The 57,671-nt window shown below is 42.4% G+C and carries 50 protein-coding genes and 1 pseudogene (2 of these 51 only partly in view); 15 read left to right on the top strand and 36 right to left on the bottom strand.

Annotated elements, in window-relative coordinates; translation table 11 throughout:
• The 4 genes in view from NC796_RS03845 to NC796_RS03830 are tightly spaced (at most 14 nt apart) and all read right to left on the bottom strand, a layout consistent with a single transcriptional unit that may run on beyond the window.
• Window positions 1–546: the beginning of a CapA family protein gene (locus NC796_RS03845; protein ID WP_310682290.1), read on the bottom strand. The gene continues 615 nt to the left of window position 1, outside the view; 546 of the gene's 1,161 nt are visible here — the first part of the coding sequence; the start codon lies at window positions 544–546; its stop codon lies beyond the left edge, outside the window.
• A complete protein-coding gene (locus NC796_RS03840) occupies window positions 539–1,669 on the bottom strand; it encodes a hypothetical protein (RefSeq protein WP_310682289.1) in 1,131 nt (376 codons plus the stop codon). The genes NC796_RS03845 and NC796_RS03840 overlap by 8 nt, the downstream gene beginning before the upstream one ends.
• A 14-nt stretch (window positions 1,670–1,683) precedes the next feature.
• Entirely contained in the window at window positions 1,684–2,940 is a 1,257-nt protein-coding gene (locus NC796_RS03835) for an EpsG family protein (protein ID WP_310682287.1), read from the bottom strand.
• Window positions 2,927–4,063, bottom strand: coding sequence for a hypothetical protein (locus NC796_RS03830; protein WP_310682286.1), 1,137 nt, complete (start codon window positions 4,061–4,063; stop codon window positions 2,927–2,929). Before NC796_RS03830 ends, NC796_RS03835 begins: the two co-directional genes overlap by 14 nt.
• Window positions 4,064–4,595: 532 nt before the next feature.
• Here NC796_RS03830 and NC796_RS03825 point away from each other — a divergent pair.
• From NC796_RS03825 to NC796_RS03795, 7 genes and pseudogenes are all read left to right on the top strand, one after another.
• Window positions 4,596–5,339, top strand: a complete 744-nt coding sequence (locus tag NC796_RS03825; protein ID WP_310682285.1) for a sulfotransferase family 2 domain-containing protein — start codon at window positions 4,596–4,598, stop codon at window positions 5,337–5,339.
• 369 nt (window positions 5,340–5,708) lie between these two features.
• Window positions 5,709–6,530, top strand: coding sequence for a DUF5672 family protein (locus tag NC796_RS03820; protein ID WP_310682284.1), 822 nt, complete (start codon window positions 5,709–5,711; stop codon window positions 6,528–6,530).
• 977 nt (window positions 6,531–7,507) lie between these two features.
• Complete coding sequence (locus NC796_RS03815; RefSeq protein WP_310682283.1) at window positions 7,508–7,852, top strand: hypothetical protein; 345 nt, start codon at window positions 7,508–7,510, stop codon at window positions 7,850–7,852.
• A gap of 696 nt (window positions 7,853–8,548) precedes the next feature.
• Entirely contained in the window at window positions 8,549–8,713 is a 165-nt protein-coding gene (locus NC796_RS03810; RefSeq protein WP_310682282.1) for a hypothetical protein, read from the top strand.
• Between the two features lie 1,178 nt (window positions 8,714–9,891).
• Complete coding sequence (locus NC796_RS03805; RefSeq protein WP_310682281.1) at window positions 9,892–10,026, top strand: hypothetical protein; 135 nt, start codon at window positions 9,892–9,894, stop codon at window positions 10,024–10,026.
• 19 nt (window positions 10,027–10,045) lie between these two features.
• A pseudogene (locus NC796_RS03800) lies at window positions 10,046–10,462 on the top strand (transposase); the annotation flags it as partial.
• Between the two features lie 474 nt (window positions 10,463–10,936).
• Window positions 10,937–11,485, top strand: a complete 549-nt coding sequence (locus NC796_RS03795) for a hypothetical protein (RefSeq protein WP_310682280.1) — start codon at window positions 10,937–10,939, stop codon at window positions 11,483–11,485.
• 1,083 nt (window positions 11,486–12,568) lie between these two features.
• Here NC796_RS03795 and NC796_RS03790 read toward each other — a convergent pair.
• The 9 genes from NC796_RS03790 to NC796_RS03750 form a co-directional block, all read right to left on the bottom strand.
• Window positions 12,569–13,507, bottom strand: coding sequence for a hypothetical protein (locus NC796_RS03790; protein WP_310682279.1), 939 nt, complete (start codon window positions 13,505–13,507; stop codon window positions 12,569–12,571).
• A 79-nt stretch (window positions 13,508–13,586) separates the two neighbouring features.
• Complete coding sequence (locus NC796_RS03785; protein ID WP_310682278.1) at window positions 13,587–14,513, bottom strand: hypothetical protein; 927 nt, start codon at window positions 14,511–14,513, stop codon at window positions 13,587–13,589.
• Between the two features lie 12 nt (window positions 14,514–14,525).
• Window positions 14,526–15,488: a glycosyltransferase family 2 protein gene (locus tag NC796_RS03780; RefSeq protein WP_310682277.1), complete on the bottom strand. Its 963-nt coding sequence runs from the start codon at window positions 15,486–15,488 to the stop codon at window positions 14,526–14,528.
• A gap of 24 nt (window positions 15,489–15,512) precedes the next feature.
• Entirely contained in the window at window positions 15,513–17,312 is a 1,800-nt protein-coding gene (locus NC796_RS03775) for an ABC transporter ATP-binding protein (RefSeq protein WP_310682276.1), read from the bottom strand.
• Between the two features lie 885 nt (window positions 17,313–18,197).
• Complete coding sequence (locus NC796_RS03770) at window positions 18,198–19,511, bottom strand: FAD-dependent oxidoreductase (protein ID WP_310682275.1); 1,314 nt, start codon at window positions 19,509–19,511, stop codon at window positions 18,198–18,200.
• A 13-nt stretch (window positions 19,512–19,524) separates the two neighbouring features.
• Complete coding sequence (locus tag NC796_RS03765; protein WP_310682274.1) at window positions 19,525–20,442, bottom strand: NAD(P)-dependent oxidoreductase; 918 nt, start codon at window positions 20,440–20,442, stop codon at window positions 19,525–19,527.
• 49 nt (window positions 20,443–20,491) lie between these two features.
• Complete coding sequence (locus tag NC796_RS03760; RefSeq protein ID WP_310682273.1) at window positions 20,492–21,775, bottom strand: class I SAM-dependent methyltransferase; 1,284 nt, start codon at window positions 21,773–21,775, stop codon at window positions 20,492–20,494.
• A 38-nt stretch (window positions 21,776–21,813) separates the two neighbouring features.
• Window positions 21,814–22,656: a glucose-1-phosphate cytidylyltransferase gene (gene rfbF / locus NC796_RS03755; protein ID WP_310682272.1), complete on the bottom strand. Its 843-nt coding sequence runs from the start codon at window positions 22,654–22,656 to the stop codon at window positions 21,814–21,816.
• A 41-nt stretch (window positions 22,657–22,697) separates the two neighbouring features.
• On the bottom strand, window positions 22,698–23,741 hold the full coding sequence (locus tag NC796_RS03750) for an SDR family oxidoreductase (RefSeq protein ID WP_310682271.1): 1,044 nt from the start codon (window positions 23,739–23,741) through the stop codon (window positions 22,698–22,700).
• 783 nt (window positions 23,742–24,524) lie between these two features.
• On the opposite strand from NC796_RS03750, the gene NC796_RS03745 reads away from it, so the two are divergent.
• Window positions 24,525–26,099, top strand: coding sequence for a PQQ-dependent sugar dehydrogenase (locus NC796_RS03745; protein ID WP_310682269.1), 1,575 nt, complete (start codon window positions 24,525–24,527; stop codon window positions 26,097–26,099).
• A 1,041-nt stretch (window positions 26,100–27,140) separates the two neighbouring features.
• Here NC796_RS03745 and NC796_RS03740 read toward each other — a convergent pair.
• The 6 genes from NC796_RS03740 to NC796_RS03715 all read right to left on the bottom strand — a co-directional run bounded on the left by NC796_RS03740 (window position 27,141) and on the right by NC796_RS03715 (window position 33,338).
• Window positions 27,141–27,932 carry a sugar phosphate nucleotidyltransferase gene (locus tag NC796_RS03740; protein ID WP_310682267.1) on the bottom strand — a complete coding sequence of 264 codons (792 nt, stop codon included), beginning with the start codon at window positions 27,930–27,932 and terminating at the stop codon, window positions 27,141–27,143.
• 11 nt (window positions 27,933–27,943) lie between these two features.
• The gene (gene rfbC, locus NC796_RS03735) at window positions 27,944–28,471 is read right to left on the bottom strand and encodes a dTDP-4-dehydrorhamnose 3,5-epimerase (protein WP_310682265.1); all 528 of its coding nucleotides are present in this window, start codon (window positions 28,469–28,471) and stop codon (window positions 27,944–27,946) included.
• A 191-nt stretch (window positions 28,472–28,662) separates the two neighbouring features.
• The gene (gene wecB / locus NC796_RS03730; RefSeq protein ID WP_310682263.1) at window positions 28,663–29,760 is read right to left on the bottom strand and encodes a non-hydrolyzing UDP-N-acetylglucosamine 2-epimerase; all 1,098 of its coding nucleotides are present in this window, start codon (window positions 29,758–29,760) and stop codon (window positions 28,663–28,665) included.
• A gap of 114 nt (window positions 29,761–29,874) precedes the next feature.
• A complete protein-coding gene (locus tag NC796_RS03725; RefSeq protein ID WP_310682261.1) occupies window positions 29,875–31,275 on the bottom strand; it encodes a nucleotide sugar dehydrogenase in 1,401 nt (466 codons plus the stop codon).
• Window positions 31,238–32,344, bottom strand: a complete 1,107-nt coding sequence (gene gmd, locus NC796_RS03720; protein WP_310682259.1) for a GDP-mannose 4,6-dehydratase — start codon at window positions 32,342–32,344, stop codon at window positions 31,238–31,240. Before gmd ends, NC796_RS03725 begins: the two co-directional genes overlap by 38 nt.
• 46 nt (window positions 32,345–32,390) lie before the next feature.
• On the bottom strand, window positions 32,391–33,338 hold the full coding sequence (locus tag NC796_RS03715) for a GDP-L-fucose synthase (protein ID WP_310682257.1): 948 nt from the start codon (window positions 33,336–33,338) through the stop codon (window positions 32,391–32,393).
• Between the two features lie 742 nt (window positions 33,339–34,080).
• Between NC796_RS03715 and NC796_RS03710 the strand changes: the two genes are divergently transcribed.
• The 3 genes from NC796_RS03710 (at window position 34,081) to NC796_RS03700 (ending at window position 38,636) form a co-directional block, all read left to right on the top strand.
• Complete coding sequence (locus NC796_RS03710) at window positions 34,081–35,064, top strand: sigma 54-interacting transcriptional regulator (protein ID WP_310682255.1); 984 nt, start codon at window positions 34,081–34,083, stop codon at window positions 35,062–35,064.
• A 15-nt stretch (window positions 35,065–35,079) separates the two neighbouring features.
• The gene (locus tag NC796_RS03705; protein WP_310682253.1) at window positions 35,080–37,011 is read left to right on the top strand and encodes a hypothetical protein; all 1,932 of its coding nucleotides are present in this window, start codon (window positions 35,080–35,082) and stop codon (window positions 37,009–37,011) included.
• A gap of 68 nt (window positions 37,012–37,079) precedes the next feature.
• A complete protein-coding gene (locus NC796_RS03700) occupies window positions 37,080–38,636 on the top strand; it encodes a DUF5343 domain-containing protein (RefSeq protein ID WP_310682251.1) in 1,557 nt (518 codons plus the stop codon).
• Window positions 38,637–39,154: 518 nt separating this feature from the next.
• On the opposite strand, the gene NC796_RS03695 is transcribed toward NC796_RS03700, so the two are convergent.
• The 12 genes from NC796_RS03695 to NC796_RS03640 all read right to left on the bottom strand — a co-directional run bounded on the left by NC796_RS03695 (window position 39,155) and on the right by NC796_RS03640 (window position 49,412).
• Window positions 39,155–40,159, bottom strand: a complete 1,005-nt coding sequence (locus tag NC796_RS03695; RefSeq protein ID WP_310682249.1) for a sigma-54 dependent transcriptional regulator — start codon at window positions 40,157–40,159, stop codon at window positions 39,155–39,157.
• 287 nt (window positions 40,160–40,446) lie between these two features.
• A complete protein-coding gene (gene rnc / locus NC796_RS03690) occupies window positions 40,447–41,205 on the bottom strand; it encodes a ribonuclease III (RefSeq protein ID WP_310682247.1) in 759 nt (252 codons plus the stop codon).
• 6 nt (window positions 41,206–41,211) lie between these two features.
• Window positions 41,212–42,456 carry a beta-ketoacyl-ACP synthase II gene (gene fabF, locus NC796_RS03685; RefSeq protein WP_310682245.1) on the bottom strand — a complete coding sequence of 415 codons (1,245 nt, stop codon included), beginning with the start codon at window positions 42,454–42,456 and terminating at the stop codon, window positions 41,212–41,214.
• A gap of 24 nt (window positions 42,457–42,480) precedes the next feature.
• The gene (locus tag NC796_RS03680; protein WP_310682243.1) at window positions 42,481–42,720 is read right to left on the bottom strand and encodes an acyl carrier protein; all 240 of its coding nucleotides are present in this window, start codon (window positions 42,718–42,720) and stop codon (window positions 42,481–42,483) included.
• Window positions 42,721–42,815: 95 nt separating this feature from the next.
• Entirely contained in the window at window positions 42,816–43,565 is a 750-nt protein-coding gene (fabG, locus tag NC796_RS03675) for a 3-oxoacyl-[acyl-carrier-protein] reductase (RefSeq protein ID WP_310682241.1), read from the bottom strand.
• Between the two features lie 98 nt (window positions 43,566–43,663).
• A complete protein-coding gene (fabD, locus tag NC796_RS03670) occupies window positions 43,664–44,551 on the bottom strand; it encodes an ACP S-malonyltransferase (protein WP_310682239.1) in 888 nt (295 codons plus the stop codon).
• Window positions 44,552–44,554: 3 nt separating this feature from the next.
• Window positions 44,555–45,547 (bottom strand): beta-ketoacyl-ACP synthase III, encoded by a 993-nt coding sequence (locus NC796_RS03665; protein ID WP_310682237.1) that lies wholly within the window; start codon window positions 45,545–45,547, stop codon window positions 44,555–44,557.
• A gap of 9 nt (window positions 45,548–45,556) precedes the next feature.
• Window positions 45,557–46,543 (bottom strand): phosphate acyltransferase PlsX, encoded by a 987-nt coding sequence (plsX, locus tag NC796_RS03660; RefSeq protein WP_310682235.1) that lies wholly within the window; start codon window positions 46,541–46,543, stop codon window positions 45,557–45,559.
• 22 nt (window positions 46,544–46,565) lie between these two features.
• A complete protein-coding gene (gene rpmF, locus NC796_RS03655; protein ID WP_310682233.1) occupies window positions 46,566–46,745 on the bottom strand; it encodes a 50S ribosomal protein L32 in 180 nt (59 codons plus the stop codon).
• Window positions 46,746–46,764: 19 nt separating this feature from the next.
• Window positions 46,765–47,280: a DUF177 domain-containing protein gene (locus NC796_RS03650; RefSeq protein WP_310682231.1), complete on the bottom strand. Its 516-nt coding sequence runs from the start codon at window positions 47,278–47,280 to the stop codon at window positions 46,765–46,767.
• A 46-nt stretch (window positions 47,281–47,326) separates the two neighbouring features.
• Window positions 47,327–47,977 (bottom strand): deoxynucleoside kinase, encoded by a 651-nt coding sequence (locus NC796_RS03645; protein ID WP_310682229.1) that lies wholly within the window; start codon window positions 47,975–47,977, stop codon window positions 47,327–47,329.
• Window positions 47,978–48,128: 151 nt separating this feature from the next.
• Window positions 48,129–49,412, bottom strand: coding sequence for a glucose-6-phosphate isomerase (locus NC796_RS03640; protein ID WP_310682227.1), 1,284 nt, complete (start codon window positions 49,410–49,412; stop codon window positions 48,129–48,131).
• Between the two features lie 177 nt (window positions 49,413–49,589).
• Here NC796_RS03640 and NC796_RS03635 point away from each other — a divergent pair, with 177 nt between their 5' ends.
• The 4 genes from NC796_RS03635 to NC796_RS03620 all read left to right on the top strand — a co-directional run bounded on the left by NC796_RS03635 (window position 49,590) and on the right by NC796_RS03620 (window position 54,340).
• On the top strand, window positions 49,590–50,609 hold the full coding sequence (locus tag NC796_RS03635) for a polyprenyl synthetase family protein (RefSeq protein ID WP_310682225.1): 1,020 nt from the start codon (window positions 49,590–49,592) through the stop codon (window positions 50,607–50,609).
• Between the two features lie 12 nt (window positions 50,610–50,621).
• Window positions 50,622–51,410 (top strand): metallophosphoesterase, encoded by a 789-nt coding sequence (locus NC796_RS03630; protein ID WP_310682223.1) that lies wholly within the window; start codon window positions 50,622–50,624, stop codon window positions 51,408–51,410.
• Window positions 51,403–53,736 carry a transglycosylase domain-containing protein gene (locus NC796_RS03625; protein ID WP_310682221.1) on the top strand — a complete coding sequence of 778 codons (2,334 nt, stop codon included), beginning with the start codon at window positions 51,403–51,405 and terminating at the stop codon, window positions 53,734–53,736. The genes NC796_RS03630 and NC796_RS03625 overlap by 8 nt, the downstream gene beginning before the upstream one ends.
• A gap of 346 nt (window positions 53,737–54,082) precedes the next feature.
• Window positions 54,083–54,340 carry a hypothetical protein gene (locus NC796_RS03620; protein ID WP_310682219.1) on the top strand — a complete coding sequence of 86 codons (258 nt, stop codon included), beginning with the start codon at window positions 54,083–54,085 and terminating at the stop codon, window positions 54,338–54,340.
• A gap of 96 nt (window positions 54,341–54,436) precedes the next feature.
• Here NC796_RS03620 and NC796_RS03615 read toward each other — a convergent pair whose 3' ends face one another.
• From NC796_RS03615 to NC796_RS03600, 5 genes are all read right to left on the bottom strand, one after another.
• The gene (locus NC796_RS03615) at window positions 54,437–54,856 is read right to left on the bottom strand and encodes a F0F1 ATP synthase subunit epsilon (RefSeq protein WP_310682217.1); all 420 of its coding nucleotides are present in this window, start codon (window positions 54,854–54,856) and stop codon (window positions 54,437–54,439) included.
• Window positions 54,857–54,923: 67 nt separating this feature from the next.
• Entirely contained in the window at window positions 54,924–56,417 is a 1,494-nt protein-coding gene (gene atpD / locus NC796_RS03610; protein ID WP_310682215.1) for a F0F1 ATP synthase subunit beta, read from the bottom strand.
• Window positions 56,418–56,607: 190 nt separating this feature from the next.
• Window positions 56,608–56,883: a T9SS type A sorting domain-containing protein gene (locus tag NC796_RS26775; RefSeq protein ID WP_409070349.1), complete on the bottom strand. Its 276-nt coding sequence runs from the start codon at window positions 56,881–56,883 to the stop codon at window positions 56,608–56,610.
• A complete protein-coding gene (locus NC796_RS03605) occupies window positions 56,873–57,199 on the bottom strand; it encodes a hypothetical protein (RefSeq protein ID WP_310682214.1) in 327 nt (108 codons plus the stop codon). The genes NC796_RS26775 and NC796_RS03605 overlap by 11 nt, the downstream gene beginning before the upstream one ends.
• Window positions 57,196–57,671 carry the 3' portion of a glycoside hydrolase family 2 TIM barrel-domain containing protein gene (locus NC796_RS03600; RefSeq protein ID WP_310682212.1) on the bottom strand. Its footprint extends 730 nt past the window's final position, so the window shows 476 of its 1,206 coding nt (coding positions 731–1,206); the start codon falls outside the window, past its right edge; its stop codon occupies window positions 57,196–57,198. Before NC796_RS03600 ends, NC796_RS03605 begins: the two co-directional genes overlap by 4 nt.

Here is a 57,671-nt window from a genome sequence, read left to right as displayed (position 1 = left end):
TACAATGACTCGATCTGCTTTATTGTTGGCTTGTTGGATAGTGTAATAATTCTGAATAGTATTTAAGGGATGAGCACCGGGCTTATCACCATTTGTTGTGCCAAATTCATTTTCAGCAATATTTATAATTGCTACCCGAATACCCCGGTTAACGTAATAGAAGGTATGGCTTGCCTTTTCAATATCGGTTCCTGCCCCTACCGACTTAATGCTATATTTGCTGCACCCTTTTATTGTTGAAGAAAGCCCCTCTAATCCATAATCCATTATATGATTATTGGCCAACGTTACAAGATCAAAACCTGCACTTTTCAGAACATTAAGCGACGCTGCCGGACTTTTTAAATTTGGTCCTGTTTTAAGAATCGGTCGACCGTTATCAACACAGGGTGACTCAAGATTGGTAATTGAAAGATCTGCATTACGAATTAATGGCAGAAAATCCCCGAATAATTGATCTACATTATTATCTAGTGCTAACTGTTTTACTCTCCCTCCACCAAGATGAGTATCACCCGTAATTAATATTTTAATTTCATCACCCATCTTCTTCAATTAATTTTCCGAGTTGATCTGAGGTCATGAATTCTACTTCTGGCCAGGTATCTATAATTTTTTTTAAAAGTAAATCAAGCATTTGTAAACTTTTGTCTCTGTTTTTTTGATGAATAAAACCGATATAATTCACTCTGTGAGATTCAATAATCGCTGGCTTCCCCCAAAAAAAAGCTGTTCTTATATGATTAAGACAATGATTTACCCAATCAATAGAAGGGTCTGAACTTGGCTCAAACTTGCAGTTGCGTACCAAGTACCATTGTCCCAGATCATTTTTTTGCCCTGTAAAATGACGGATTTTTTTGTATTGTTTTCCATTGATTATGGGAGATTTTTGAACGGCGGATCCCTGGATATACCGAACTCCGTTATCTCTTAATACTTGCTCTACATCATAGTGCCAATAATAGTTTGGTGCTATTGATGATAATGACTTGAATCCAAAAAGCTTTTCAAAAAGAGAAAGACCGTCGGGAATGGATCTTAAAACAAAATCGCGGCTGTCATGATCATCCCAGTCATAAGAAGCCAAATGACTTTTTCTATCCTCTGATACAACCGTATTGCTGAGACCAAATACACCCGCATTAAATGCTTTTCTAGTTTCCGATTCAGAGTCCTTTAAACATTTCATCCACCGCATGACGTTAAGGTGTTCTCTTCCATGATACTGCGGATAAAACAAGCTCCCTTTTATCCCCTCTTTCCAAAGTTTAAAACTATTTTTATGATTGGGATATTTGTCAAGAGTTTCAGTGAATACTTCATAGTGATATTCTGTAAAATCAGCAGCTTTAATTTTATCAAAATCAGGATTCGTCATTATTACATTTGCGGTAATTACCGGGCATTTTCCTTGTGAGTCTTTATGAGAACTCAATAATTCGAAAAGCTGCGTCAAATCTTCTTCCGAGGCAAGAGCATCATTTTCATCATAATGACATCTTTGAGTCTTAATTCCCAAATCGGAGAGTTTGGTTAAATTATTTTTCGAAGACATCCTAATTGTTCCCCAATCATCCGATTCAAAAACAACGATCTTTCGATCCGTTCTCCATCCCTGGCTATTTACCAGGTGCCTTCCTACCGCCTGTCTTAATCTGTGTAGCATAAAACTATTTCCTATTATAAAAGCGATTTCATGAAATCATTCAGGGAGATATGTTCCCCGTTCAAAAACATTGCAATCAAAGGATTTCCCAATATTGCCGTCGAACTAATCGAATAGAGTCCAATTCTTACGGCAACAACTATATATAGTAGCAAAAAGGGCGTAGCAGCAAGAATAAACCGCTTCATAACTACCTCATGCTCCCGATTTTGTACATATAAAGTTATCAGGGCAAGGGCAGGCAGGTAAACAATAGTAATAAATCGTCCGCCCGATGGTATTGAACTGAGCAGGGTGGCCACTCCGTAAAAGAATAGTGTAAAGGAAAAGAGGCTTAGCCACCTTTTGTTTTTCGTAAAAAATCTCCGTCCTTTCAAAAATAGTACCACCAGGAAGCCCCTCACCGACCAATCTATAGCTCTTAAATAATAATTGACATACCATACAGTTTGTTTCCCTCCCCCCTCCCGATGCTCCTCCACTGCTTCTTCCGACCGATAACCGGAAGTTCTTTCCTGGACAATTTTCGGAGCATAATTTTCTATAATATTGTTAAAGACACTCAGATTAATTTGGGAAATAAAAAACGTTGCTATAAAAAAACAGAAGTATAGAACAAGCCTGTCGCCTAAAAACATGTAACCATATAGAATGCCTACAGGAACTATAAATGCGAAGTGCATGAGAATAGCCAGTGATGCTACAATAGCTCCTGATTTTTTACCCTCAAAAAGGTAGGGTAACAGACCATATATAAAAATGTGGGTGGCCGTCCAAAAACGGAATCCATTCATAAACCAAAATGGCACTACAAGAAAAAAACAGGCCAGCAAAAGTAATGTTATCGGTTGAACCTTTCCTTTCAATCTTTCTAATACGAACCAGATATTGCGTGAAAAGAAAAAACCGAAAATTAATCCATATACCAATGTAAGCAGAGTCTGGCTGCTGGAAACTCTTGAAACAACTAATGCAATAAGGGTTCTGAATATATCTATCTCTCCGCTCTCCCGGTAATAGTTAAATGCTTCATTCATGGAAAGTTCAACAGAATGAAGATGTTTAACTTCGGTCACATAACCAACAATATCACTTTCCTGGCTTTCTGCCCCAATGGCAAATACCATGCCGTAAAATGCTACGAAAGCCCAAAGTATATTTTTCCCCCAGCTACCTCGGTAATTCGTGAAAGCTGAAGCAAGCGCCAGCACAGGCCAGACCAGAAATAAAAGAGCTGCATAGTATCCTGATTTTTCGCTAACATTTTCCATTTGGTCCTCTTTCTTTGCAAAGATCCAAAAACCGCCTGCAAACATTTTCTATTCTATACTGATCCATATTCTGGAAGTCGTACTGTTTACTATAATCACCACTCAGAAACTCATCAATTGCTTTCTTGTTGATATCAGTACTTCCAAGAGAAAGAACCGGGCGCCCTGTGAGGTAATAGTCAATTAATTTACTTGGAAGCTGCCGGGATGTACTGTTTTCGAAATTGACCAAAAAATCCATACCGGACAGCATCTTTAGTAATTCACGGCGTGGTATATAATCACGAAGTTCGATTTTCCCGTTTGCCCGCTCAATATAGGGTTCTACAAGACCTGTACTTTTCGTATAAACAATGAACTTATATGGTTGATCTATACTCACCAGGTAATCCAGAAACTCCCGTGGATCCCGTCCTCCTGGGATGAACGCACCGGCATATGCAAAGGTGGGGACTGTATGCCTGGTATAAGCAGAGCAATCGAGCTTAACTCCATCAAAATTGAAGCCCTGGGGAATTACTTTAATTTTATCCCTGAATTCCGGATAATATCCTTTCCTGGCATCTTCAATAGGTACTGAGATATAGTCCGCCTTCCGACAAAAAGCTTTTTCAACATATTTGAAATAGAACATTTTATCGAAGGAATCCAGGGTAGCCCCCATATAGGGATCACCACAATCGGCCACCCAGGTTTGGGCGATGGAATTATTGTCTTGCCAGGCCCATGCCACTCCCCAGTGGATAGGATGGGGCACGGCGATAGAAATCAGCAAATCATGCCCTGATTCTTTTTCAAGCATTCTTTTTGTCCTAAGCACGAGTTCAATATCGGGATATTCCAAAAGCTGAACCAAGCCTCTGCGAGCAACTCGTTTAACAAGCCTTGTTACCCCACCTTTACCATTAAGATTAATTTCCGGGAACCGTAATGGTCCCAAATCTTTTATTGTGACTCCAAACTCTTTTTCAAACGGGATATGATGCTCATCATCTTTTAACGTTAACAAAGTGACCTCATGTCCCTGTTTTTTTGCAAACTCTTTCACCAGTTCTGTGGTCCGGAATGAACGGGGGGAGTTTACTGGGAAAAAAGACCTTGATACGATTAGAATTCTTTTCATAATCATTGATGAATATTAAAACAGATACTATATGACGATAACAGCGCATTTGAATATAAGTTCAAAAACTGTGCCGATTTTTTACAAAATTCACCTTCAGATTACTACGTGCAACACGTTATTATAGAGGATCGGGCAAATCCTTCACATTTAAACCTGTAATAAAGAGTAGCGGTGGGTTTCCGCGACCCGGCACTCCTAACATGATGGGACGATTACTTTTAAAAATGGTTGAACTACCAAAATTAAAACGGGTAATTAGCAACGGAATCGAGTAATTTTTACTCAGTCTATTGAGTAATAATTACTCAACGGATATCCCCTACTAAAATCTATTTGATGCCTTAAAAATGTTTGAACCTGCTTGAACCATCACTCACAGGATTTAAAACAGCTTTTTATTTTTTTGTTACCACTTGGCACGCTTGTTGAGTTAGTTATAAAAGAATTGACACATGAAAAGAGTGGCCAAAACTGATCAACTATATTTGGTAGTTCAATTACTATAGTAAGGCCAAATTAAAAGAGCTCTATGAAAACTAAATCATATATAAGATATTATTTAGATAAATATTTTAATTTATTTGGTGAATATGACAATACTGAATATTTAATACTTCCTGACAAAAAATTAATATATATAGATATACCAAAGGTAGCTTGTACCTCAATTAAATCAACCATTGGGTTAACATATGGAATTACAAGCAATAATAAATTCGGGAGAGACATTCATACAAATCCAAATTGGGAAAGAGAACAGGATTTTTTAAGTAAAAAATATAATGACTATTACGTATTTACATTCGTAAGAAATCCCTTATCTCGTTTAGTATCTTGCTATGAAGATAAAGTGGTGTCATCATATAATGAAGAATATCCATATAATTATTTTAGAAAGTTTTACTCCTACAATAAAATAATTGATTTGAATAAAAAAATGTCATTTGAGGAATTTGTATATGCCATTCATGTAATTCCTCAACACATGGCTGATAGACACTTCAAAGCACAGGCAAATATCTTAAAAAACGAAAAGATAGATTTCATAGGAAAGTTTGAAAATATCAATGAAGACTGGAAAAAATTGTCAGATAAGTTTGATCTGCACCCCGAACTCTTTCACGTCAATAAAAGAAAGAAAAAAAAGAAAAATTATAAAAAGTATTATCACTCTAAAGAGATCCTTGATATTGTATGGTCTTTATATAAAGATGATTTTAAATTTTTTGATTACAAAAACTCGTTTGATGAATTGTATAGGGACACCCAGTAAATATTAAGTTGCTAAAACTTTAGGAGAGGCATTCGTTTATCCCATCAAACACAAATTATAGGTTGAAAGGTTAGACAAAATGCTAGCCACTAATACTAATTAACTAATAACAAAATAGGGAGATTGTTTGAACTCCAAAGCTAATACAGGTGATTAACAACGGAACTGAGTAATTATTACACAGTCTATAGAGTAATAATTACCCATCAGATCTCCCATTCCAGAATCTATTCGATGACTGAAAATGTTTGAGTTATCTATCACACGATTTAAACAGCTTTTTTATTTTTTTCTTACTACTTGGCACACATGTTGACTAGTTATAAAAGAATTGGCTAAATCTGATTAATACTAAGTAATAATTATATCATGGATAAAAATTTGGTTGCAATTGTAATTCCATTATCAAATAGGCCGGATCTTACAGAATCCGAGAAGATCTCTCTTAAACACCTGGAGTATTATTTGAGTGGCTACGATACGTATTTTCTCGCACCGATGGATTTAGAATTCTCTTATAAAGATTATCCTGTTTGTCGCATTGACAATATTTTTTTTGGAAGTCTTGAGGCACATAATCACCTGTTATTTTCTGGTGAATTATATAAAAGATTTAGTGATTATAAATACATACTACTCTACCACCTCGATAGCCTTGTATTTAAAGATTCTATTGAAAAATGGTGCTCCATGGATTTTGATTACATAGCTCCCCCTTGGATCAAAGGGCCAGATCTGCCTTGGTTAGAGGAAAATGGAGTTGGTAATGGGGGCTTCTCTCTTAGAAAGGTAGATGCTTTTTCTAGACTTCTAAATTCAAAAGCAAAATGGATCACAAAAAATGATATTATTCCCAATAATTCCAACGCAAATTTATTGAGAACTTTTTCAGGTATTGCAAAAAATACAACCAGGTATCTAATACCGGGATTAAATAGCATAGACCAACATATTAAGACCATTGTAAATAGTCTAAACGAAGATAGATTTCTCTGGAAATATGCTAAAAAGTATTATCCCGAATTTAAAATAGCACCTGTAGATTTGGCGCTGGAATTCGCATTTGAATCAAATGTTGAGTTATGTTATGAAATGAATGATAAGGAAATTCCTTTTGGGTGCCATGCCTGGGAGAGATATAATAAAGAGTTTTGGGAACCACATTTATTAAATTCTGAGTTCAAGAAGTAAGTGCAACATGAAAAAAGACCCCAGGGACCCGTCCCTGGGGTCCTCCGCCAAGGGGATTATATTTGTGTTGTCATGCAAACCTAGCGTTGAAAATCTTCATCAAGTCAAAGCTCTACTGGAGGTAGCCATAGCAAAAGCGAGTTACCTGAACCATTGGTGTGCAACGTTCGATCATCTGCCGAGAGCTCAAACGAAATATAGCCCATGATGGCCCGAGGGACAACCAGCACTGGGTGGCCGAATGTGACTAAAATGCAAAGATATTTAACCAAAGTGCTCATTTACCTTGCATTTTGGCCAGGTGATTCACCAGCTTTCTTCTAATTGAGTCTTTTTCAGGTGTGTTCATTTTTAGTGACAAAAATCCGTCGGTGGGCGGACCAGGGAACTGTCCACCAAAAAATTGAAGAAAACCAGGCCAGCCTTGGACCTTTAACCTTTGACTTTCTAATTTTCGACTGAACTATATTTCTGAGGCCGGAAAGAGTGTACTTACTTAAAATTTAAACAACTCCACCAAATGACCTGGAAGCTTTTTATAACAACAGATAAAAAGTTGAAGTATTTCTGACGAGGTGCTGGAAAAGACCTTCCGGCATTAAACTTTGTTACTTTGGACCTTAAAGACCTTCTGCCTTCGATCACTATCAACAATTCAACGATTCAACAATTCGGAATCACGCGGTGGGCTGCACCTTTCACTATGACTGCCCTTGTGTCCATGAAAGATCTCTCCCTCCGCTTGCTCCGTTCCGCCGGTAGTCGGACACAGTCGAGATGACTGGTTTGGTGGATTTGGGCTTTTGTTCTTGGTGAGCGGGCTGCAATCAATAACCAAGCCCCTCCACGCAAGCGTCATTTCGACTGACAAGGAGAAATCTTTCATGATGAGGGCTCAAAATTTGAGAGAAACACAGAGTAATATATGGTCTAAATATTCTTTGACGTGCATAGTGAGCGAGGCATTTTAACTGGTTATGGAGCTTTATTTGGGTAGTAGCTCTTCTCCCGGCCTGTGCCCTCTTCGTAGAAAGATCTCTCCCTCCGCAAGCTGCGGTCGAGATGACGGGTTTGGGGATATGGCTTTTGTTCTTGGAAGGCAGGCCGCAATCAACAACCAAGCCCCTACACGTAAGCGTCATTTCGAGCGTCAGGGAGAAATCTTCCTCGATAAAGGCTTTATCTTTGATAATAAACATAAGCCCATAGAACGGATACGAGACTTTTTGACGTTGGCTCCCGCAGCGGCGCTACGGGTTACATTTGTGGCGTTTGCTTTTTACCTGGAAGATCTCTCCCTGCGCATGCTGCGGTCAAGATGACGGTTTTAGGGATAGGATCATAATGTTCAGAGGGCGGGCCGGAAGCCTTCAACATTTCAACGCTTCAACATTTCAACCCTCCCGGAGACCTCTCAAGGGGAGTAACAGGGCTATTCAGGGGTTGCTGAGGGCTGCTTACTCCCTAAAAGGGGCTCTCAACCAGTCAATAGGATCGCATTTCCGAGCAAATGGATCGCTTTTGTTGATAAGGAGGTCACGGTTTTCGTTTCCGAGGACTCTTGATCGACTTTTTAGCTCTCTTTTGTCGTCCTAGAGAACTAGTTTTCCACAAATTGGAACCGGTTTTCCACAATTGTCTCCTGAATTCCAGGAAAAGAGGCCTCATTTATCGAAAATGTAAGCTTCTTGCTAAGAAAAGTGGGCATGTTATTAACAAAAGTGAGCCTCCTGCAAACTAATGAGAGGTGATTACCCCCTAAACAGGGCTTCTTACAGCCTAAGGAGCCTTGATATCAAATATGATTAATTATATAATAGAATTTATATTTAATGGACCTGTGGATATACAGTACAGTGTCAATTTATATATCATATTGTAGAAACTACTTTATTATCTCGTAAAAAAATATTTAGTTTCTGTTGGCAGAGCGTAAATCATGGAGAACTACTTGAGAGGTATCCTCTCATTATCTGAAAACATTTGTATAAAGAGAATTATGAGAACGTGTATAGCGATTGAAAACCTACCGCAGCGTCGGTGGAACACAGAAAAGCCAGATCGATCCCACGGGTACCCGTCCCATGACCTTTAAACCAGAAATAGAAAATGGGTCAGGGAGTGACGGCGATGGCTCGGATTCGGGTTCTGGATCAACATACAGAAAAGCTCTTGGAAATTAATCTAAGAGTCCGCCTATCAAAAGCGAACCTTGGTTCGAAGGCCGGGATCGCTTTTTTATATCTGTGAATATTCGGATGAGGACGTTTACTTCGCAAGTCTAACAGTAACTTTCGGTATTATTCCTTGGGTCGGATGGCCATAATTCTGGCGTAGTGTAGATGTCCTCTTTTGAGCTTCTTTGGTTGAATGTCCTTCTATATCAATTACTGCAGCTTGTAAATAGTATAAATATGGATAGAATTACAAATGGTTGTTGAATGGGAGGTCTAATTATCATTTTGGGATCTTATTCCCGTTGTGTTGTCCATTTTTAAAACGACAAAAAAATGAACGAAGAAAGTCGCCGGCTCAAGTAAACTTGACCTGAGGGCTCTGCATTCCGCTAAAAAATCACAGATTTTTTCTTCACGCTCCCCTCCGTTTCCTTCCGGGCTGTCAACTTTACCAAGGCCGGAATGGCAAAATTAGGAATTCAGATTTTAGAATTAGGAATTGTTCGCGACAACGTGATCATTCCACGTCCGGAAGTTTTACAGAATTAAATGGAAAGCCGAAGCCTTTCTGTTTGACGAGCTGCTGAAGAAAAACCAACCGAACCTTAGACCTTTGACCTTCTGACTTTCGACTAAACCAAAAACATCTCAACAGTTCAACACTTCAACACCTCAACAATTTCACACTCTGCATTGACTTTACATTTTATAGCAATGGATGAAAATCCGAAGCATTTCACAACTTCTGCCCTTTTCCTGAAAAGGGCTCGGCTTTGAAATGGGCAACAATATGTTTGTACTGGCTGAACACCGTTGCTCGCGGCGGTACCAAGGCGGACGCTCTGCGTCCTGGCTTCCTTTGACTAGCGGAGCTGGTCGGGAGTGCAACTCCCTCTCAGCATTTTACATGGCGTGTCAACCCTAATGAATTTGTTGCCCATCTCCTATCGCCTGGCATTGAAAATACCAAGATAGAAACCCTACGTGTGTTTAAACACACGAAAGAGAATAGCCCCGTATTTCAATGCGGGGCGGTGGCTGAGGGGGGGGCAAAAAAATCATCTCGTGTAGGTCACGGGTGCGGTCCACCTCTGCGGTGAACTGCGCCTTCTATATATCATTTACTCCCCGCAGCAGCGCTACGGGCTACGTGGTTTTCATCTCGCGGGTGACGGGCACGGAGCGTGGTCCTTCTGGTGCACTGGGCTGGGCAGGCGATCGGCCACCAGGCGTGCCTGATGCAGCTTAAAACCCGCTACTTTGTTACAGCCCGGTTTTTTGACGAGGCTAAACTGGCTAAGCTCGAAGGCAACCCGTAAAAAGCAGTTCTGCCCGAACCACAAGGGACGGCTGCCCCTTCCAGAGCACTTGGCGGTCGAGGAGATCGGGATCCATCCCGAAAGGGATTTGTCAGAGATGGTGTGCATCGGCCGGGAGGTAACCGAAGAGCTGGAGCCCGCCCGCTTCTACATCAAACGCTACATCCGGCCATAAGTATACTCCAAAAAATAATGATTCTGGTGGAGTCCTCATCGGCAAACTGCCCGAGCGGGTGATCGACAAAGGGATTCCCGGGCCAGGGCTGTTGGTGACGATCCTGACCGACAAATATGTCGACCACCTGCCCCTGTATCGGCAGCGACAACGCTTCCTTCGCGAGGGTATCCTGATTGCCGCCTCTACGCTCGACGTGTGGGCGGCCCATGTAAGGATCGACTTAACATTCTCTGGGAGCACCTCCTCGAGAACACAAAAGTACAACGACATCCGATCCCTATATCCTCAAAATTTTAAATCCAACACGTAGTTGGTCGGGTGGATACGATTTTTACGTAGGGGGGCCCGATGCCTGATCACCGTAAAGGCTCGGTACAGCAATTTACACACCACGGCATTTTCACGCTCTTGGGATGTTTGCCTTCCCCACATTTACGCTGGTAGGCAGGCCCGCAGCTCCGGATCATACTGGATGGCCGAAATCTTCGCTTCTGAGTAATTTGTTGTTTTTATGGATTAAATTATGTTATGTTATTTATACGATCTTTAAGAAACAAAGAAGGCACCGCTTATCAGCTTCAGTTATACAAAAGTTCCATGATTTCCATTGAGAGAACATGGTAGTGTTTTTCTCATCAGCTACCAAAAGCTCGCTTTGAATAAGGTAAAAAGGGGAGTCAAGTAAACATCTGGAGTGGGTATTCACAAAATCCCAACTAAAACACGAAAAAAATGAGAGTCACTATTTTTAAATATCTTGTAATAATCATATCAAGTATTTCTTTATTTTTTGCAATCGGATGTGAAGGACCCGAAGGTCCAACCGGACCGCGGGGAGAACAGGGTGAACAAGGACCGGAGGGACCTCCTGGAGCGGCAAATGTGATTTACTCGGAGTGGATAACCCTATCTGATCTTGAGGCTCCTTCTGATACAACAGTCTTAGGTAGAACATATTCAAAGTGGGAGATCCCAGCATCTGAACTTACTCAGGAAATTATCGATCAGGGCACAATACTCGTCTATTTTGCATTAGAAGGTGTCGTTCTTCCATTGCCTACAACATTTGGAGGTGAAAATCCAATTTATATAACATTTGCCCCTTTTCAACCAGGAACTCTTTCAATCCTGGCCCAAAACCTTGACAATACCGCCCACAATTTGGAGGCTAACGTTCAATTTCGCTATGTATTAATACCCGCCGAAACAGCTGCAAAACAAAAACAACTGGATTTCTCAAATTATCATGAAACGATGGAGTTTTATGGCATAGAACCATAAATCCCATGAATTTGTCTCCTCTCCTTAAAAGGAGACTTAATTCACGATATAATTGAGGTGATTTTTAAGCATCGTAAAAAAATGCAGATATATGATTAAATGAATCCTGAGTTCAATAGTAAGTGCAACACGTAGGAAGACCTTAGGGGCGCGCCCCTGAGGTCTTTGGCCAAGCGGCTTATATTCGTGTTGTCATAAACAAATACAGCCAACTCAGTGAAAAAAACGTCACCAGATCAAAGCCCTGCTCAATACGGGCCATAATCAAAGCGAAGCCTGGACCACTGGAGTGGAGTAGGGCATCCTCTGTCCCCCTTCTGGGAAAGATGTGAGCCATCCACAAAATATTCCCACATCGAAGGGGGCGAGGGGGATGTAGCCCATATTGAAACAGTTTCAGCATAAATTGATGGGCAGCTTATTGCCCGATAGCTATACAAAAGGCTACTGCCACAGCCAGACGCTTGCAGGCCAGTAGGGACCCCGGCACATCCCCATTTTCTTCGGCTGGGGCCGAATTCATTTCCCCTTCGAAGGGGGAATATCGTGCTCGTACAGTACGAGCAGCCATAGGCGCCTCAAAAAACAGGTGAACTCGCTCGCTATAGATTTTTCGAAACACGAACGTTCTGCACCGAACGTGCAGGGTTTTATACCCCGTTCTGAGACCAATAAAACTCCTGATTAACGTTTAGGAGGTTTATCCTCAATGAGTGTTCATTTTTTCAGAAAATCCGCCGGAGTCGGACTGACGAACTGTCCACGAAAAAGGAGAGACCTAATTAATTATCAGATCTCTGGATCTACACGGCTAGGCAGGCTCTCATCCCTATGCCCATACATTTGCTTCAGCAGCAACAGGCTGACAATAAACCGGATTGGGTAGGCTGGGCGAGGCTACCTTCCGGTTTACTGAGAACTCCGGCCCAAGCGGTCGGTCAGCTGCTCCGATGGGTTTTTTTGGAGGAGTGCACATATCCTATTTGATGAAGTAGTTACCACATGTGGGGCATGATCTTTGGTAAAGACCACAAGTTCTATCATACAGCAAATCAAATGTAAACAATCATATTGGTTGAAAGCTCATCTTAAGCCCAATTTATTTAGCACTTTTTTTGCAGCTTTTTTTAGTAAAGAGTGATTATTGTTGTTTATGAATCTTAATTGTTTACTCACTTGATGGGCAATAAAATCATCTGCTTCTTTATTAGCCATCATATAAGGTGGGTGATTTAATGGAAATTCCATTTTACCAAGAGGGCGATATGCATATGGATTACTTTTGCTTTTTGTATGCGTAGCATTTTCCCCAAAACCTATATTGCTCACTAAAGTTTCATTTGGTGAAATAGAAAGACCGTTTTGGACCCAAAATGAAAACGTCCATTGGTAATCCCAAAAACTAACACTTTCACTTTGAAAGGCTTTATTAAACTGATGACGCCAATACGTAGAAGCTCCTTCGTTTTGAGTAATTCCAAGAGGAAAGTCGGTATCTTGAAATTCTTCCCACAATTTAATCTGATAATCATAATATTCCCAAGCCCTACGCCAGGTAGCCCATCCCCATGTTAGAGTATATTTTGAAAAGTAATAGCTATATTTCGTTCTCTTTTCTCCTAATTGAAAATTATCTCCATTGATCTGCATTACCCGGTTATCATCCTTGTATTTTTCCAGAATTTCATTACAAAACTTAAAGAAACTGAGATCTGGAAGACAATCATCCTCTAATATAATAGCTCTATCAACATGTTGGAAAACCCAGCTAATACCCGTAGCAGGACGAATGCCGCAACCCAGATTTGTATCTGAATAATTCCGATAAACATCACATTCCCAATTGATATTTTCAACAACTTTTCGTGTTTCCTCACATTTTTTAATGTCATCAGAATTGCCTTCTCTTGGCCCATCAGCAATGAGAAATAGTTTTTTAGGTTTGGATTCAGCAATTCTATGGAAAACTTTCCTTGTAAAATCTGGTCTATTGAATAGGATTAAAGCGACGGGTGATTTCATTATTGAACTTTTTAAATTTAAATAAAAGACAACCTATAAATGTATTATACAGATGCAGACAAAAGAATAGTTTCACAGGCTAATTTAAAATAGTCATATTGACGTTATAATAGTCCACCAAATCATGTATAACCCGATTGTTATCTCCCCCGGAAATGTTACTTTCCATTAAGTTATTCTTTTGACTTCCAATGATGGATACAAAATTACGATTATATTTCCCCGAGCAGCAAACAGTCTTTGTATAATTTCTAATTGCCATTATTTTTAGCCACAAATCATCGGTCTTTATAGCCAATTGTTTTAAAACCTGTATATCAAAAACATCTTCGTGAAGTTTTTTGGGAGGATAAAGTACTCCACCAGCCCCTATTGGTATTAAAGAAAATGAGGGAGTGGTATTCTCTTTTACATTTTTCCATTCTTTATAATCAGTTAGATTATCCTTGCCATTTGTAGTAATATTCCTGGCTACAGTACAACACACCGATTCTGGGAATTTTTTTTGATAACTAATTAAATTTTCAAGAAACGTATGTGGATAAATTATATCGTCATCAATAGTTACAATGTTGGCATTGCTATATTCTTTCATGCAATAATAATATTTTTTATGCGGCATAATATTATCATCACAAAAATTTATTATTAAACCTCTCTTTTTAAGCTTCAGCAACTTCTCGGGTAAACTGTTCGGATCGGGAAATTCTACTTTGGATAACCATAGAATAATTGCGTCCGGCTTTCTTGTTTGCCTGAGTATCGATTCGATTGTGATCCAGACTTTATCAATTCTTTTGGGAAATGATGTTAATGAGACTATATACTTATCGTCCTTATTCAATTCATTGTCAGGAATAATTTTAAAGCTTGGTAATTTTTCTGTTAAACTAAATATGAATGGATATAAATGATTTATTATCCTACTTAATATGCGATAATACCAATGATCAATTTTCTTATTGCTGAACTTTAAAAAAAACAATCTGTAGAATAGCTGTCGCATAAGTGGACTAATTCAACTTTCAGAACTAAACAATAACCCTGTTATTTTACGTATACGGATTCTGTTTTGACTAAATCCAACAAAATATCTTAGACAAAAATTATACTGGTAAATCGTTAATCTAATCCAAAGCTTTAACTTTTTAATCAGACTCCCTCTTTGTTTTATGACAAGTCTTTTTGCTGAATTCAATAAACTATTTGTTGTTGCTATCTGATTCGAAATCTTTTGTCCGTCATATTGCCTAAATATCCCGACGGGAAAGTTTAAGTATTCAATCTTATTTCCATTCAATAATAAATTTCCCCACAGCTCATAGTCCATGGCATAATGATTATTTACGTTTAGTCCGCCTACATCCCTAAACGAGTTTAAATCAAAAAAGACATTTTGTTGAGCAATACTGTTTCCATTTCGCCAATAATTTTTAATATCTATCAACTCCTCGAATGATTGTATTGTACAGGAATTAATTCTCTCTTTTTGCCTGGTTTTATCTGTCATAATGCATTGACCAATAAATAATGTTTTATATTTTGCATCAGCCAGAAAATTTGCTGCATTATAGAGGGAGTCTTTCGCAAGCAAATCATCACTGTTTATCCAGTTCCCATACTTACCTGTTGCTTTTTCAAATCCTTTATTAATAGCATCACTCTGTCCTTTATCCGGCTCACTTATCCAATAGGTTATCCACTCTTCATATTTTTTTATGATATTAACGCTCTCATCGGTACTTCCCCCATCAATCACTATATATTCTAAATTCGGATAATTTTGCAACAGCACAGAACGAATAGTTTCCTCCAAAAAAGCCCCTTGATTATAACTTGGGGTAACTATCGAAATCTTAGGCCACTGACTACCATCATTCTGTGTTTTCGGTAAAGATTTACTTTCAACAGTCCATGGCCAACCGGTTTCATTTTTTTGAGGTTTTGGAAATTTATTAATGTTGGTTTGTTTCATTTCCATGGATAATTGTTATGATGAATTAATTCAAGTAGTCTCAAGGGCCATTTCGCGAAACATACTGCTGCTTTTAATCAATTGATCGTAGGTTCCCTGTTGAATAAAGTTTCCATTTTCCATCAAATATAGCTGATCACAATTCTTAACCGTTGTGAGTCGATGTGCAATCATTATGATAGTTCGTTCTCCCATAAGTGCTTCTATAGCCCGTGTCACCTGTTTCTCAGTAATATTATCGAGAGCTGATGTCGCTTCATCCATAACCAAAACCTCCGGATTATTATACAGTGCCCTAGCAATTCCCACTCGTTGGCGCTGCCCACCGGACAGACGTGCACCGTGTTCGCCGATAATTGTATCAAGGCCTTCCGGCAATTTTTTCACAAATTTACCAAGCTGGGCTAATTCCACCGCACGTTGAATCTTGTATTCATCAATCTCTTTTTCGGGCAAGCCGAATGCGATATTATTACGGAGGGTGTCATCAGCCAAAAATATAAATTGAGGAATGTACCCAACATTTTGTTGCCAACCAGATATATTTTCATGAATATCTTTTCCATCCACCGTAATCCGCCCTTTTGTCGGTTTCATTAAACCTAACAACAAATCCACGATTGTGGTTTTTCCCGCACCGGATTCTCCGACAAATGCTATAGCCTTTCCTTTCGGAATAGTAACCGAAATCCCTTTAAGAGCCTGTTCACTACTGTCCGGATAACTGTAATGCAAATCTCTTACTTCAATCTTATCTTTCAGTTTTATTACCTCTACATTTTTCCGGTCAGCAATGAATTGTTTTGTATCTTCTTCCAGGAGTTTCAAGTCATCATAAACCGGGTCCAGGGATGCAATGCTGAAACGGAGCTGAGTATACAACGAGCTGATCATTTGAACTGATGGCATTAAACGGACCGTCGCTATGGCAAATAGTGTAAGTGTTGGAATAATAGCACTCATTGGCCTATCCTGCCATATCATGATAAAAGAGATCAGCATCATGCCCACTACTGCGGTTGTCTCAACAACCGGTTTCGGTATTTGCTTGATAAACATGTTGTAAATACCCAAAATCGTACTTTTATGAGCTTCTAACCTGAATTTATTAACAAACGCAGCTTCCCTGTTTAATATCCTTGCATCTTTCAGGCCACTAATACCCTCATACACTGCTTGCCACATTTTCCCTCGATGGAATAGCTCTTCATTACCATAACGTTTTACTTTTTTTTGTGTAAGCATAATAAACGAGCCTGCACCTATTACTGAAAGCAGAATAACAACAAGTGTTATAAGAGGTTCCCAAAATAAAAGAGTAAGCATTATTGCCAGTGTCATGACGCCTTCTTTACCAATTTTTAAAAATCCCTGAATGACACTGTTAACAATACTACCTGCTTCATTAAGAGTATTTCTTACAAGAACTGACGTATTATTTTTCAGATGAAACGTATATGGTGCTTGCATATATGTATTCATCAACCTATGGCTAATTATAAAACCGCGATTTTTTAAAAATCGTGATTCGAAATAGGCATAAAAAACTAAATAAGCACTTTTAAGAATAAACATCAGGACAAGAGCCACTGAACCCCAAAAAAGAAGATCTTCTGGATTCTGAATATTCAGATATGACAATATCGGTTCTATAGGTTCAAACCCAAGTACATTATCCGGAACTGCAACAATAGCTACAAATGCAGGGATCAAACCTATTCCGGCAATCTCAAGAATGGCAGCTATAATCATCATTATAAAGAGGATGGTTATTTTAATGCCGTCACCTTTTGGCAACAGGTAAAACAATTTTTTTAAAGTATCAGTCATTCAGATAATTATTTAAATTTTAAGAAGTAACCTGTTTATTATCCTATTTTGATGTATCTAACCCTCATTATTCACTGCAATTAATATCTGTTTGATTTGGGAATGATGACCGCCTCAATCCCGGAAATCGGGTTTCGTTCCATGCAGGCAGTTATTTTCCCTATTACCAAATTATATCGTCGTAATTTCATAAAGGCTATTCCTTCTCTATATATACATTTACTTATTTATAATACAAGAGTTGTGCCAAACCTTCACTACTCAAACCAAACTAATAAAACGAGTTAAAAGTCAACTTAAGACCTATAATTTCACGGTTATACACCTAATATTTTTAGGGTAACCTGAATGATTGGATAGAGTAAAATTGAATTTAATGAGTATTATTTACTCAACCCTCTGCGTAAAAATTACCCGATCCTTCTTCCTTCTATACTCGCTTTCATTAATCGATCATTGTATCAAGAGTAATTCTCGCAGAATAAAAAAACCGTTTCAAATTCTCCGGATTAGTAATGATCAACTGATTCCACTGCAGAACTACGCGCCCGGTTCAGAAGAGTACGGTTTGCCCGCCGATGAAACCTGTTGTACATTTGACTAGTACTTAATTCCAAAAGTTAGCGTAATAATCGATTCTAACTTTTTAACTTATTTTGTCAGGTCATCTCCCCACACCCCCTTCGAAGGGGGACTCTAGAGGCTTTTTTCGAGTTACTTAGAGTTAATTTTTAATACGCTTTTTTCTGACCATAAGTATTAGTATTCTTTCATGAATCGACCTACCTCCCAGATGGTCTCCATTATTGGGACTCTTATCCTGTTATTCCGCTCTAAATAAGAACTGATAATATCCAGGTTTGGTCTCTCCTATTGCTCTCTCAGTCAATATTTTGCTAAATCTAGCATTCCCTGCGCCGCTTCCTCCCCACTTTTAAAAGCTTGATCTGTCCATTGGTATCCCCAGTCTCCATATCGTCCACAGTACCGTATTCCAATATCATCCAAGTATCCGTGAACTATTTTTAGTGCCTCTTGTCTATCGAGATCGAAAATCACGTTCGCATATTTAGTAAACAATGTACTTTTATGAAGAATTTTATCCTCTTCCTTGATCAAACCACAACGTTTTAGATCTGCAATTACCGGTTCAACACAATCTTCCAGTTTTCGGTCAACTGGGCGGTACTTATCAGAAAAGTAGATTTCTGCCTGTATACTTCCACATCCGGGAGGAACATTGTTAGGCGACATAAGATGTGGAAAGCTAAGTCTCGTAAATATGATATCAGTGTCATAAAAATAGCTCCACACCGCTTCGGTAAAATCATTATTGTCTATGCCGATGTTAACCATAATACAACTCGTGCAAGCTAATTTTTCACCAGCCTCAAGAACGTCATTTGGCACATCTTCAATTATTTTGGTTATCATCTCAGGTAACGGTATTGAAGAAATAACTTCATCGTATTCAACAGTTTTACCGTTGTCGAAATGGATCAATCGTTTTTGGGCTTCAATGCTGGTGACTTTATGGTCAAGCTTGATATCCGCCAGCTGCTTAAATTTCTCAAGGTAATGTACAAACCCATGATTGGTTGGATACCGGAATTTGTCTACATAATGGACATCAGGCGTTGAAGGCTCAAGAGCCCCTTTTAATACTTCCTCCAATTCAGGTTGGTAAAGCCTGGGGCCCAGCCAGTCGATATCCATATTTTCTGCCTCTACCGTATGATATTTTTTACCATACACCATAGGGAAGGTTTCGGCAAACTTTTTACCAAATTTGGCATATAGCCATTCCTTGTAGTTCTTAATATTGCCATTGGTTTTGTGTTTAGCCTCGATGAAATCCTCAATAACTTTAACAATCAAATCTGAAGGCAAACCATGAAGATTGCATTGCGCTGGATGCTTGATCCAATGCCCACGCCAGTAGTTATTAACCGTGGCCTTTAGAGTTTCATATTCATGGTCAATATTTTCGGCCAGCAGCTTCTGAAGTCTTTCGTCATCGGTAAATGAAATATGAGGGCCATCATCAAAAATAAAACCGTCGTCCGTTTCGAATGAAGCGGTGTGCCCACCGAAATATGAATTTTTATCATACATCGTAATTTCGTCTTCAAACCCCTCTTGACGTAATCTGTATGCAGCTCCAAAACCGGCCATTCCTGTTCCAAGTATACGAATCATCTTATATCCTATTTTATATTATTGTTTTTTCTAAGTTTCTTTTCCACCAATTGATAGTATCTTCTATACCTTCTTCAAGACTATATTTTGGTACCCATCCTAACTCATTTTGCAACCTGCTTGTGTTACCAAATACCACCGGAAAGTCATTTTTACTATCAATAGCTCCATATTCAATGAGTTCCATCTTATTAAGACTTTTACCAATGATATCAACTACCTCATGTAAACTTGTAGGTTGACCGGAGGCAATATTTACTGATCCGGTAACATCATTTAGTAACAGTTCTACTAATGCATTCGCTACATCTGCTACATGAAGATAATCCCTTATTTGAGTACATTCCGAAAGTTTTGCCTTCTCATCCATCAACAATGATTTTATAACGTATGGTATAAGGCGAGTCTTATCTTGATGGGGTCCATATAAAAAGAATATTCTCCCATTAGCATAGTGAATACCATTTTCCTGGGCATATTCATCAATAAGTTCATTAAGTAAGATTTTGCACTTCCCATAGATTAAAAAAGAGTCCGTAGGAGTAAATTGCTCAGTACAGTAACCATAGCGCCAATCATACTCTTGACAGCTGCCCGCTATAACAATCTTTTTACCCTCATTTTGAGTGAATTCTCGAACCAAATGATATGATGCTTCTACCCACCTGATGTTTATCGGTGACGTAAACCTATCTTTAAGGTTATTATGCCACGCAAGATGTAAAAGATGGGTGGGGCGTACTTGCCTACAAAGTTCAGCAATTTTCTCGCTGTCGAAAATATCAACCAAGTGCCAAGAGATGTCATCTCTTAAACCCTCCTTGCTATTTTTTGAGGTTATAGCATGAACATCTAATCCATGACTTTTTAATAGTGGTATAGCTTGTCTACCGATGAACCCTGTTGCGCCTGTGACGAGTACTTTTTCCATAATTGCACTTGTAATATAGGGATCTGGAATCTTTAGTGCCCCTTCAGCCTTAATCGATTATCTGAACTTGCGGAATCGGTATAATAAATTTACCGCCCCATTCACGGATAAAACTATTTTGGGCTATAATCTCTTTTTTTAGATTCCAAGGTAAAATGAACAGATAATCCGGTTTGTCCTCTTTTATGGTACTCACATCTTTTACCGGTATGTGTGTGCCCGGCAAAAATTTACCGGCTTTGTTTGGATTCCGATCTACAACATAATCCACCATATCGGTACGTATACCGCAATAGTTCAGCAGGGTATTTCCCTTGGCAGCTGCACCGTAACCTGCAATTGTTTTGCCCTCATTTTTTATCTCGATAAGCTTCTCGAGCAGGTCTCGCTTTACCTGTTGCACACCTTCGGAGAAGGTATAATAGGTCGACATCTGGTCCAGTCCTGCTGCCAACTCTTTGTCGATAAGTGCAGAGGTTGAATCCTGCTCCTTGTGTGAACTCTTCTTGTGACTCGCATAAATACGCAGTGACCCGCCGTGAGTGGGTATCTCGTCAACATCAAAAATGTTCATGCCATGACTGTCAAATATGGCCGATACCGCTAAAAAAGATATGTAGGAGAAATGTTCGTGGTAGATAGTGTCAAACTGGTTCTCCTCAATTAGATTCAACAGGTGGGGGAACTCCAGAGTAGCAACTCCCTCTGGCTTCAAAAGAGTCTTGATTCCGCCCACAAAGCTATTTATATCGGGGACATGGGCCAGCACATTATTACCGATAATCAGATCAGCTCGTTTGTTCTCAGATGCCAGTTTTTCTGCCAGTTCACGTCCAAAGAATTCTACCAGTGTGGGTATGCCCTTTTCGATTGCAGCCTGCGCTACATTTTCTGCGGGTTCAATACCGAGGATCGGCACCCCATTTGCCAAAAAGTTTTTCAACAGGTACCCGTCGTTGCTGGCCAGTTCCACGACCAGGGAATCCTTCGAGATCTTAAATCGCTCAGTCACCATTTCAACATACTGCCGGGCATGTTCCAGCCAGGAATCAGAGTAGGATGAAAAATAGGCGTAATCAGAAAAAATATCGGATGGCGACTCATATTCCCTTAGTTGTACCAGGAAGCAAGAGGGGCACACCATTGCGGTTAGCGGGTAGAACTGCTCGGCCTGGTCAAGCTCAGAAGCTTTTAGGTAGGAGTTTGACAAAGGAGACATCCCCAGGTCAACAAAAACATCCGATAACTCCTCATTGCAAAACCGACAGTGAGCGGTATTCGACAGATGATGGCCCCGCTCTTTATTTTTTTGTTCAATTGTAGATGGTTGCATAAAACTTGATGTTTAGACTATCGTTTATTTTTACGGACTTACATTTTTACTCTGTTATGATTTGCTGCGTATAGATGGGCATCAGTTATAATTTCCCTTTTACGCTCAGTCCAGATTCTCCACGGAGGATTTTCTGAATTCCAGTAACCCTCAAGCACTTTTAAGTCACGCAGCGTATCCATGGGCTGCCAAAAATCATAGTGCTTGAATGCGACGAGCTCTCCACTTCGCGCCAGGTTCCTCAGCGGTTCATGCTCCCAAACTGTTTTATCTCCCTTGATATAATCGATAACATCAGGCTCAAGCACAAAGAAACCGCCATTGATCCATGCCCCCGCCCCCATCGGTTTTTCCTGGAATGAGGTAATCTGTACATCATCGTCTTCAAGTTTGAAAACACCAAAACGACCTGGTTCCTGTACAGCGGTGAGAGTAGCCAATTTACCCTGGGATTTATGGAATTGAATAAGCTCTCCTATATTCACATCGCTGACACCGTCTCCATAAGTCATACAAAATGTCTCGTCCCCGATGTACTCTTTTACCCGTTTCAGCCGTCCTCCTGTCATGGTACCATCTCCTGTATCGACCAGGGTAACCTTCCATGGCTCAACATCATTTTGATGGATTTTCATCTCATTACTTTTCATGTTAAACGTGACGTCGGACCGGTGCATAAAGTAATTGGCAAAATAGTCTTTTATCATCGTACCTTTATAGCCACAGCAAATGATAAAATCGTTGATCCCGTAATGAGAATAAATCTTCATGATATGCCATAGTATCGGTTGTTCCCCAATTTCCACCATGGGCTTGGGCCTGACGTAGGTCTCTTCACTTAACCTTGTACCGTATCCCCCTGCAAGTATAACTGCTTTCATCTCTTGGTTCCTCTGCTTTGTTTTGTTTAATTAAAATTATTTTATGCCAGCTGTTTGGACGCAACCCAAAACAATTCGTCATCTACTTGTTTCGTATTAAGCAGGAATTTTAACTGTTTTAGTCGTGTATAGGAGCGATGATTAAATATTTCAGGTTCCATCTCAATTCTCGAGAACACCTCGTATAGTTCTTCCGCACCTTTCCTTGCATCGTATTCGCACGAAAAGCCCGGCAGAGTTTCGTTTATCTTATCAAAAGACACCCGGTAACTCCTGTTATCGCCGCCACTGTCTCCAAATGTAACTTCGCATCCGGTAAATACTTGACCGACTATTTCAGCAATCTCCTTAACACGGTAGTTCTCCTTTGTATCACCCACGTTGAATACCTGATTATGCACAATCTCGCGCGGTGCATTCAACGCGCAATTGATCGCTTTACAGATATCCTGTACATGAACCAATGGGCGCCACGGCTGACCATCGCTTATCATTTTTATTACGCCTGTGGTCCAAGCAAGACCGGAAAGGTTATTCAAAACAATATCAAACCGCATCCTGGGCGAAGCACCATATGCGGTGGCATTTCGCAGGTATGTGGGAGAAAAATCATCATCCGCCAATTTAGAAACATCCCGCTCGACCAATGTTTTACATTCAGCATAAGCCGTTTGTGGATTTAGCTCGGACTCTTCTGTTTTAAAATTATCATTCCCAACCCCATAAACACTGCAGGACGAAGTGTAAACAAACCGCTCAATCCCAGCTTGTTTACATAGATTCGCGATTCTCACACTCCCCTTGTGATTGATTTTAAAAGTTATTTCAGGATTCACCTGACCAAGCGGATCATTGGAGAGTTCCGCCATATGAACAACAGCATCAAATCCTTTTAGATCTTCAACCTGAATGTCCCTCAAATCTTTGTTAATGTAGGAAGGATAGATATTACCTCTTTCATTGTAAAGCCATCCCGAGCGATAGAATCCCGTATCCAAGCCAGTGACATTATGACCATTTGAAATCAGATAGGGCCCTAAGATTGATCCAATATAACCGTCTGTTCCAGTAACTAACACTTTCATTTAACTATTCCTTATTTAGTTGAGTTGATGAGATTTTAATTCTATAATTGACGGGAAGTGGAGTAGCGTGATTCAAAAGACACACACGCTACTCCAACCAGCTTGAGGTTTTGCCGACCCGTACTCTCATTGAAGAATATGAATTGAGCAAGCTCTCTTGGATAAATAGGCAATAGCGTACTCAACAATTTCATTAATTTTGAATGTTGCATTTATGAGTATGTTAGGTTTAATCTCTTTTGAACGACTTCACAAATAGTAATTCAATAAGCGTGCCAGTCACAGATATATTTTTTGAATCCACACCCAGCGTATTTAAACCTGAGTTTTTTTGCCCTCAGGCTATCTAATACATTTGTCGCCATAAAAACCAGAAAGGGGGAATCGGGTAATTTTTACGCGGGCGGCTGTGTAAAAATTACGCATTCGTATGGTTGCTACTAGAAGTTTGAAATCGGTTTCATGCTTATTTTTACTATTTGATAGTTCTGCAACCACTTTTTACTCTTTTTAGGGAGTATCACAGACTAGCTGAAATGGATTGGCATAACTATTGTAACTAAATTAAACAGTAGATTTCCTTTGGGGCTTTTTCCCTCGGTTATGGAGACGCTCAAATTAAACTTCAGTAAATACTTTAGGCATAAATAATATAAGACTGTTATGAAAAAATGGTATAAGTACGCTCTTCTACTCTTTTTAGGTGGTTTAATTCTATTTTCTTTATTCAGTGGATATCTGGTAGGTCTCCATAATTTACCATCACATGGGTTCTTCCGTAGAGTGGAATTAAATTTATTCGGGCGATTCTTTGAACAAACAGCTGAACCTGAAGCACCGGAGTATTATGATTCGATTTTTCTTCGGCTTTACAGTAATCAAACTGACCTTGGTGATCGTATAAGGCCAGGAGGAAACGGCGGCGGTTTAACAACATTTGGAGATGCCGTATTACTACTTTCTTGGGATGGACAAGTTTTTTCGGCACGATCTGCTGATGAAGTCAGCGAGACCAACATTATCACCCCAGATAATGGATATTCTGCATACCTACGTGCTGCTGAATCTGAACAATTCAAGGACCTAAATCACGAATTCGGTCTTCACAGATACAACGATATTCTTTTTTACGAGTCGGGCAATAACCGTGGCTTGGCAATATCTTATACCGAATTCGATGGTGTAGAGAATTGCTACCGTAACACAATAGCCATACTACCGTTAGCTTCAGATATTCAGTCTGTCAATCAGCTGTCTGCAGAAGCTGATGACTGGGATATTCTGTACCGAACTAAACCTTGCCTACCTTTCAAAAGTATGATGACCGCACTTAATGGAGGACCAGCGGGGGGCAGAATGGCTTTTCAGCCTCCCTCGACACTCTATCTGGGTAGCGGGGACTACAGTTGGGACGGTGTTTATTCACACAAAGCTATTGCACAGAATCCTGAGATGGAGTACGGGAAAATTATCGGGATCGACCTGGAATCGCGGGAACACCATGTTGTAGCCAGTGGCATCAGAAATCCACAGGGCGTTGTCTTGGACCAGGCGGGATCCCTGTGGATCGTTGAACATGGTTTGCGAGGTGGCGATGAGTTGAACCGCATTGAAGAGGGCAAAAATTATGGCTGGCCCGTAGAAACGCTGGGTACACAGTATTCGAAACTCCCTGTTCCTGAAAGCACCAGTCAATCTTACGGTCGGCATGAGAACTTTACAGAGCCGACGTTTTCCTGGCTGCCCTCTGTGGCGATATCAAATCTTACGCTTATCGATGGCTTCCATGAGAGCTGGGACGGGGATCTGTTGATGGGATCGCTCAAAAGTATGAGCCTTTTTCATATACGGATAAAGGAAAACCGAGTAATGTTTTCTGAACAGATTGAGATAGGTGAGCGCATACGTTATGTCCACCAGCATACCGACGGTCGTCTGATACTCTGGACTGACAGTGAAAAGTTGATTTTCCTCACCGGCAAGCCATTTACAGATAATTTAGTTGATGATTATTTGGTTAAAACGATAGAAGAGGAACAGTTGCGCAGCAGAATCAAAACAACCATTGATGCTTGCAGGCAATGCCACTCAATAGACCCCGGTGATCATGCAAACGCACCAAGCTTAGCATTAATATTCGATTCAGAGATCGGCTCCACCGAATATGAAAACTATTCAACTGGCTTGAAAACAAAACAGGGATATTGGACAAGGCAGAATCTGAAGCAATTCCTCCTTGATCCCGAAAAGTTTGCACCTGGTACCAACATGCCAGATCCCGGTATTAATGATGAAGCTACCCTGGAAGAGCTCATTAATCTTCTGGAAGCTTTCCGGAGTCGGGATATGGATATCTGAGCATATCCTTAAGAGAAAATTATAATTGACTTTCCTGCGAGTTATCAAACCGAATACTCACTGAAAGTGGAAGGGATCGGGTTGGGACCGAGAGTCCTACTCTAACCTGAGTTCTACATAAGAATCGACATAAGAATCACTCAAAATAGTCATTGTCATCGCGAGGAGACATTATACATACTTGTTAGCTTAACGAGGAGGTCGACGTGGCGATCTCCCCGTCCGTTTTCTGTTCACCCGCCGAGAGATTGCCTACCGACAGGTATCGGGATCCCGATGGTCACTGAATCCCTCAATGACAGGTTTTATCTCGAACTGACGTTACTCTAGAAACTACGAATCATTTTTCTTATCCTTGCCTCTCTGATGCTCAGGACCATTATTGTCGGTTATATTGCCTCTACTCCTCACACCAGTCATCCCCCCTAATAGCGTTCGACTAGCCCCGGAAATTCCTGCTACAAAATCTGGGAAGTGCACTTGGTACAAATTTTTGACATAAACAGTACTTGTAATCGGAACTCTATCCTGCCTGGCGTCCTTTGTTTCAACCAGGTCAATTGAAGGGAACTAGAATATTGTTGTTAAGTATTGAGTAGATCGATAGGCCTTTCACTTGCGTGGAAATTAATCCCTGCAATGAATATAAAGGAACAATTCTGTTACCTAATTAACAATGTTAATCAGGAATACCATCGTGATTCAACTGGGTGGGTAAATTATAGCTTCGTTCGCTTCGCCTCCACTTTTCTACCCACCGTTGTTCCCTCCCTACCAGTTGTCCAGAACCGGATGCTGAAGTATGATAAATATTGAAATATGAATTTTGGGAGGACTGTGATCAAAAAAACAAGCCTTTAATTTACTGGGGAGTTTCTAGCAAGAGATTGAAAACCAAAGATTTTGGGCTTGAAACTGGTCCGATCTTTCTTCTTGGGTTGGTTCCGTTTGGGGCATCTCCTACTACTGCGTGACCAGCCAAAATGAACACCCATGAAAAGGAATCAGCTCGGAAATGGTTAAGACCAATGTTCGGCACAGTTAAAGCTCCCGGCTTAACGCTTTTTTCAAGTCTGGCAGTGTGCCAATATCGATATATTCCCCATCAGGAAATAAAACAGTTTCTACGTCCAACCCATGCTCCAGGGCATGCAGAATAACATCACCAATAAATATTTCCCTTTGGGGAATGGATTTTGATCCTTTATCAATGCCTCTTTCTGTAACAAAATTGTGGAGGTAATTGGAAAAATCGGGAGTCCATACAGCGATAGTCCAGGTAAATTCCAATTTTGTTCTACGAGGTTTGATTACAATTTTTCTTACCCTGCCCTGTTCATCGATATCAACCATATCAGCCTTGTGCGGGTTTTCCGTTTTAAACAAACCCAATACTACATCCGCACCAGTCTGTTCCTGCTTTTCAAGGAGTGACACAAATGCATTGTTTGGTTTAAACAAGATATCGGGGAAGCCTAAAAGAATCATTTTGTCTTTAACGAACCGATGCGCCAAATCAATGGTATAATGAGTCCCCTTAGTAGATTCCGTAACGAGGTATGCCAGTGAATATTCCGGATCAGTACCCATACCAAAGTACTGGGGGATATCCCATTTCCCTTTTTGGATAATCATGTAGATTTGATCGGCCCCGGCCTCGCAAAAACTTTCAAGAAGATAAGAAGCAGCTACTTTGATTCTAGGTGTTTCTTGTGAAACGTTCGTCCGGAAACCAACTGGAAATATTTCCTTGCTGCATGGGAGTGGTGAAATCCTGGATGCATTCCCGGCCGCTGGAATGATTCCTACAATTTTAGAACTTTTATTATTCAAACCTTAACTCTCTAACTTTTATATGGCCAGTTTTTGTCATTATCTGAAATAATTTTTGCTTTAACTGGCCATTTTATATTGTAGTAAGGGTCATCCCATCGTATTCCACGACCGGATCCGGGGACGTAAAAGTCCGACATCAGGTAGCTAACTTCCGTTTCATCCTTAAGAGTCAAAAACCCATGGGCAAATCCTTTCGGTACGTAGAGCATTTTCCTGTTTTTAGAATCAAGTTCAATACCAATCCATTCATTAAATGTGGGAGAACTAGGCCTGAGATCAATAATTACATCATAAATCGCCCCTTTCAAGCAATTTACCAGTTTGGCCTCCTCATAAGGAGATTTTTGGAAATGGATACCCCGGAGTGTGTGTTTATGTCGATTATACGAAACGTTGGCTTGAACCGGGGTAAATGAAATACCGACATTTTCAAATTCATTCTCGCAATATGTTCTTGCAAAGAACCCCCGTTCATCCACCATTTTTTCCAGATTGATTATATAAGCATCTTTAAGTTTTGTTTCTGTAAATATCATCCAATAACCAATAAAATAGTGTTCGTCTTCTAGTTTGTGGGTTTCCAGAACTCATTCGTTCGTGTGTAGGTCTGGTCATTAAACGTGTTGGCGTGAACTGATCCTTGTTACCTTCTAATCTGTTACCTACCGCATAATCTTTACTTGGATAGATTTAAATTCCAGGTGATGATTAGAGTAACCTGAAAGAATTAAAGCATTTGGCTTAAACTATCAAGAATCCGATTTGTCGCCTTACCATCCCATTTGGGAGGCACAGCACCTTTTTTATACCGTCCGTCTTTAATAGAACAGATCAGTTTTTTTATCTCATCAAGATCAAATGGGACGAGGGTATTGGATCCGATCTGTATAGTTGAGGGGCGTTCAGTATTCGGTCTTAGCGTCAGGCACGGCACCTTCCTAAAAGTCGATTCTTCCTGTATTCCCCCGCTGTCAGTTAAAATAAATTCACATTCAGCGATTAACTTTTGGAACGAAAAATACCCCATCGGCTCAGTGAGCAATACTTTTTTATTACTTTCGATCCGTTCGTAAAGTTCGAACTGTTTTAACTTCTTTACCGTACGTGGATGGATGGGAAATACCAGCGTTTCCATCTCAGTAATATCTTCGATTAACTGAATTAATTTTAACAACTCATCTTTATGATCAACCGTAGCCGGCCTGTGCATGGTCATTAAAGCAAAAGCACCTGTTTCCAATCCTAACTCATCCAGGATCGGTGAGGCATTTATTTTATCCTCAAAAGCCACCATGGTGTCGATCATGGTATTTCCCACAAAGAAAAGCTGATCCTCGTTTTTCCCTTCATTTTTCAGATTGTCGATACCGCTCCGCTCGGTTATAAACAGGTAATCGGAAATCTCATCCGTAAGTATCCGATTGATTTCTTCCGGCATCGACCGGTCACAACTTCTCAATCCGCTTTCCACATGGGCCAGGGGAATATTCATTTTATTAGCTGTTAATGACGCGGCAAATGTAGAATTCACATCACCAGTCACCACCAGCAAATCTGCCTTAAACTCATTAAGTACCCGCTCCAACCGTAACATGACTTCTGCCATCTGGCTATTGGGAGAGGAAGGTGGAATCTCCAGGAAGTAATCGGGTACCAAGTCAAATTGACTGAAGAATACGTCCGCCATTTTATCGTCATAATGCTGGCCGGTGTGGACTATTTTGATATTAAAAGCCCCGGGAAAATCTCTCGCAGCTATTTTTTTGAACTGGGTTACCTTGATAAAATTCGGGCGCGTACCCACTACAATAAGTATGTTCTTCATCTTGGAATAAGTGATCTGTGACGATTGTTTTTGACCGTTCTGCCTATCATGTTAGTCAGCGGGAATAGATTACCCGCTAGCTAACTTCTGGTTTATTTCAAATATTGTACTTGTTTAAGCCTTCCATATTTGATTTTCAGCCTTCGCTTCAATGTTCTTCAAAGCGTTCCTGGTATCAACAATAACATTATTCCACTCCACCAACTCTTTATAATTTATATCGGAGTGATTGGTGGAGATAATGACAGCATCAAATTTTGAAATCGTTTCCTCATTCCAGGCCACCGTTTTTAGGCCTGTCCACTCATCATGCTCTCTGGTAGACCAAATTTCTGGTATATAATGATCATAGTATGATACATTAGCACCGTACTCTTTGAGAAGATCCATCAGCTTGAAGGTGGGGGACTCTCGCAGGTCATCCACATCTGGTTTGTAAGCCAACCCGATGACTAAAATATTACTGCCATTCATCGCTTTTCTATGTGCATTGAGGGCTTTAACAGTCCGCTCAATCACATATCGGGGCATGCTTGTATTAATTTCACCTGCCAGTTCAATAAACCTGGTGTGTTGTTCATACTCCCGGGCTTTCCAGGTCAGATAAAAGGGATCAATCGGAATACAATGTCCTCCCAAACCTGGACCAGGGGTAAACTTCATAAATCCGAAGGGCTTTGTCGCGGCAGCATCAAGCACTTCATGAACATCAATCCCCATCTCTTGAAATACCACCTTCAACTCATTTACAAGTGCTATATTCACCGATCGAAAAATATTTTCGGTAAGCTTGACAGCCTCAGCAGTTTTGTTGTTGGATACCGGCACCGTTTCTACCACAACCGTGTCATAAAGCGATGTTGCAATTTCCAACGCTTCTGATCCCAGTGCGCCCACTACTTTGGGAATTTTTGAGGTATTAAAGTTCGGGTTGCCGGGATCTTCGCGCTCGGGGCTATAGGCCACAAAAAAATCATCAGTAGCTCTAAGGCCTGAGCCCTCTTCGAGAATCGGAACGATCAGATCCTCCGTCGTTCCGGGATATGTGGTGGATTCCAAAATGACGAGCTGTCCCTTTCGAAGATGTTTTGCTATGGTCCTGGTGGTGTCTTCCACATATTGCATATCCGGTTCCCGGTGGTCGTTCAAGGGAGTGGGCACGCACATCAGGATGGCATCCATCTCAGAAAGACCAGAAAAGTCAACAGTGGCCGAGCATTTTTCAGAACCGGCCAACTTTCCCATCATTTCGTAACCAAGGTGTTTTATATAGGGCTTGCCGCTATTAATAGCCTCAATTTTAGCAGGATCAATATCAAAACCTATCACAGGGAAACCCTCTTCATGGAACGTCCACAAAAGGGGAAGTCCAACGTATCCCAATCCAATAATGCCTACTTTAGCTTTTCTGGATTGAATACGTTCAATGAAATCATCCTTGAGGCCAGTCCGGCCATCCAGCTCTTTGACGTCAATATTATTTGATGAATTTTGCAATCTTTGCATATTCTTCATTGTTATCACTATTTACTATTAAGTTAATTTTTTCTCGATCTTCTTGAATCATCTCTTCGATAAGTCCATCAAATGAATACTTAGGCTTCCAACCCAGTTTTTCACGCGCCTTAGTAGCGTCCCCGATTAATAAATCTACTTCTGTGGGACGGAAATAGCGGGGATCGATTTCGATTACCGTATCTCCCGTTTCAGCATTTATCCCCTTTTCATCAATTCCTTCACCAATCCATTGGAGCTCAATTCCGGCATGGTTAAAAGCACGGATACAGAACTCCCTAACACTATGCGTTTCTCCCGTGGCCAGGACATAATCATCCGGCTCATCTTGTTGCAGCATCAGGTACATGCCTTCGACGTAATCTTTGGCGTGGCCCCAGTCTCTCTTGGCTTCCAGGTTCCCCAAAAATATTTTTTCCTGAAGACCTTCCGCTATACGAACTGCTGCCCTTGTAATTTTCCGGGTTACAAATGTTTCGCCTCTAACGGGCGATTCATGGTTAAACAAAATTCCATTTACCGCAAACATGTTGTAAGCCTCACGGTAGTTCACAAGAATCCAATAGGCATATAGTTTGGCGGCCGCATAAGGTGAGCGTGGATAAAAGGGAGTTTTTTCAGTTTGTGGCACTTCCTGAACCTTTCCATACAACTCGCTCGTTGAGGCCTGGTAAAATTTTGTTTTCTCGGTAAGACCTAAAATTCGGATGGCTTCCAGCAGCCGCAAAACGCCCAGCGCATCGGTGTTGGCAGTGTATTCGGGAGCCTCAAATGAGACCTGAACATGACTTTGTGCACCGAGATTATATACCTCCTCAGGTTGGATATCCTGGATTATGCGTATCAGATTGGTTGAGTCGGTTAAATCCCCGTAATGAAGATGAAATGGTAGCCCCTTCGTATGGGGATCATGGTAGATATGATCGATTCGACCGGTATTGAATGAACTGGAACGCCGTTTAATACCGTGAACTTCGTACCCTTTACGGAGCAGAAATTCTGCCAAATACGAACCATCTTGTCCGGTAACCCCGGTAATTAATGCAACTTTATTTTTTTTCTCTCCCAAAACTAACCTCTCTAACTTTTGAAATTAATAACCTACTAGTTACGACTTATATCTTTACTTCTTTCAATTCATTAAGATGTTCAAGATACCAGCTGTAGGTATCTTCCAACCCTTTCTCCAACTCAATCGAGTGGTGCCATCCCGCGTCATGTATTTTTGAAACATCCAACAGCTTTCGCGGCGTACCGTCGGGTTTGCTGGTATCCCAAATGATCTCTCCCCGATGACCAACTATGCTCTGGATCAATTGTGCAAGCTCTCTTATCGACAGATCCATACCCGTTCCTATATTATACATGCTCTCTTCCAGATCGTTTTCAACTGCGAAAAGGACCGCCTCCGCCAAGTCTTGAACATGCAAAAATTCTCTCATGGGACTGCCCGTACCCCAAAGGGTTACCGGTTGATCTCCACTTTCCTTGGCTTCATGAAATTTTCTAATCAACGCGGGCACTACATGCGAAGTCTCGAGGTCAAAATTGTCGCGGGGCCCATACAAATTTGTAGGCATCAGGGCCATAAATCTTTTGTTGTACTGCTTTCGAAGTGCCTCGCATAATTTAATACCGGCAATTTTAGCTATGGCATACCACTGGTTGGTCGGTTCAAGGCTGCCTGTCAAAAGATACTCTTCCCTTAGTGGTTGCGATGCGTGTTTGGGATAAATACAGGAACTACCCAGGAAAATGAGCTTTTCTACATCGTTCCTGCTTGCAGCCTCTATTACATTATTTTGAATTGCCAGGTTATCATATATAAACTGGTAGGGATAGCTATCGTTGGCAAGTATGCCGCCCACCCTGGCTGCAGCAAGTATTACGACCTCAGGTTGTTCCCTCGTCATAAAATCAAATACATCGGCTTGCTTCCTAAGATCCAGTTCAGAGCTGGATCTGGTAACAAGATTCAGATATCCACTTTGGCGGAAGGTCTCCATCACAGTGGAGCCGACCATCCCGTTATGACCAGCAATATAAATCGTCCTGTCTCTCATTTTATAAATAATTTTACCTGGTTGCCCAATAACAATAGACTTGTCTTATTATTCATACTATCTACTGCTCAATACTATACTTTTTTTTATTTGTTTCTTCCTTCAATAACAGCGTCTAGATGATATTACAAATCAATCCCAAACGTTTATAAAGAATACAATAGTTATGCCAATTCGATAAATCATTTTCATTTAGTGGGATTCTACATCAAAACCGTTTAATAAATTTTATGAAAATTAAAGCCTCCTGTCGTCAAAGCCCCTTATACTTGTGTCAGGCAATAAGTTTCCCCTCCATAAGTAAGTATGAGCGCATATCTGTTTATGAGGATCCCACTTGTTGCGATCGAGTAATTTTTACTCAGTCTGTTGCGTAAAATTTACTCACTCTATCTTTTCACCCAACCAGTAGTTTAATAAGCCTATTTATAAATTATCGGCTTCTCACGTCCACAGAAGTATATTTTCAATATTGCATTCTCAACTGGCACGCTTATTGATACCACTATAAACGGATTGTCGTAATAACGGCAAAACCAAATACTAATATCATCATATGCTAAACACACAGTAGACTTTCACTGAGCACACTAAGTAACCCAATTAGTGATATGGCACTTGTTTTTAATCTAATACATTCAGTGAAGGAGAATACTATTTCGGAGAGTGGGCTCTATTACCGGCTAGGCCTCAACGAACAAACACAACCTACGGTATTAAATTAAATCGTGAGAGCTATTTAATGAAAACACTATCTGACAAACCGATAAATCTTGATCTGCCTAAAAATGGCGCTCAAATAGAGACCGTCAATTTCTACAGTGAAATTATGCACGATCTGTATAAACAAATTGTGGATATAGCGCCGACGGATAAAAATATCATTCTAGTGGGAGAGCAAGGAACGGGCAAACATCGCACAGCAAAACTAATACATTCATTGAGTTCTTTTTCCGATGGACCGTTCGGTAATCTATTCTGTAATACACTTGAAGAGACTATCCAAGAGAAGATGAGAGAGCTAGAGAGAACGCTTGAGGAAGATACCTACCAAAGCAGCGAGGACTTTGGTTTGGACTTCCTTTCAGGAGGGACGCTATTCTTTAATTCGTTCTCAGAATTAAGCCAGCTAAATAGAAGGATACTGGTTAGACTCGTGCACAACGCCCAAAAAATGGCGCAGCACGCAGAGGAAATAAGCAATTCCAGGCTTATTATTTCAATTCAGCAAGACTCGTACACCGATCTTGCTGATAAGCCTTACTGGGATGAGCTGGTGAAGCAGCTCAATCCCACTATTATACATATTCCACCACTGCGGGAGCGGTGTGAAGATATCACGCTGCTGATTGATCAGTTCCTGATCGATCATGCAGTAGAAAACGACAAGCCTGTTCATGCCATCTCACCCCGGGCCGTATACAAGTGCATCTCATATCACTGGCCCGGCAACATAAGGCAGCTAAAAAATACGATTGAACATGCGGCAACGGCAGTATCCGGTGGTTCTGTGATTACTGCAGATCAGCTCCCCTTTTCCATCGACTGGAAATCCCCCTACTCCAATGGCAATACCACCATGGAATACAACAAGAGTTTCCTCCGGGCTGAACAAATGCTGCTAAAGGAACTGGTCGGGAGCTCTGAAATGACTGACCAGGATTTGCAAAAAGTAGAGTTTGAATTCAAGATTCCATTTCGTAATAGGAAAATTTTTTTGTCGTAATCTGATGGACTCGCCATGGCTGACATCATCTTGAGATATTGCCTTGCATTTCTGCTGCCAGCCATAGGTGCAGTTGTGCTTACGCCATGGATTATAAAGCTGGCTTATACCGTTGGTGCCGTTGACCAGCCCAAACAGCGTAAAGTACATACCGAAGCTAAACCGCGTTTGGGGGGAGTGGTCATTTTTTTTAGCATCGGTCTTACATTTTTCCTGTTGAATTTAATTTTTCCCGAGTGGTTTACCGGAATTTTTCAGTATCCCGGCCGAACTGTCGCCGTGGTAATAAGCCTGATAATGCTCCTCGGCCTGGGAATCTGGGATGACATCACTCCACTAAGTGTAGGTATCAAATTTGGTGTACAGTTTGTGATCGCAAGTATCATCTACTTTGCCGGATTCCAGATTTCAACCATCATGAATCCGCTGGGCATGCCATTCAATGTGGAACTCATAGACTACCCCCTGACTATTTTATGGATCATCGGGATTACCAACGCGTTTAACTTAATTGACGGGCTCGACGGCCTGGCCGCAGGTGTAGGGGCCATTGCAAGCTTCGCCATATTTATAGTTGCCGCCATGGCTGAATTGACTTGGATAGCTCTTTTCGCCCTGATGCTTGCCGGTAGCACGATCGGTTTTCTGAAATATAACTTTAAACCGGCTCGTATTTTTCTGGGTGATTCGGGCAGCTTGCTGATCGGGTTCGCACTGGCCCTGCTTTCTATACTGAGTTCAGCCAAAACGACAACTCAATTTTCCATCCTCTTCCCCATTTTGGTATTGGGACTGCCCATTAGTGACACGCTGATCTCCATGCTGAGACGGTTCCTGGGTGGATATATAGGAGGTAGTAGCAAGCCAGGTATCACTCAAAAGCTTACCAGCATGTTCAAGGCGGATAAGGCGCATATCCATCACCAGATCCTTTCACGCGGCATAACGCATCGAAATACCGTCATTTTGCTTTACATTGTTTCGGCTCTTTTTGCATTTAGTGCCCTGTTGATATCACGCGTCAACTCGTTGGAAGAATCATTTATATTACTTGTAATATATGTGATCATATTTATCTGGAGTATCAAAAAACTTCGGTATCGTGAAATTGATGTATTCCGTAATGGAATATTTTTACCGCTTTATGAACGATTTATCCTGAACAAAGTCGTTTTCCTTAGCCTGTTGGACCTGCTTTTTATTACGGCCTCCTACAGCCTCCCGTTTTACCTGTTGGATATGATAGGCCCACAGGCCATTACCGCTTCGGAATTCAGCAACTTGCTTCTTGCGGCCTGTATCATCCAGTTGAGTGTATTTTGGCTGAGTGGACTCTATAAAGAGAATTTACACCAGATGGGCTGGGGCGACGTGCTGTATATATCGAGAAATGTATTTTATGCCGTGCTCGCTACGACTATTGCCTTGCCGCTGATGACCGCATCCAATGATCTGCTGAGTATTCCTTTTATGATCCTGAACTTTTACCTGCTCCTGACCCTGGTGCTGGGACTAAGGATCTCTTATCACGCACTGCGTTATCTCTTTAAACGGCATGAATATGGAAAGCGAGAGGTCCTCATCTATGGAGCCAATGAGCATGGAGCCTTGCTGCTGCAACACCTGTTGGCCGAGTATCAACAAATGTACAAACCGGTCGGCTTTTTGGATGATAATACCAAATTAGAGGGCACTTTTATCAATGGATATGAAGTGCTGGGTGGGTATCAAAAACTCCCCTCCATTTGCCAGCAATACCAAGTTGATACCATTTTTTTTCCCGATGTGAATTTGCCAATGGAGGAGATAAACAGCATTAAAAAACTTGCCAGCAAGCACCAGATATTATTAAAAAAAACAAATGTGAAAATAGAAGATCTGGTCATAGATTTAAATACAACAGACAAACAGATGGTTATTTCTCAGGTTATAGATTCTACAATATAAGGCTAGTAATAACAGGAGTGGTAAATAACCTGGGGGTAATACAACAAATAAAATACAAGAGGCTTAATATGAATATCTTCGAAACGTTCGTTACTAAATCCAATACATTGGAGCAGGCGCTGATAAAAATCAGAGACCAAGGGGTACCCGATTCTTTCAATCAGAGTTTTTTAGAGGGATTAGATATCACAAAACCCAATTCCATACATTATGTGATTCTGTTTAAAAAGCTTGGGTTTATTGATGAAGATGACAAGCCGGTTCTTAAATACTACTCAAAATTCGTTGAGTCAGCAGAACAGTCACGAGCCATCATGGCGGCAAGGATGAGAGAAGCCTACGGCAGGATCTTCGAACTGGATAGTGAAGTACACAAATTACCCAGTGAAAAGATACATTCCCTGTTCCGCAAGGTGATGGGAGAAGAAAAATCCAGTACTTTTGTACAGCTTGTTACAGATACCTTCATCGCATTGTCAAGATATGCAGATTGGAATACAGCATCCCCCTCCCCCGCCAATACTGAGCAGGAGATCGACGAAATCGAAGAGATAGAAGTTCAACTTAATGATGAGTTGGAAATCATTGATACCCAGGTGGAAACGAGTATTGATGAAACAGAAACCGATCTCTCAGATGAATATGACGAGGAAGAGGAGGAGCAGGAGATCGAACAGGAAGTGTTTGCCATTGCAGGAATGGAAAATGAAGAAAGCAACGGTGAAAAAGAGAATAGCAATGATGCTGATTCTTTCGAATATGAAGATGACATTGCCGGCTGGTTTAAAAAACCGGCAACTCCCCATGAGGAGTTCCTCCTGGAACTGATGGATGGAAATTCAGATCATAAATATGGTGACGAGTTTCTGAACTCAGCTGGAAATGGCAAATCACACTTCAATTCCAACTATACCAATGGCGAACTGAACCATGCTATTTCAGTAGAAAAAGAGATTGAAAAGGATAAGCCGGAAGCCCCCCCCACCTTGAACGAAGATCGGGTTACCCAGGAAGCTTTCAATGGTCCCGGGGATGATCAGAAAGATTCATTCTCAGAAGAAATAGAATTGGATGATCAAGAGGAAAATACCCCGGACGAGGTGAAAGCGGAAGAACCTTCACGAGAAGAACCCGCTTCCAAACAATTGAATGGAGCCTCAGAGGAGCATACACCCGAAGTGTCCAAGTCTGAATCGGTAGAAGCCGGAGAAGAGCCGCAAGAAGCCAACGCTCCAACTGCTAATATGGAGAGTAACACTAAACCCAGCCAAAAAGAAGAAAACACAACAGGTAAACGTATGGAGACGATTCTTCAAGCAAAAAAATCAGTCAAGGGAGACGAAAACAAGATTACGTACTATTCAGAGTACTTGAAAGAGGCTCTGCTCAAACGTGCTAACCTGCTTACAGAGTTAGGACGATTTGAAGAAGCTATTAACGCATATGATGAAATCATAAAGTACGCAAGTACAGATCTTAGCGTGAAGAAAGAGGAAGTCGCTACTGCCATCTACAAAAAAGCAAGTATACTCGAAAAGCTGAACAAATTTGACGAGGCTGTAAGTACCTATGATGACTTGATTCAGCAGTATTTCGATCGTGTACCTGCCAAGTCGGATGAATAGCGATAAGAAGGAAGGAGTTCGATATATCAGGCAACGGGCGTTGGCGCATTCCGTCAGCTCTTGCCTGGTAATTACTACTCATCAAGAAATAATGATAATCTAAAAAGGTCCGGGTGATCACATCCGGACCTTTTTTATGAAATTAATTATCCCTCCTATCACAAGATATACCGTATAATGTATGTCCGATTGTCTTTTCGAGGGATCAGCGACTTCTGTAGCAATATCACTGAGGCTGAACAGCATACTGGCAGGTTAGAAGATTGACTGTCGGCTTCTTCTCTGAGACAAGAAGAGCATTACAGGTGTCTAACTGGTCGCAGCAGTCGGTAGTTCCAAGAATAATAACTTCTCTGAGAGATCGAGTTCGATTGATAGGGTGATGCAATGAACTTAAAGAACTGGGAATGAGAGATAAGTTTGCCGTGGCATCCCGCTACAGCAAACCGATCAATAGTTACAAAAAGCTTGAAAAAGTGCTCTGGAACCCCAAAAGCCACTTCGCCTGCTCCTCTCTATTAAATTTTGCTACTTAACGTCTTCCTGGTGAGGCCAAGTATGCGGGCTGCCTCTGTCTTGTTGTTATTGACTTTTGCAAGGGTTTGCAATATCACCGCTCGTTCCACTTCCTGCAGGGTGGATCCCATCGGGACTTGTAAAAACATGTCATCGTCTTTCTCTTTCAATGAATCGGTATTTTTGAAAAAACGATCGGGCAGAATAGAGGGATCGATCTCTTCAGAAGGACTAAGAATAACGCAACGCTCAACGATATTTTTTAACTCTCTTACATTGCCGGGCCACATATAATTTTTTAATACCTCAATACACTCATCGGTGAACTGCACCTCCGGGTACCCATACTTTTCCTTAAACTCTTTCAGGAAATGGTTTAACAACAACGGGATATCGTCAACACGACGGCGTAAAGGTGGGATATAAAGCTCTAAAACATTAATGCGGTGATACAGATCTTCACGGAAACTTTTATCTTCAACCTTTTCCATCAAGATCTTATTTGTAGCTGAAACAATGCGGACGTCAACAGAAATTTCATGCTTTCCACCTACTCTCCGAAATGAATTCAGCTCCACAGCCCTTAATACTTTGACCTGCAGGGAATTGGGCATATCCCCTATTTCATCCAGGAAAAGAGTGCCGTTGTGAGCTTGTTCAAAACAGCCTTCTTTAGTAGAGGTAGCACCGGTGAAGGCCCCTTTTTCATGACCAAATAGTTCACTTTCAATCAATTCACCGGGAATGGCGCCACTATTAATTGGCACAAAAGGGTCGCTACTTCGCTGACTTTGTTTGTGGATGCGACGAGCGATGACTTCTTTTCCTACTCCGCTTTCTCCAGTTATCAAAACCGGAGCTTGAGACATTGCAAACTTGTCAACCTTTTGCAACAGCTTTTCCATCTCAGGAGAGTCAGTAAGAAAAGCCGGGTTTTTAGGTATCTCTCGTTTTTTCTCTTCGTTTTTTAGATTACTGGGTTTAACACGTTCAGTACTTCCCATCATAGCATCACCCCAATTGATTCTTTAAAAAATATTAGACTACTAGTTTAATCAGTAGTCTTACACTCCAACTTATCTGTAAGTTACTATAATTCTTTCATTTAATTATAACATTTGTCAACAAAAGAAAAAACAAATGTGAGAATTCTAATCTAACAGTAACGTTTTGGTAATCTTAAAATGCTGAAAGTCTTGTAATAACCGAATCACTATTTTACACTGTGCCTCAAACAGTTACAAGTATATTAGAAAAAATTAAGAAAACTTATTCCCAGGAAGGTTGAGAAAGGTCACTCTTTGGTCAGTTCTTGTAGTGCTTCTTTGGCAGCGAGTTGTTCCGCTTCTTTTTTACTTTTACCCTTGCCCTTGCCAAACTCCTTATTGTCAACAATCACTCTTATTTCAAACGTTTTATCGTGCCCCGGTCCTTCCTCCGCAACCACCTCATATTCCGGTATATCGAGTTTATGTGCCTGAGCATACTCCAGGAGAATACTTTTGTGATTATCCAGTGTAGTAATCACCTTGTCAAAATCGACATTTTCCTGGATAACACGTCCTACAAAATCGAAGGTGGGATTATACCCCTGGTCCATATACAGCGCCCCAACTAATGCTTCAAATACATCGGCCAGGATGCTCTTGGAAAATTCAATACCTTGCCCCTGGGCTCGTTCACCCAGAACCAGCAGGTCACTCAGGTTTAGTTTTCGTGCATAAGTGGCGAGGGCATCCCCTTTTACAAGTTTAGCACGGAGCTTGGTCAGAAAACCTTCATTTTTTTGAGGGAATTTCTGGTATATAATTTCTGTGATGATGAGATCGAGAACAGCATCTCCAAGGAATTCGAGACGCTCATAGGAATCGGAAGGCGAATAACTTTCATCTGCCAAGACAGAACGGTGCCTCAGTGCCCTCACGAAAAGATGGGGATCATCAATATCTGCCTTGATGATCTGTTTCAGGTTTTCTAACCTTGTTTCGTGTTCAGAGGCAACTTCACCGGTGGTATGGGTCTTAGTGAAATATGACCTGAGTTTTTTGAACATTAAAAGCTATTCTTCAAATTTCTTGAATACCAGCGTTGTATTATGTCCGCCAAACCCAAATGCGTTATTGAGGGCATACCGAATTTCCCGTGTTTCAGCTTCATTAACCGTGTAATTAAGATCGCACTCGGGGTCAGGCGTCTCATAGTTAATTGTTGGTGGAACGATATCATGATAGGTAGCAAGCAGCGTTGCAACTGCTTCCATGGCACCCGCCGCTCCAAGTGCATGACCGGTCATAGACTTTGTGGAGTTCAGATTTATTTTATACGCATGATCCCCAAAAACCTTTTTAATTGAGTTGGTCTCTGCCACATCCCCAAGCGGTGTTGAGGTGCCATGCATATTGATATGATCTATATCCTCACGGTCTATTCCCGCTGAATCCAGCGCTTTGGTAAGCGCCAGTATGACGCCCTCACCATTTGGATCAGGAGCTGTCATATGGTAAGCATCGGCCGAGAAACCGTATCCCACAATTTCACCGTAAATACGCGCATTGCGGGCTTTGGCATGTTCATACTCTTCGAGAATGACAATGCCGGCCCCCTCTCCCAGCACAAACCCGTCACGGTTTTTGTCGAACGGACGGGAGGCTGTTTCGGGCGAATCGTTGCGTGTTGACATCGCTCTCATCGAGTTAAAACCAGCTACCCCGATCTGCGATACAGGAGCTTCTGCCCCGCCTGATACAGCTAAATCGGCCTGCCCGTTTTTTATGGTGTCGTAGGCAAGTCCAATATTATGCGAACCGGTGGCGCATGCCGACACGGCGCAGTAATTGGCTCCTTTCAAACCATATTTAATCGAGATTTGTCCGGCCACCATATCAGGTATCAACTTGGGGATAAAGAATGGAGATACTCCCCTCGGCCCATGCTTGTAATATTCAATAGACTGCTCGTAAAAGGTAACCATGCCACCAATGCCGGTACCTACGATTACCGCGAACCTGTTTTTATCGACTTCCTCGAGTTTGAGCTTACTGTCCTCAATCGCTTCGTCGGCGGCTATAAGCGCATATTGACACACGCGGTCCAGACGCCGTACCTCTTTGCGATCGAAGTAGTCTTCCTCCTCGTATCCATCAATTTGGGCGGCAAACTTGGTGGGAAACTCCTCTGTATCGAAATGGTCGATGGGTCGTGCGCCACTTTTACCTGAGACCAACCCGTTCCAAAAATCAGGAGCGGTATTGCCAATCGGTGTAATAGCGCCTATTCCCGTTATGACTACCCTACGATCAGACATGTGAATATGGAATGGAGTGAAATATTAGGAAACTTTTCCTTGCAGATACTCAACGGCATCTCCTACCGTAGCGATATTTTCCGCATCTTCATCAGGAATGCTGATATCGAATTCTTTTTCGAATTCCATGATAAGCTCAACGGTATCAAGAGAGTCAGCTCCCAGATCATTAGTGAAGTTGGCTTCAGCAGCTACTTCCGACTCATCTACACCTAGTTTATCAACAATTATAGATTTAACTTTTGCTTCAACGTCTTGAGACATAACGATTTTATTTTTTGCTTCGATTAAAGTTTAAACTAAATGGGATCTATAAAGATCGAATAAAATACAATTTCTCTTCCAAAAAATACACTTATCTACATCGCCATACCGCCATCCACGCGGAGGACATCACCAGTTATGTAAGAACTCAGATCAGAAGCCAGAAAGGCAACGGCGGAGGCCACTTCTTCGGCGTCTCCAGCCCTTCCAAGGGGTGTATCTTCCTTGATTTTCTCCAGCAGGTCATCACTCAGTTCATCGGTCATCTCCGTCAGGATATAACCAGGTGCAACTACATTTGCGCGAATATTCCTGGAGGCCAGCTCCTTGGCATATGATTTGGTGAACCCGACGATTCCCGCTTTGGAAGCAGCATAATTACTTTGCCCAGCATTCCCCGCAAGCCCAACAACGGAACTGATGTTAATGATAGAACCTCCCCGATTGCGCATCATCGGTTTGGCTGCGGCCTTGCTGTAGTTGAACACGCTTTTCAAATTCACGTCAATCACCTGGTCCCACTGCTCCTCGCTCATGCGCAGTATCAGGTTATCTTTGGTGATACCGGCATTGTTAACAAGGATATCAAGTTTACCCCAGTCCTCAACAATTCCGTTAATGACCTCTTCAGCCTTTTTGAGACTTACGGCATCAGCTTGCAACGCTTTTGCCCTGGATCCAGCTGCTTCAATTTCTTTCTTCACTTCATTGGCAGCATCAGCTGAGCTGGAATAAGTGATGACAACATCGGCACCATATTCAGCGAGAGTAAGCGCAATAGATCGGCCTATACCTCGACTTCCACCGGTTACCAGTGCAGTTTTATCTGTAAGTGTTAAACTCATGCTAAATTTCCCGTTCAATACTTTTTAAAGACCACAATTAACAAGCATCAAATTTTAAAGAAATCCAAATCTGATCTTTGTTACTTGTTATTTTAATATTATTGATACCCTTCTATTGATACGTCCATGAGTGTTCGTTTGACAAGTCCCTGCAGAACTTTACCGGGCCCTACCTCAATAAACTGATCAGCCCCATCCTCATGCATATTCTCCAGGGTCTGTGTCCAGCGGACCGGGTTTAGCAGCTGATTCAACAGGTTTGACCGAATATCTTCCGGATCTGTTGTCGGCCGCGCTGTGTAGTTACTGTAAATAGGACAAATAGGTGCAGTAACCTCAAGTTCTTCCAGTTCCTGCTCCAATCCATCGTAAGCAGGCTGCATCAAGGAGGAGTGAAAGGCACCGCTTACAGGAAGTACTTTTGCAAGGCGACATCCTTTTTCTTTGGCTAGTTCTACGGCTCGTTCTACAGCGTCCACACCCCCGGAGATTACCAGCTGTCCCGGGCAGTTATAATTGGCGGCGATGACCTCCTTGCCCAGTTCTTCGCTGGCCTCTTCGCAAACTGCTTCAACCGCTTCATCCTCCATACCGATGACCGCAGCCATTGTTCCCGGATTCTCTTCGCCGGCGTGCTGCATAAGCTGTCCCCTTTTTCGTACAATTCTGAGGGCATCTTCAAATGATACTGCTTCACAGGCAACCAGTGCTGAGAATTCACCCAGGCTGTGACCCGCCACCATATCAGGGGTGGCATCGAGCGTTTTGTAGAGGCCTACCGAGTGCAAGAAAATAGCGGGTTGCGTATACTCGGTCTGTTTCAATTTCTCCTCGGGCCCTTCAAACATGATTGACTTCAGATCAATGCCTAAAACCTCATTTGCACTGTCAGCTAGACCGGCAAACTTGGTGTTGGAACTGTAATGATCTTCACCCATTCCAACAAATTGTGAGCCTTGTCCAGGAAATAAATACGCTTTACTCATGCTCTATAGTCCCCATTTAAGATAGATGGCGCCCCATGTGTATCCCCCTCCAAAAGCAGCCAACACAAGGTTATCACCGTGATCGAGTTCATCTTTCCAATCATACAGGCACAGGGGGATTGTTGCTGCAGTAGTATTTCCGTATTTGTCAATATTGATCATCACTTTCTCACTGCTCAGTCCCATACGGTTGGCCGTGGCATCAATAATACGTTTGTTTGCCTGGTGTGGAACCAGCCAGGCAACATCATCTGCGCTGAGATTGTTCTTTTCCATAATTTCTAGCGAAACATCCGCCATGCCTTCAGTCGCTTTTTTAAAGACCGTGCGCCCGTCCTGCTTAATAAAATGTTGACGTTGAGCCACGGTGTCTTCTGAAGCGGGATTAAGACTGCCACCTGCAGGCTGATACAGTGCACAGTTGGTGTCACCTTCACTGTGTTGAATGGAATCAATGATACCGGTCCCGTCATCGGAAGGTTCCAACAGAACCGCCCCGGCGCCGTCACCAAAAAGGATGCATGTGGAACGATCGGTGTAGTCAACAATCGAACTCATCTTGTCGGAACCGATTACGAGTACCTTCTCGGCCGTACCTGCTTCAATCAGGCTCGACCCAGTTGTCAAAGCAAAAAGGAATCCTGAACACGCAGCAGACAGATCGTAGCCGAAAGCATTTGCTGCACCAATATAATTCTGAACCAAACAGGCAGTGGCGGGAAAGAGGTAGTCGGGTGTTACCGTAGCTACGATAATGACATCAATTTCCTCGGCAGAGATACCCCGTTGATCCAGTACTTCCTTGGCAGCTTCCGCAGCCATATAGGCTGAAGCTTTATCCTCATCTTCCAGTATGCGCCGTTCTTCAATGCCTGTTCTTGTTTTAATCCACTCATCATCAGTATCCACCATCTGCTCAAGATCGTGGTTGGTCAGTCGCTTCTCCGGCAGGAAATGCCCCACCGCAGTTATCTTCGAACGCTTTAGTTCAGCCATGTAAATATTTTAACTATTAAGAGATGCTATAATTTTTTCATTGATATTATTTTCAACACATTTGACCGCATTGAAAATCATATTTTTAACCGCCAGAGCCGAGCTACCGCCGTGTCCTACCATGCTGACGCCGTCGACACCAAGGAAAGGGACACCGCCCACATTTTCGGGATTAAACATAGAGAGTGAGGATTGTATTAATTTGGTGGGTGGGGCCTGCGGTTTTCCACGTTGAGCTTCTTTTTTCAGCTCCGCTTCGATAATCTGTTTGACAGCACCGGGAATTGATTCTCCAAACTTGAGGAGCACATTTCCAACAAAACCATCGCAAAGAAGAATATCTGCTTTGGCAGAAAAAATATCTCCTCCTTCAATGTTACCAATAAATTCGGGGAGAGGACTCAACAGATTATAGGCTTCCTTGACATCCTCTGTTCCCTTTTCTTTTTCTTCGCCCACATTGATCAAACCTATTTGGGGATCATCAATCTTCATTACCTCACGGGCATAGATCACGCCCATTCGGGCAAACTGGTAATACATTTCAGGCCGCATTTCAAGATTTGCTCCCGCATCAACGAGGAGCCGAAATCCTTTTATAGTGGGAAAAGTGGCAGCTATAGTAGGCCGTGATACCCCTTTGAGCTTGCCCAGAATAAATGTAGAAGCTGCAAGCAGGGCCCCGGTATTACCAGCACTGATAAATCCGTTGCACTTGCCCGCTCTCTGCAAGCCCAATCCTACCGTAATAGAGGAGTTTTTCTTGCTTTTAACGGCTTGTGCCGGTGATTCATCCATTCCGATAATTTCAGGGGCGTCCTGTACCGAAATCCGTTCTCTATCATACTCATACTTGTTCAGCTCTTCATTGACCAGCTCTTCAGGACCAAGGAGAATTACACGCAACGAGTCATCTTCTTCAACAGCCTGGATGGATCCCTGGACTGGACTTTCCGGGTAATGGTCTCCCCCTACAGCATCTACTGCTATAATCATGTAATTACAATTAGTTCTGAAATTATTGCTTTACACTAAGTACCTGCCGCCCGCGGTAGTAGCCGCATTCCTGGCAGACATGATGATAGCGGTGGTAGGCTCCGCAGTTTGAGCATTCAGCAAGGGTAGGTTCGGTAACCCGATGGTGGGAACGTCGTTTATTTCTACGCGACTTGGATGTTCTGCGCTTTGGATGTGCCATTTAATTATAAATTTTTGCGTTAATTATTTTTTAGTTTCTTCAATTTTTCCCAGCGTGGATCAGCTAAGTCGGAATCTTCTTCGTCATTGACATCGCCAAACGACTTAACCTCAAACTGCTTGGGATTTCCGTCTTCATCCAAAAACTTAGGATGCAGTTTCTTAATCGGGATATTAAGCATAACCGTATCTCGGACTTCATCCTCAATATCCAGCGTATTTGAGCTGAAGTTGAACCTGCGTACGGCGCCTTCCTCATTTTCAGTCTCTTCCTTTACATCCACCTTGAAAAGGACTTCATAGTCTGCCTCAACAGGGTATTCAAAAGGCTCCAGCGAGCGATCGCAAACCAGCTCGATATCAGAATCAATATGAAAATTGACCCTAATAAAATGAATCGTCCGATAAAAAGACAGATCTATTACGCCACCCAGAAAAGGGTAGTCACCCAACTCCAGGTCTTCAGGGTCAAGCTCGAGCATACGCTCGCTGGAGCCTTCCGGAATTTCAACTATTTTAAACTCAAGTTTTGCCATATTCACAATAGCTGCCAAAGTTATAAATTATTGCGTTCTACTGCAATTAGTTAAACAGGCCAAACATCCGCTGCTCGACCAGCTCTATAACCCTGCCCAGGTCTTCCTGATCGTTCACAAAATCAATGTCATCTGTGTCAATAATAAGCTTTTCATGGGAATAATCCGCAATCCAGTCCTCATATAAACGGTTAAGCCGTTCCAGATATTCGATCCGGATGGAGCTCTCGTACTCGCGCCCACGTGATTGAATTTGCCGGACAAGCGTCGGAACCTGAGCGCGCAGATAAATCAACAGATCCGGTGGACGCAGGTAGTGCGTCATCTCGTGGAACAGTGCCTCGTAATTCTTAAAATCACGGTCACTCATAAGCCCCATGTTGTGCAGGTTCTTGGCAAAGATTTCGACATCTTCATAAATGGTACGATCCTGAACGAAATTTTCGCCCTGATCGATCATCTTGTTTTGATGACGAAACCGGCTTGAAAGAAAAAAGATCTGCAGGTTGAAACTCCACCGGCGCATGTCATCATAAAAATCCGCAAGGTACGGGTTGTCGTCAACTGTCTCGAAAAATGCCTCCCAGTCAAAATGCCTGGCCAACAGTTGGGTCAGTGATGACTTACCCGCCCCGATGTTTCCCGCAATGGCGATAAACTTGAGTTTTTTATTGCCGAATGTCGCTTCATCACCCATGAAATCTCTGTTCTTTAAAAAGGCTGTGCCGAAATATTAAACGATTACCATATACTTATTAATTGCTTGGCCTGTAGAGTTACAGGTTAAAAGTTGAAAGTTACAGGCCACCAAACCTTCAACATTTAACAATTAACATTTAACGTGTAACTTATTTGCCCAGAAGTTTGTACATGGCACTTTTGTAGTCTTCCACCCCGGGCTGGTTGAAAGGATTTACCCCCAGGCAGTAACAGTAGATGGCTGTTACAACTTCAAGCAGGTAGATAAACTCACCGATATGCTGGGCATTAAGCTCTTCCATAATCAGCTTGATGACCGGGACTTCGCCTTCGGTATGAGCCTGGATTGTACCCTCCAGCGCCGTGCTGTTGATATCGTGGAAATTCTTGCCCGCCAGGTAATCGAGTCCATCGATGTTTTTGTCTGACTTTTCGATCTGTTTAGTTGATTCGGCATTTTCAACGATCAGGAAGGTCTCAACCAGGTTACGCTTGCCCTGCTGAATCAGTTGGCCAAGGGAATGGAGATCGGTTGAAAACGTGGAGATGGTGGGAAACATACCCTCCCCATCTTTCGCTTCACTTTCGGCAAGCAGTTGTTGCATCCAATGACCGATGTACTGTAGCTCGGGCTCAAAAGAGGCGATCACTTCGATATCCTTTCCACTTTTGTAGAGTGCATAGCGCGCAGCCGCATATTCTATCGCATCGGAGGGATCCTTTTCAATCTCCTCGTACTTCGAAACCGCTTCGTAAAACAGAGTTTTAATATCTATTCCAGCTACTGCAATTGGCAACAGGCCTACAGGCGTGAGCACTGAAAAACGACCGCCCACCCCATCGGGAATCACAAATTTGCTATACCCATACTCATCAACCAGTGGGTTCAATACGCCACCCTCTTCACTGGTGGTGCAAATAATTCGCTCACTGGGATTGTCGTAGTGATCGTGAACCCAGCTCCGCAGGATGCGGAATGAAAGGGCTGTCTCCAGCGTACTCCCGGATTTGGAGATCACATTGACATAAACGCTTTTGGGCTCCCCATCATCATTAGGCTCCTCCAGATAATCGATAAGCTGATTTACGTATTTCCCGCTCAAGTGATGACCAGCATATACAATCTCAGGTCCATCATTGCCAAAGAATGGTGACAGAGCATCAATCACTGCACGAGCTCCAAGGTAAGAACCCCCAATTCCACAGACTACAAACACATCGGCATCCGCACGAATTTGGGTGGCAAGAGAATCTATTTTCTCCAGCTCGGCATCATTGGGATCAGACAACAGGGTGCGCCAACCCAGCATCTCCGCCCCTTCTCCCTGGCCCGACTTGACCAGTTCAAAACTCTCCTTTGCTTTCTCCAATGCCCCGTTAAATTCTTCATCTGAGAGGAATGACCGGGCCTTTGAGACGTCTATGTTCAACATAATGACCTTTCGTAGTGTTGTTTAGTAACCGTTAAGTTTTAATTAAAATATATTGCCAATAGGTAGTACAAAAATTATTATCATCCGTACGTCAAAGCGAAGAGTATAAAACCTTAATATTCTTTAAATTTCAAGCTAATTTAAGTGAAGAATTTGTTAAGCTACTTAAACTCTTAAATGATTGAAACACAACTAGATCAAGCGACATCGTTTAAACGACGAGGCCGGAAAACACTGGCGGAGATTACCGATCCTGTGTCTGGCCCGCTCAAAGATTTCCGCTCGTTTTATAAACAAGCGCTGCGAACCGATGTTTTCTTCCTTGATAAAATAGTACAATACCTGCTGCGCCAAAAGGGCAAAGAAATCCGCCCTACCTTGGTGTTCATGTCGGCACGTCTTTTTGGAGAGGTTAGTGATCGAAGTTATGTAGCCGCAACCATGATCGAACTGTTGCACACCGCCACGCTAATTCATGATGATGTTGTCGATGAGGCAGACACGCGCCGCGGTTTCCTGAGCATTAATAAAATATGGAGAAACAAGGCAGGGGTGCTGCTGGGTGATTTCCTCCTTTCCAAAGGACTGCTCATCGCCCTGGACAATGATGAGTTCAAGCTGCTAAAGGTGCTCTCAAAAGCGGTTAAGAGTATGAGTGAAGGAGAGCTGCGCCAGTTTAAAGCGGCCAGTCTCTTTAATATGACGGAAGAATATTATTTCAAAGTGATCTCGGAAAAAACCGCGAGTCTTATTGCTGCGTGTTGTGAATGTGGGGCCATCTCTACCAGCGACGATCCCGAAATCCACCAGAAGATGCACGATATCGGTATGTGTGTAGGCACGGCGTTTCAAATTCGAGATGACCTGTTTGACTACGGCATCGATGATGTGGGCAAGCCACGTCGCAACGACATCAAGGAGCGGAAGGTTACGCTGCCCCTCATCAAGGCACTGGAAAATGCCTCTTTTGTTGAGCGAACCCGCATTCGCTACCTGATGCGAAAACGTAAAAAGAAAGATAAAGAAATTGAAGACATTGTCACTTTTGTACATGAAAAAGGAGGAATAGGATATGCTCGCTCCATCATGGAGGAGTATGCGGAAAATGCCATTGAAAAGCTTTCTACTCTCCCTCCCAGCGAAGACCGCAAAGCGTTCAAGGATCTTATCCAATTTATTGTCAAAAGAAAGCGGTAATCCATCGGGCAAATGCAACCACTCCCCCAGCCCTCTCTTTTTCTTTCGGATGTCCATCTCGGGGGATTTTCTGATAAAAAAAACCGACAACTTGAACATGACTTGATCAAGCTGATTGATTTCTGTCAGGAACATGAAATCAAAATTTATATTTTGGGTGATCTGTTCGACTTCTGGATGGAATATCCCGGGCACGTCCCCTCTTTGGGAAGAAAAGTCAACGAACGTTTTAAAGAATATAATGATGCACTCGGTCCCACCCTGTACATAACCGGTAATCACGACAACTGGACACGTTCATATCTCCCAGGCATCGGCTTTAGGATTGAACCCAATTATCAAAGCCTGGCCACTGATGAGCAAAAATTACTACTGCTGCACGGCGACGGACTGCTAACGGAAAACGATGGGTTGCGCCGTCCACCAATGCATCAACTCTTGCGGAACGAAACCTTTATTAAAGTTTATCAAACCCTGCTACCTCCCGCTGCCGGACTTTGGGTGATGAAATGGTTTTCCAGACTTAATCGCTTCTTTGGTTCGTTTAAAGAAGACATCACGTTGCTAAACAGTTGGGCTGAAAAAACCTTGAATGAAGGTGATTTCGATATAATCATCTGTGGGCACGATCATTTCCCGAGAAAAAAAGAATTTGACTTCGGAACCTTTTTAAATTTGGGTACTTTCTATAAACATAGAACGATGGCATTCTACAATAACAATGATATTAATATCGTTGTGTGGGACAGCGGATCCAGACAACTGAATAACTTTTATACCTCCGAAAACAAATATGGGTGACTCTAACAACAGAGATGAGATGGATCGGTATTTCAGCGATCCCGAATATCGAAGAAAAAAGATTGAAGAGCGCAATCAAAGCGGCGGCAGCCAATCGAATCCTGAACAACAGGATAATACTGCACGACAAAAATTGATCCATGCGGCCGGCATTGCAATGTTATTGCTGCTTTTGGGTGGAGGAGCTTTCACCTTCTTCCTTTTCCAGGGACTGCCCTCCATTGAACAGCTTGAAAATCCGGACACCGCGATCGCCTCTCTCGTTAAAAGCCGTGATGGAGTGGTGCTCGATAAATTTTTTTACGAAAACCGGCGCTGGGTGACATTAGATGAAATCTCACCAAACGTTGTAGATGCACTTGTGGCTGTGGAAGACCACCGGTTTTATGACCACTGGGGTATTGATATGGTTCGGACGCTGGCTATCCCCTACCACCTAATGATGGGCCGAATACAGGGGGGATCTACGTTGACCCAGCAGCTGGCGCGAAATCTCTATAAAAAAATCGGTCGTGAATTCTCAGTCATTCGTAAGCTTCGCGAAATGATCACTGCCATCCAGCTGGAGCAGAACTACACCAAACGCGAAATCATTGAGATGTACCTCAACACAGTGGAGTACAGCAACAGCGCCATGGGCATTGAAGTAGCAGCCGAAACCCATTATGGTAAACCTGCTGCTGATCTCACCATTTCCGAAGCGGCAACACTTGTGGGATCGGTCAATGCCGTGTATGCCTACAACCCGCGGTTGTTCCCCGAGCGATCCAAACAGCGGCAAAATGTCGTACTCTCCCAGATGCAGAAGCGCGGCTTTATCAGCGAAGAGGTCTACAACAAACTTGCCGAAGAGCCGATCTCGCTGAACTATCACCCCCCTTCAAAATCCGGCCGCGAAAGCCGCTATTTTGGAGAGTATGTTCGCCAGAGAATCATGGAATGGACCAAGGAAAACGGGTATGATCTTTACAGGGACGGCCTGACGATTCACACCACAATTGACTCACGACTGCAAAAGCATGCCGAACAGGCGTTGAAACAGAAGCTTGACTCTGTTCAATCCAAATTTGTTGATGAATGGACTTCTCCGGGTGGCGAATATATGGATCGATACTGGAAAAAATACCCAGGGTTCCTGCGGGATTATATCCGGGAAACAGACCGCTATAAAAACGCTTTTTCAAACTATAACACCGACCAGGAATCAGTTGTATTTGATACTCTACTAGCTGACAGCGCTTTTGTGGACTCTGTAAAAAGGGTTAATACAAGGCTTCAAGCAAGTTTTGTTTCGATCAATCCCAAAAATGGTCGAATATTAACGTGGGTTGGAGGCTATGATTATGGTAACGTGCAGTATGACCATGTATACCAGTCAACCCGACAGGCCGGCTCTACATTCAAGCCTTTTGTCTATGCCGTTGCTATCGACAATGGATACCGGCCATATCATAAATTCTCTAAATATCCCAGCAAATTTATCGATCGTGCGGGGCGCACGTGGGCTCCCACTGATCCCAGTTTGCCTTCAGGTCCGGAGATGGTACCCCTTCGCCAAGGTCTGGCACGCAGCCTTAACAACGTAACGGTGCGTTTGCTTCCAGAGATTTCAGGACATCCCAACACCAATAAACTCGCAGATCTCGAGTCAGGTGCTGAAAAAATTAAGTCTATGGCCCAGAATATGGGCATCGATATGAGCGGTGTGAAGCCCTACCCCTCCATCGCACTTGGTACCGCCGAGGTTTCGCTGCTGGACCTGGTGAGTGCTTACACCACGTTCGCCAACCAAGGAGTGCATATAAATCCCATTGCCATTACACGAATTGAAGACAAAGAAGGCAACGTGCTGGAAGAGTACCATGAAGAATATCCGCAGGAAGTAATCAGCAAGGAGACCGCCTACATCATGATCGACATGATGCGGGGAGTTATCCGGGGCGGCGAGGACTATCATGGAACCGGGGTGAGACTTCGCAATGTTTACGAGGTCAATCAAGATGTGGCTGGTAAAACCGGCACCACGCAAGATGCTGCAGATAACTGGTTTGTAGCTATGATGCCGCATATCGTAATGGGTGCATGGGTCGGCGGAGAGGACCGAAAAATTCGTTTTCCTGAAAATACATACATTGGTCAGGGGGCCCGATCTGCCCTGCCTATCGTTGGTACTTTTATTAATTCAGCCAAAAATGATCCGGAAGTAAACTGGAGCTATGATGCATTTGAGGCTCCTCCGGGATTTACCCAGTCCCTCCTCTACGATCCAGAAACATCGGAAGAACAGCCTATCAAGGATGGCAGGAAGGGTCGCATCGGGTGGTAGAATCTCGAAGTACCTTTGCTAATGAAATATTTTCCAGCAGTATCAATATTTAAAGATATTATAAATGGGCTGGAATGAACTGCTATGGATGTGTTACCTCACTGACTATAGGCTTGTAAAAAATATGCGTGAGTTATCCTGATGCTTTTCTCATGGAAAACTGATCCAGTTTTTAATAGCTATATCTGATATCTGGCCCATATTTAAGATTAAGATTTCCTCATATTGTAGCATCTCATCAGATGATTAATGAAAATATACTAGAGGTAGTACAAAAAAATACGTATTAACTCAGCGTTAAAAATGAGAGAGAGTCATCGATTTTTCAAAACATATGGAAAAGGCTATGGAAGAACGACTATTCAAAGCTCTGAGACAACAACTGGTCCATGAAATCACTTTTGTAAAACAGGTGACCCAACCCTACCAGTGTGCCCGGAATACCATTATAGATTTTGAGTATCGGGGAAATCCTTGCAAGCTGGTTTTAAATGGAAAACTGATGCTGGAAACCAATCGGGAAAAAGTCCAAATTGAGTCTTATCAAGATTTAATTCAAGGGTTGATTCAACTGAATTATTCAAAAAAAGAAGCCATTAAATAGTTGCTTGACTTTAGAAATGAAGCCTTGAACGTACCCAAACAAAAAAAGGAGCTCCTGTTTCCAGAAACTCCTTAAATTAAAAACGCTATTTAATAACTATTGCGTTGAAACCGAGAAGTTTGCAGCAAGTTTAATGCGGTTTTCTGCGCGTTCGAGCGCTTTGCGAGCCCGCTCTTTATCAATGGAAGAATCATCTGATTCGAGGCGCTCTACCGCACGTTCCTTTGCCTCCTTGGCACGCTCTACATCAATCTCAGCGATCTGTTCAGCTGCTTCAGCCAGCAGGGTTAACTTGTTGTCGTGAACTTCCACGAAGCCTCCGCTAACTGCAAAATAAAGCTCCTCTCCATCCGCCCGGCGGACGAGAATACGTCCGATCTCGAGCGTAGAGATAATGCTGGCGTGCAATGTCTTTATTTCGAAACTGCCCATAGCGCCGGGCACCTGTACACCCGTAACCTGATCGTCAAAGAGCGACCCCTGTGGCGTTAAAATCTGTGCTTCAAAATTATTCATTGGGATAAAGTGTGTTAGAATCAAGCCTCCAGGATTTCGAGAGCCCTGGAGGCTTCAATTTTCTTTATTACTCAGCCGCTTCCGCTTCTTCAAGCAGGCGCTCACCTTTCTCTTCGGCCTCTTCAATAGTACCGACGAGGTGGAACGCATTTTCCGGCAGGTGATCGAGCTCACCATCCAGAATCTTCTTGAAACCTTTTACCGTGTCTTCAACCTTCATGTATTTACCAGGCTGGCCGGTAAACTGCTCAGCTACAAAGAATGGCTGACTGAGGAAACGCTGCACGCGTCGTGCACGGGCTACAGTCGTTTTATCTTCATCAGAAAGTTCATCCATACCCAGGATCGCAATAATGTCCTGCAGGTCTTTGTATTTCTGCAGAATCTCGATTACACGCTGGGCCGTGTTATAATGCTCTTTTCCAACAATCTTTGGATCGAGGATTCGGGAAGAAGAATCCAGCGGATCCACAGCTGGGTAAATACCGATCTGTGTGAGTGCTCGACTCAATACCGTCGTAGCATCGAGGTGTGCAAACGTCGTTGCCGGGGCGGGGTCTGTCAAGTCATCGGCCGGAACGTAGACTGCCTGTACAGAAGTAATCGATCCGTTCTTGGTTGATGTAATACGTTCCTGAAGGTCACCCATTTCGGTAGCCAGTGTCGGCTGATATCCAACCGCAGACGGCATACGTCCCAACAGTGCGGATACCTCGGAACCAGCCTGGGTAAACCGGAAAATATTATCAATAAAGAAGAGAATGTCTCTGGAAACTTCATCACGGAAGTACTCGGCAACCGTCAGACCGGAAAGTGCTACACGGGCACGAGCTCCAGGGGGTTCGTTCATCTGTCCAAATATAAAGGTGGCTTTGGAATCTTTAAGCTTCTCCATATCCACTTTCTCGAGCTCCCAGTTGCCTTCCTCCATCGACTCCATAAAATCTTCTCCATAGTCGATAATTCCGGCCTCGAGCATCTCCCGCATCAGGTCATTACCTTCCCGCGTTCGTTCACCAACTCCGGCAAATACCGAAAGTCCACCGTGCCCTTTGGCAACGTTGTTAATAAGCTCCTGGATAAGAACCGTTTTACCTACACCGGCACCGCCGAAAAGGCCGGTCTTTCCACCCTTTGCATATGGGCACAGAAGGTCAATAACCTTGATTCCCGTTTCGAGCATCTCGGTAGAAGTGGCCAGGTCTTCAAAACTAGGAGCTGGGCGGTGAATAGGATACCGCTCTTCCCCTTTGGGCGGCTCAAGCCCGTCGATAGGCTCACCCACCAGATTGAAAAGCCGACCTTTGATATCTTCGCCGATAGGCATTGAGATAGGAGCACCGGTGTTCACAACTTCCGTCTCGCGTACCAAACCATCGGTGCTGTCCATCGCAATGGTGCGTACACGATTTTCACCGAGGTGCTGTGCTACCTCAAGATATAGTTTAGATCCATCTTCTCGATCAATATACAGGGCGTTTAGAACCGGTGGGATATCTCCCTGGTCAAAGTCGACATCGACAACCGGCCCAATAACTTGTGCAACGGTTCCTTTATTCATTTAATTGAAATTGTTGATATGGTTAGAATTTTTAGAACTTCTGGCACCATATTCCGCATAAAATGCCAGTGCATCTGAAGCGGCGAAAGTTAGCAGTTTTGCCATGAATTAACAAGTAAGAAAACAAACTACCTCTTCAGCACATCAAGACACAGATGAGAAAACTTCTTCTTGCCTTACTCGCTATTTATCAGTTTACAATTGTCAACGGAACACTCTGGATTCCCTGATCAGTTTTAAGTCGAGCAAAATAGATCCCGCTGCTCAAGTTACTCCCCTTAAAATCGGCCTTGTAACACGACTGTGCTTCTAAGTAACGATCAACGAGCGTCCTCACTTTCTTTCCCAGTATGTTATATATCGCAAATTCCACATGGCTATCCTGCCTCAGATCGATGCAGAACTCTGTGGACTGAATCGAAGGATCGAAGGGATTCGGGTAATTTTGATACAGTTTATCTCGCATCGGGGGTGTAAAAGAGGAGGGCCTTGTTCAGATCAACTGGTTTTCCATAACTCATAACTGAAAGACCTGCATCTATGTACTGTCCCCCCTCCGTTTGGTTGCAATGTACAGCAATTACATTTCTTCCATTCGTGTTGATAGCCTCTTTCGCTACATCACTGATCGGGATCATGATGTAATCTGTTGTGAATCCCTCAAGATCTGCTGCCTTTACCCCATTGATATAAACTTCGGTAGCTTCATCATGATGAATATTCAGGACCAGGTTGTTCCTGCTTTCTTCCAAAAGATTCTTGAGGGTGAATTCCTGTCTCATCCAGATGTCACTTGTATTCCAGACTCTGCGAACGACCGTACCGGGCGTCTCCTCTGTTCCAAATCCCCCCTGACCTGTTTGCCATTCACTAGTGTCAAAATTTGGAGCATACCAGTCGGATGAAGCTGGCCGGTCGAAGTATACGCCCAGGTTCTTCCCTCCACCTGAGATGTAGGCAGAAGCTCACTGAGATACAGATTCCGTCTAATAACGTCCATATTGGATTGTTTAATCTCGCTCATATCTCCCTTTATTACTGCGCGATCGTAGGTCATCAAGCCGTTCAGCTCTGTTTCTACATCGGTGGTTTGAGTATAGACCGCCTCACTTCGGCCATCATTAGTTTTAAAAGCGGTCAACTGTTTTGCAAACCGGTCATAAAGCTCGTTGTATTCCCGATCACTGTCGACCTTCACATAGCCAAAACCGTCCTGCCACAAATGGCCTTCAATCCCATACCCAATTCCGCCGT

The organism is Aliifodinibius sp. S!AR15-10, assembly GCF_031569985.1.
In the GTDB taxonomy this organism is placed as follows: Bacteria; Bacteroidota; Rhodothermia; order Balneolales; family Balneolaceae; genus JAMQKA01.
This window is presented reverse-complemented; position numbering and strand designations above follow the sequence as displayed.

What these genes read in the sequence shown, in the direction of transcription:
- rfbC (WP_310682265.1), bottom strand. Translation starts at nt 28,471, where the DNA reads ATGATATTTACAGAAACAAAACTTAAAGATGCTTATATAATCAATCTG.
- NC796_RS03715 (WP_310682257.1), bottom strand. Translation starts at nt 33,338, where the DNA reads ATGAGAGACAGGACGATTTATATTGCTGGTCATAACGGGATGGTCGGC.
- NC796_RS03795 (WP_310682280.1), top strand. Translation starts at nt 10,937, where the DNA reads ATGAGAGTCACTATTTTTAAATATCTTGTAATAATCATATCAAGTATT.
- NC796_RS03830 (WP_310682286.1), bottom strand. Translation starts at nt 4,063, where the DNA reads ATGAAAAGAATTCTAATCGTATCAAGGTCTTTTTTCCCAGTAAACTCC.
- NC796_RS03790 (WP_310682279.1), bottom strand. Translation starts at nt 13,507, where the DNA reads ATGAAATCACCCGTCGCTTTAATCCTATTCAATAGACCAGATTTTACA.
- NC796_RS03835 (WP_310682287.1), bottom strand. Translation starts at nt 2,940, where the DNA reads ATGGAAAATGTTAGCGAAAAATCAGGATACTATGCAGCTCTTTTATTT.
- NC796_RS03640 (WP_310682227.1), bottom strand. Translation starts at nt 49,412, where the DNA reads ATGTTGAACATAGACGTCTCAAAGGCCCGGTCATTCCTCTCAGATGAA.
- NC796_RS03775 (WP_310682276.1), bottom strand. Translation starts at nt 17,312, where the DNA reads ATGACTGATACTTTAAAAAAATTGTTTTACCTGTTGCCAAAAGGTGAC.
- fabG (WP_310682241.1), bottom strand. Translation starts at nt 43,565, where the DNA reads ATGAGTTTAACACTTACAGATAAAACTGCACTGGTAACCGGTGGAAGT.
- rnc (WP_310682247.1), bottom strand. Translation starts at nt 41,205, where the DNA reads ATGTTCAAAAAACTCAGGTCATATTTCACTAAGACCCATACCACCGGT.
- NC796_RS03625 (WP_310682221.1), top strand. Translation starts at nt 51,403, where the DNA reads ATGGGTGACTCTAACAACAGAGATGAGATGGATCGGTATTTCAGCGAT.
- NC796_RS03765 (WP_310682274.1), bottom strand. Translation starts at nt 20,442, where the DNA reads ATGGAAAAAGTACTCGTCACAGGCGCAACAGGGTTCATCGGTAGACAA.
- NC796_RS03820 (WP_310682284.1), top strand. Translation starts at nt 5,709, where the DNA reads ATGGATAAAAATTTGGTTGCAATTGTAATTCCATTATCAAATAGGCCG.
- NC796_RS03645 (WP_310682229.1), bottom strand. Translation starts at nt 47,977, where the DNA reads ATGGGTGATGAAGCGACATTCGGCAATAAAAAACTCAAGTTTATCGCC.
- NC796_RS03680 (WP_310682243.1), bottom strand. Translation starts at nt 42,720, where the DNA reads ATGTCTCAAGACGTTGAAGCAAAAGTTAAATCTATAATTGTTGATAAA.
- NC796_RS03785 (WP_310682278.1), bottom strand. Translation starts at nt 14,513, where the DNA reads ATGCGACAGCTATTCTACAGATTGTTTTTTTTAAAGTTCAGCAATAAG.
- NC796_RS03650 (WP_310682231.1), bottom strand. Translation starts at nt 47,280, where the DNA reads ATGGCAAAACTTGAGTTTAAAATAGTTGAAATTCCGGAAGGCTCCAGC.
- NC796_RS03665 (WP_310682237.1), bottom strand. Translation starts at nt 45,547, where the DNA reads ATGGCTGAACTAAAGCGTTCGAAGATAACTGCGGTGGGGCATTTCCTG.
- NC796_RS26775 (WP_409070349.1), bottom strand. Translation starts at nt 56,883, where the DNA reads ATGCGAGATAAACTGTATCAAAATTACCCGAATCCCTTCGATCCTTCG.
- plsX (WP_310682235.1), bottom strand. Translation starts at nt 46,543, where the DNA reads ATGATTATAGCAGTAGATGCTGTAGGGGGAGACCATTACCCGGAAAGT.
- NC796_RS03705 (WP_310682253.1), top strand. Translation starts at nt 35,080, where the DNA reads ATGGCTGACATCATCTTGAGATATTGCCTTGCATTTCTGCTGCCAGCC.
- NC796_RS03695 (WP_310682249.1), bottom strand. Translation starts at nt 40,159, where the DNA reads ATGATGGGAAGTACTGAACGTGTTAAACCCAGTAATCTAAAAAACGAA.
- NC796_RS03815 (WP_310682283.1), top strand. Translation starts at nt 7,508, where the DNA reads ATGGAGCTTTATTTGGGTAGTAGCTCTTCTCCCGGCCTGTGCCCTCTT.
- NC796_RS03710 (WP_310682255.1), top strand. Translation starts at nt 34,081, where the DNA reads ATGAAAACACTATCTGACAAACCGATAAATCTTGATCTGCCTAAAAAT.
- atpD (WP_310682215.1), bottom strand. Translation starts at nt 56,417, where the DNA reads ATGAATAAAGGAACCGTTGCACAAGTTATTGGGCCGGTTGTCGATGTC.
- NC796_RS03780 (WP_310682277.1), bottom strand. Translation starts at nt 15,488, where the DNA reads ATGGAAATGAAACAAACCAACATTAATAAATTTCCAAAACCTCAAAAA.
- NC796_RS03635 (WP_310682225.1), top strand. Translation starts at nt 49,590, where the DNA reads ATGATTGAAACACAACTAGATCAAGCGACATCGTTTAAACGACGAGGC.
- rpmF (WP_310682233.1), bottom strand. Translation starts at nt 46,745, where the DNA reads ATGGCACATCCAAAGCGCAGAACATCCAAGTCGCGTAGAAATAAACGA.
- fabD (WP_310682239.1), bottom strand. Translation starts at nt 44,551, where the DNA reads ATGAGTAAAGCGTATTTATTTCCTGGACAAGGCTCACAATTTGTTGGA.
- NC796_RS03750 (WP_310682271.1), bottom strand. Translation starts at nt 23,741, where the DNA reads ATGAAAGTGTTAGTTACTGGAACAGACGGTTATATTGGATCAATCTTA.
- NC796_RS03825 (WP_310682285.1), top strand. Translation starts at nt 4,596, where the DNA reads ATGAAAACTAAATCATATATAAGATATTATTTAGATAAATATTTTAAT.
- wecB (WP_310682263.1), bottom strand. Translation starts at nt 29,760, where the DNA reads ATGAAGAACATACTTATTGTAGTGGGTACGCGCCCGAATTTTATCAAG.
- NC796_RS03605 (WP_310682214.1), bottom strand. Translation starts at nt 57,199, where the DNA reads ATGAGACAGGAATTCACCCTCAAGAATCTTTTGGAAGAAAGCAGGAAC.
- rfbF (WP_310682272.1), bottom strand. Translation starts at nt 22,656, where the DNA reads ATGAAAGCAGTTATACTTGCAGGGGGATACGGTACAAGGTTAAGTGAA.
- NC796_RS03630 (WP_310682223.1), top strand. Translation starts at nt 50,622, where the DNA reads ATGCAACCACTCCCCCAGCCCTCTCTTTTTCTTTCGGATGTCCATCTC.
- NC796_RS03840 (WP_310682289.1), bottom strand. Translation starts at nt 1,669, where the DNA reads ATGCTACACAGATTAAGACAGGCGGTAGGAAGGCACCTGGTAAATAGC.
- NC796_RS03770 (WP_310682275.1), bottom strand. Translation starts at nt 19,511, where the DNA reads ATGATTCGTATACTTGGAACAGGAATGGCCGGTTTTGGAGCTGCATAC.
- NC796_RS03725 (WP_310682261.1), bottom strand. Translation starts at nt 31,275, where the DNA reads ATGAAGAATATGCAAAGATTGCAAAATTCATCAAATAATATTGACGTC.
- NC796_RS03760 (WP_310682273.1), bottom strand. Translation starts at nt 21,775, where the DNA reads ATGCAACCATCTACAATTGAACAAAAAAATAAAGAGCGGGGCCATCAT.
- NC796_RS03700 (WP_310682251.1), top strand. Translation starts at nt 37,080, where the DNA reads ATGAATATCTTCGAAACGTTCGTTACTAAATCCAATACATTGGAGCAG.
- NC796_RS03615 (WP_310682217.1), bottom strand. Translation starts at nt 54,856, where the DNA reads ATGAATAATTTTGAAGCACAGATTTTAACGCCACAGGGGTCGCTCTTT.
- fabF (WP_310682245.1), bottom strand. Translation starts at nt 42,456, where the DNA reads ATGTCTGATCGTAGGGTAGTCATAACGGGAATAGGCGCTATTACACCG.
- NC796_RS03620 (WP_310682219.1), top strand. Translation starts at nt 54,083, where the DNA reads ATGGAAGAACGACTATTCAAAGCTCTGAGACAACAACTGGTCCATGAA.